We start from the raw sequence: 56118 nt of genomic DNA on the forward strand, positions 1-56118 counted from the left end.
GAAGAGATCCGCGCCAGCGACCTGACGCCGCTCGAACGCGAACTGGCGCTGGCGTCCTTCGGCGCCGAAGCGCTTGCGGAAGAACCGGCTGCGGTGACACCCGCGGCGGCGGCCGTCGCGGCAATCGAAGCCGCCTTGCGCGATCCGGCGCATGCCCATCCAGCGACGGGCGCCGCCGCGAGCCGCGATGCCGCCGCGGCGAGCCCTGCTTCCGCCGCCGTCGCTCACCCGCCTTACGATCCCGCGCTCGACAGCAACCCGCACATGCAAGCGTGGCGCGGCCGCCTCGACGCACTGCGCGCGCGCAATGCGATCGCCAAGCCGATGCGTGCCTGTGGACGTCTCACGCGCGCGGCCGGTCTGGTGCTCGAAGCCGTGGGCCTGCGTCTGTCCGTGGGCGCCGAAGTGATGATCGAACTGCCGCAAGGCAGTTCGCTGCCGATGGCCGAAGCCGAAGTAGTCGGCTTCTCCGGCGACAAGCTGTTTCTGATGCCGACCACCGAAGTGATCGGCCTCCTCCCCGGCGCGCGCGTTTTTCCGCTCGAAAGCGCGCCGATCGCCGATCCGATGGCGGGCGCCAAACGTCTGCCGGTCGGTTGGGAATTGCTCGGCCGCGTGCTGGATGCCTCCGGCCGTCCGCTCGACGGACTCGGCCCGCTCGGCGCGCATGCCGACGCCCCGCTGTCCGCGCCGGTCATCAATCCGCTGAACCGCGAACCGATTCACAAGGTGCTCGACGTCGGCGTGCGCGCGATCAACGCATTGTTGACCGTCGGCCGTGGCCAGCGCATGGGGTTGTTCGCCGGCTCGGGCGTCGGTAAATCGGTGCTGCTCGGCACGATGGCGCGCTACACCAGCGCCGAAGTGATTGTGATCGGCCTGATCGGCGAACGCGGCCGCGAAGTGAAGGAATTCATCGAGCAGATTCTCGGCGAGGAAGGTCTGGCGCGCTCCGTGGTGATCGCCGCGCCCGCTGACGTCTCGCCGCTGCTGCGCATGCAGGCCGCATCGTATTCGACCTCGCTTGCTGAATATTTTCGCGACCAGGGCAAGCACGTGCTGCTGCTGATGGACTCGCTGACCCGTTACGCGATGGCGCAGCGCGAGATCGCGCTGGCCGTGGGCGAGCCGCCTGCTACCAAGGGCTATCCGCCTTCGGTGTTCGCCAAGCTGCCGGCGCTCGTCGAGCGGACCGGCAACGGCCCGGCGGGCGGCGGCTCGATCACGGCGTTCTATACGGTGCTGACTGAAGGCGACGACCAGCAGGATCCGATCGCCGACTCGGCGCGGGCGATTCTGGACGGTCACATCGTGCTGTCGCGCTCGCTGGCTGAAGCCGGTCACTATCCGGCCATCGACATCGAAGCGTCGATTAGCCGGGCAATGACCGCGCTGATCGACGATAACCATCTGGACAAGACGCGTATGTTCAAGCAGATGCTGTCGCGCTATCAGCGCAACCGCGATCTGATCAACGTCGGCGCGTATTCAAGCGGGCGCGACGCGCTGCTCGACCGCGCGATTGCGTTGTATCCGCGGATGGAAGCCTTTTTGCAGCAAGGTTTTCGCGAATGCGCGAACTTTGAACCGAGTCTCGAGATGCTGGACGCGCTGTTTGCCCAAGGAGGCTGACGATGGCGAAACACTTTCCGATCAAGACGCTTATCGGCCTGGCTCAGGACGATGTGGACGCCGCCGCGCAACGTCTGGGCCGCGCACAGCGTGAGCGCAACGACGTGCAGTCGCAGCTCGACGCCCTCGTCCAGTACCGCGACGAATATCACGCGCGCTTCACCGCGACGGCCCAGACCGGCATGCCTGCGGGGAACATGCGCAATTTCCAGGCATTCATCGATACGCTCGACGCCGCCATCGAGCAGCAGCGCAATTTGCTGGTGACGGCCAACGCGCGCGTCGAGGCCGCCAAGCCCGACTGGCAGCGTCAGAAGCAGAAGCTGGGCTCGTACGAAGTGCTGCAGGCGCGCGGCGAAGCAGCCGAAGCCAAAACCACGGCGCGGCGCGATCAGCGCGACGCCGACGAACACGCCGCCCGGATTCTGCGGATGCGCGCCGAAGGCGTGTGACGTGCATCAGGCGCACGAGCGCCGTCCCGATTGACCGAACACCTCGTTTGACCGATTGACAGGATTCCCTATGTCGCTTCTTTCACAGATCGGCTCGCTGCTCGGCTCTGCCAGCAGCACGTCCAGCAGCGCGGCGATGGCCGCTGCGGCGAACGCCAAACCGTTCTCGCAAACCTTGCAGCAGAGCATCGATCAGCAGAACAGCGCGGCTGCGCTGAGCGCGAGCCAGCAGCAAGCTGCAGCCGCGGCGTCTTCTGGAACGTCGCCGTCTGCGTCGAGCGTGCACGACGCGCCGCCGCCGGCCGACCCCGCGCCGAAGAGCGCGGACGACGCAAGCAGCAAGGACACGAGCAAGCCGACGAACTCGGCTTCGTCCACGGCACCGTCGGGTGATACGCAACAGGCTTCGACCGACAAGACGAACGCCGCGCCGGCGAAAACCAGCAATACCGCGAGCCAGACCGACGCCGGCACGGCGGCGGCAGCCGCTGCCGCTCAAGCGCAGGCGCAGGCGCAAGCTCAAGCCGACGCGAACAATGCCAATACGCCGACAACCGCTGACCCGGCCACGGCTTTGACCGACGCCGCGACCGCGCTGCCGGGCACGGCCACGGACGCCACGACGAATGGCACGCCGGGCAAGAAAACCGCCGCCACCGATCCGAAGTCATTGCAAGACGCATTGCAGGCAGCGCTGGCCGCGTTAGCTAACGGTCAAGGTGTGCCCGCGCAAGCGTTGGCGAGTGGCGCGGCCGCGAACGCCGCGACCTCGGCAAACGGCTTGAACGGTACGAACGCTGGACTGAACGGCACTGCCGACGGCAAGACGTTGGGTGCCGGCCTGTTTGGCGACGGCAAGGGCTCGAGTGCATCGAAAGCGGCGATGACGACGGCGGCGACGACCGTGGCCGACCCGTCAGCGGCCTCAAAAGCTGCGGCTGACGCATTGACGGCAACGGCGGCCGGCGGCACGCAAGCCGACGGCCTGGCCTCTTTCAAGAGCGCGGCGGATGCCGCAACAGCGGCGCTAGCCGCCTCGCAGGCAGCCGCGAGCGCGGCGAGCACGACGGCGGCCGTCCAGACCACGGGCAACGCCAGCGCGGCGGAAGCGGCGAATACGTTGTCCCCGCAGGTCGGCACGACTGACTGGGAGGACGCGTTGAGCCAGAAGGTGGTGTTCTTATCGAACGCACACTCGCAGAGCGCCGAGTTGACTTTGAATCCGAAGGATCTGGGTCCGCTACAGGTTGTCTTGCAGGTTGCCGATAACCATGCACATGCGTTGTTCGTATCGCAGCACCAGTCTGTGCGCGAGGCCGTCGAAGCCGCGTTGCCGAAGTTACGCGAGGCGATGGAATCCAACGGCATTGGTTTGGGAAGCGCGAGCGTCAGCGACGGCTTTGCGCGCCAGAGCAGCCAGCAGCAGAGCGCCGACTCCGGTCGTTCCGGCGGCCGCTCGAGCGGCGGAAGCGGATCGTTTGGCGGCGGCAGCGGCGACGCGGTAGCCTCGACGGTCAACGTACCTGTACGCCGCACGGTTGGCCTGGTCGACACATTCGCGTAAATTTTTTTGACGCCCGGGCAGCATCGTTCGCCCGCCCGGGCGAACACAAGCCGCACCTCGACTGCGGACGATTAGAGATCGGCGCCCTCCAGAGGGCGCCGATTTGCGTCCAGCGATGAGCCAAGCGACCGCGACGGCGCGCGAAGCGCCGCCGGAAGAATGACTGCTTTGTCACTTACGCGGAGTGTGCGAGAGCACGGATTCCAGATGGACCACGAGCGCGACTGCGCGAGGGCCCCGCTTATGGGCTAGCGGTGTGAAGCGGCTTTCTTTGCCTACTTTCTTTGCCGCGGCAAAGAAAGTAGGTGCCGCCCCGCACAGGGGCAGCGCCAATAGACCACGAGCAAATCAAGGAAAGGCCAAAGAAGCCAAAGAAGCAAAAACAAGAGATAACCAACAATCCCCCTTCTTTTCGGCCCATCGCGCAGCGACCAAATCAACAACAATCACCATCACCAGCACTAAAGGCAAGCAAAGCGAACCAAATGGCAACCACGACCGCACCTCAACAAACCGCGCCGGCGTCTCCCGGCCCGATGAAGCGCATCATCCTGATCGTGCTGATTGCGATTATTGCCGCTGGCGCAGCAGGCGCGGGCGTCTGGTTCTTCATGTCGAAGCGGGCCCCGGCCGCGACTTCGGCTGAAGCAGCACCGCCGCCGGCGCCAGCACCGCTGTTCTTCCCGCTGGAATCCATGACGGTGAACCTGCAATCCGACGACGGCCAGCAGCATTTCCTGCGCATCGGCCTGACGCTAAAACTCACCGACGCAAAGACGCAGCAAGAACTCACCGACCACATGCCCGAAGTACGCAGTCGCATCCTGCTCGCATTGTCGAACAAGCACCCTGACGAACTCGCGCCGCTCGAAGGCAAGCGCGCCCTCGCCACGGAACTGCGCACGCTGATCGAGCAGCCGACCGACAAGGGCGCCGCGCCGATCCACGTCCAGGACGTGCTGTTCACCGAATTCGTCGTGCAGTGACGCCGGACGTGACGTTAATCAGCGCTGCCATCATCAACCGCCACGGGACGCACGAGGAATAAGGAATGGGCCACGAAGAGTTCATGTCCCAGGAGGAGGTCGATGCCCTCCTCAAGGGCGTAACCGGCGAAACCGACTCGGAAGCCGAGCAAAGCGACCGTGTAGGCGTACGGCCCTACAACATCGCGACGCAGGAACGCATCGTCCGCGGCCGGATGCCTGGCCTCGAAATCATCAACGACCGTTTCGCGCGCCTGTTGCGCGTCGGCATTTTCAACTTCATGCGGCGCTCGGCGGAAATCTCCGTCGGCCCGGTGAAGGTGCAGAAGTACAGCGAATTCACCCGCAACCTGCCGATCCCGACCAACCTGAACCTGGTCCACGTGAAGCCGTTGCGCGGCACCTCGCTATTCGTGTTCGACCCGAACCTGGTGTTCTTCGTGGTCGATAACCTGTTCGGCGGCGACGGGCGTTTCCATACCCGCGTCGAAGGGCGCGACTTCACGCAGACCGAGCAGCGCATCATCAACAAGCTGCTGAACCTGGTGTTCGACAACTACACGGCGTCGTGGAAAAGCGTGCGCCCGCTGCAGTTCGAATACGTGCGCTCGGAAATGCACACGCAGTTCGCCAACGTGGCGACGCCGAACGAAATCGTCATCGTCACGCAGTTCTCGATCGAGTTCGGCACGACGGGCGGCACGCTGCATATCTGCATGCCGTACTCGATGATCGAACCGATCCGCGACATTCTCTCGTCGCCGATCCAGGGCGAGGCGCTCGAAGTCGACCGCCGCTGGGTCCGCGTGCTGTCGCAGCAGGTGCAGGCAGCGGAAGTGGAACTGACCGCCGACCTCGCGCAGGTGCCGGTCACGTTCGAACAGATCCTGAACATGCGCAAAGGCGATGTTCTGCCGATCAACATCCCCGAACACATCACGGCGAAAGTCGACGGTGTGCCGGTGATGGAATGCGGCTACGGAATTTTCAATGGTCAGTATGCGTTGCGGGTCCAGAAGATGATCAGCGCAGCCGAAACAATGAAGGAAGGTGGATATGAGTGACCTGAACGCAAAGACTGAGGCCGAACTGGCCGCTGGCGCGCCGGAATTTGCCGCCGACGCAGCCGCCGCCGAAGACGAAGCGGCGATGGCCGACTGGGCCAGCGCGCTCGCCGAGCAGAACGACAATTCGGAAGTCAGCGCGACGACGGCCGGCGTGTTCCAGCCGCTGTCGAAGGTCGAGCCGACCACGACGCGCAACGACATCGACATGATTCTGGACATTCCTGTTCAGATGACCGTCGAACTCGGCCGCACCAAGATCGCGATCCGCAACCTGCTGCAACTCGCGCAGGGTTCGGTGGTGGAACTGGACGGCATGGCCGGCGAACCGATGGACGTGCTGGTCAACGGCTGTCTGATCGCGCAGGGCGAAGTGGTGGTGGTGAACGACAAGTTCGGTATCCGTCTGACCGACATCATTACGCCATCCGAACGTATCCGGAAGTTGAATCGATGAATCGCGTTGCCGGTCGCGCCGTGTCGCGCACTGTTCTGAATCGCGCTGCACGGGCGGTGAACGTCGTCGCGGCCGCATGCTTCACTGCATCGATCTACACGCTGCTCGCACCTTCGGCCGCGCTCGCGGCGGACATGAACGCGGTCAACAACGCGGCGAAGATCGCCTCGGGCGTCGGCGCGGGTTCTGCTGTTCCGGCGCTCGGCGTCGGCGCGGTATTGCAAACCATTGTCGGGCTGCTGGTCGTGATCGGTCTGGTGTTCGGTTGCGCGTGGCTCGCTCGCCGCTTCGGCTTGCAGCCGGCGAATCGCGGCGGTCTCGTGAAGACCATCGGCGGCGCCTCGCTCGGGGGCAAGGAGCGGGTCGCGGTGGTCGAGATCGGCGATACGTGGCTCGTGCTCGGCACGGCGCCCGGCAATGTCCGTCTGCTTCACACGATGCCGGCCGGCTCGGCCGCCGTCGATCCGCTCGGCGCCACGCAAGCCGGTCCCGCCAGCGCGGCCGCCAGCGGCACGGCACTGCCAGGCACCTTCGGCCAACGCTTTCGCGACGCTTTAAAAGGCGAAGTGGGCAAACGTTTCAACGGGCAAGGCGGCGGGGTTCGGTAATGCAGTTCAGTCTCTCTTCGGCGCGTCACGCGCATTCCGCTCGCATGTCCAGCACCCTTTCGAAAGTGATTTCGGCCGTGCGCCGCGTGGCGCCTGTCGGCCCGATCGCACTCGCGGCGTTGATGCTCGCACTGCCGACTCTGTCGTTCGCGCAGGCCGCGGGCTTGCCGGCCTTCAACACGAGCCCCGGCCCGAACGGCGGCACGACCTACTCGCTGAGCGTGCAGACGATGCTGCTGCTCACGATGCTGTCGTTCCTGCCGGCGATGCTGCTGATGATGACCAGCTTCACGCGCATCATCATCGTGCTCTCGCTGCTGCGCCAGGCGCTCGGCACGAGCACGACGCCGCCTAATCAGGTGCTCGTCGGACTCGCGCTGTTCCTCACGCTGTTCGTGATGTCGCCGGTGCTCGACAAGGCTTATACCGACGGCTACAAGCCATTCTCCGACGGCACGATCCCGATGGAGACCGCCGTCAACCGCGGCCTCGCGCCGTTCAAGACGTTCATGCTGCGTCAGACTCGCGAAAGCGATCTCGCATTGTTCGCGCGCATTTCGCACGCCGCGCCGATGCAAGGTCCGGAAGACGTGCCGCTGTCGCTGCTGGTGCCCTCGTTCGTGACGAGCGAGCTGAAAACCGGCTTCCAGATCGGCTTCACGATTTTCATTCCGTTCCTCATCATCGACATGGTGGTGGCGAGCGTGCTGATGTCGATGGGTATGATGATGGTGTCGCCCGCGACTATTTCGCTGCCGTTCAAGTTGATGCTGTTCGTGCTTGTGGACGGCTGGCAGCTGCTGCTCGGCTCGCTCGCACAGAGCTTCGTTTAACGCTTTTTTTTACCGCGCCCGCGCCCTTCACGCTTTCGGTCCCATCGCCATGAATCAAGAATCCGTCATGACGCTCGCGCACCAGGCCATGTATGTCGGCCTGCTGCTCGCCGCGCCGTTGCTGCTGGTCGCGCTGGTAGTCGGTCTGGTGGTGAGCCTGTTCCAGGCCGCCACGCAGATCAACGAAAGCACGCTGTCGTTCATTCCGAAACTGCTCGCGATCGCCGTCACGATGGTGATCGCCGGTCCGTGGATGCTCACGACCATGCTCGACTATCTGCGCCAGACGCTCACCAACATTCCGACGCTCGTCAACTGAGCGGCGCGCCGGTTTTCACCTTCCCTTCCGAGCCACGATGTTTTCCGTCACCTACGCGCAACTGAACGCCTGGCTCACCGCGTTCCTGTGGCCGTTCGTGCGCATCCTCGCGCTGGTCGCCACCGCGCCGGTGCTCGGCAACCGCTCGCTGCCGATCCGCGTGAAGATCGGCCTCGCGGCCTTCGTCACGATCATCGTCGCGCCCACGCTCGGTGCGCTGCCGCAAGTCACGGTGTTTTCGGCCGAAGGCGTGTGGATCATCGTCAACCAGTTCCTGATCGGCATCGCGCTCGGAATGACCATGCAGATCGTGTTTCAGGCGATCAGCGCGACCGGCGACTTTGTCGGCCTCGGCATGGGTCTCGGCTTTGCGACCTTCTTCGATGCGCAGGCGGCCAGTTCGAGTCAGGTGCTGTCGAGCTACATGAACACCATCGCCATGCTGGTGTTTCTGGTGATCGACGGCCATTTGCAGATGATCAGCGCGTTGCTCGCCACGTTCCAGTCGGTGCCGGTGTCGGCGAACATTCTGGGCGCGCCCGGCTGGCGCACGCTGGCGAACTTCGGCAGTACGGTGTTTTCGGCCGGGTTGCTGTTGTCGCTGCCGGTGGTCGCCGCGCTTCTCATCACGAATCTCTCGCTCGGCATTCTGAATCGCGCCGCGCCGCAGATCGGCGTGTTCCAGATCGGCTTCCCGCTGACCATGCTGATCGGCATGCTGCTTCTGCAACTGATGGTCCCGAATATGATTCCGTTCTTCACGCGGCTGTTCGAGGTTGGTATCGATCAGATGGGGCGTGTGGCGGCGGGGTTCAAATAGCATGCTCCCTCTCGTCGCGCGGCGCCATGAAAAAGAAGAAGGGCGGAACCGGCTCACACCGGCTTCCGCCCTTCTTCGTTTCAGACTACGCGCGCTATCAGCTCAGGTACTGAAACAGCGAGATATTCTGAATCTTCGCGAACGCCTGCTGCGCCGCTTGCAGCGCAGCCTGCGTCATCGTGTACTTGCCGATTGTCTTGACCATGTCGGTCTGCGTCAGATCCGCAAGATTGCTCGACGTCTGCAGCGTGTTGGTCTGCGTGACCGTCTGCAATGCCTGCACTTCCTGCTCGCGACCGCCCACGGCCGCTTGCGCCGTCACGACGTTGTTCATCGTGTTCTCGAGCTGGGTCATGCTGGTGGTCAGCGCGCTCTGGAAGCTCGCCGTCGACGCGCCGCCCGACACCGGCGTTTGCAAAGTGGTGATCAGCTGGCTCAGGTTGGCGAACACATCCATGCTGCCTTGCGTGGCCGGCGTCACGCTAAAGCTGTCGCCCGCGTTCGGCGCGCCGGTGATCGACACCGACTGGCCGCCGAGCGTGATCGCCGACCCGGCCGTGAACGCTTGCGGCGCGCTCGTGGTCACCGCGCCGGTAGCCGGATCGGTCTGGCTCACGGTATAGGTGGTCGCGGACGAGAAGTTGATCGAATACTTGTCGGCGTTGGTCGGATCGGTCGGATTGGTCAGGCTTACCTGGCTGATCACGCCCGTGCCGGTGTTGCCGGTCGTCGCGGCCGGCACGGCGCTGGTGCCGATAGGCGCAACGCTGCCGAAGATCGCAATGCCGTTGTCGCCGGTCTGCACCACGTGCGAATCCGTAACCTGCACGCCGGGCGTGCCGGTGTCGCCGGAATAGGTCACGACGCCGGCCGAATTCGTGGTGTACGGCTGCGCGCTGCTTTGATAACCGGCGAACAGGTAGTTGCCCTGCGGGTCGGTCGAATTGGCGAGCGTCATCAGCTGGCTGCGCAGGCTTTGCAGTTGCGTCGCGATCGAACCGCGGTCGCCGTCGTTCAGCGAACCGTCGCCGGCGCGCAGCACCAGCGTATGAATGGTTTGCAGCACCGTATTGACGCTGCCGAGCGTGGTGTCTTCCTGTTGCAGCGAGGCGAGCGCAGTGCCCTGATTGGTCGTGTATTGCGACAGGGTCGTCGCTGTCGAGCTCAACTGCACGGCCTGCGCCGCGCCGAGCGGATTGTCCGACGGCGTGGAAAGGCTCACGCCGCTCGAAATCTCGGCATACAACTGCGACAACTGAGCTTGCTGATCGCTCATCGTCGCGACGTTCATATTGAAGTACTGCGTGCTGGAGATGCGCATTGTCAACGCCTCACTGGAAGATGCCGAGTATCGTCTGGAACAGGGTCTGCGCGGTCTGGATGACCTTGCTGTTCGCCTGATACAGCTGCTGATACTGAAGCAGGTTGGCTGCTTCTTCGTTGATGTTCACGCCCGAAACCGACTGCTGCGCGGTGGTGATCTGCGTCACCAGCGAGCTTTGCGCGGTGCTCGACGTCTGAATCTGGTTGGTCTGGTTGCCGATATTGTTGACGTAGTTCGCGTACGCGCCCGTCAGCGTGACCGTGCCGCCCGCCAGCGCTTTCGCGGTGGACAGATTCGACAGCGCCAGCGCGTTGCGACCATCGTTGGTCGCGCCGGTGTTCGGGCCGATGGTGAACTTGTCGCCGGCGGCCGGTGCGCCGCTGATCGTCACCGAAACATTGTTCATCTGGCCGGCGGTCGCGTTGTTGATCGTCAGCGTGGCGCCGGTGGCCGACGAATACGGCACCACGGTCGCCGCACTGGCGATGGTGTACGTGGTGGCGGGGGAACCGGCCACCGTCACCGTCGAACCGACCGGGAAGCCGGACAGCCCCGTGCCGTCGTACGAGAGCGTGGTGGTCGAATTCGGCATGGTGTAGCCGGCCGTTACCGTGCCCTGCGTGATCGTGCCGGTGCCGGTGTTGCTCGATGCGGCGGCGCCCAGCACGGGCGCGGCGGCGGCGATCGCCGAGGCGTCGGTGGTGGCGGTCGCGAAGCTGTTGAGCGCGCCGCGGGTCGGCTCGACCGTGAACGAATCGCCGGCATTCATCGTGCCGGTGGTCGAAAAATTCAGGCCGTTGATCGGCTGGCTCAGGTTGGTCGCCGAACCCACCACACTGCCCGTCGAATTGTCGGTCAGCGTGTACGTGGTGCCGTTGTAGGCCAGCGTGTAGTCGCCGGTGGTCGGCTGTGCGGGATTCGCGAACGACACGTTCAGCGACGCGTTGCCGGTGTTCTGCGTGTTCGCATAAACAGTCGGGCCGCCCACCGAGAACAGCGCGCCACCCTTGGCGCCGGCCAGCGTGATGCCCAGTCCGTTTTGCGCGTTGACCTGCGCGGAGAAGCTCACGGCGATCGCGCCGAGTTGCGCCTCGCCCGGATCGAGCGTCTGGCTGCGAAACGCGAGCAGACCGCCGAGCGTGCCGCCGTCGATCTTGCTGTCGGGCAGGTTTTGCGGCGCGGCCGCCGGATTCGCACCCGCCTGGCCGAGGTACTGAACGGACAATTCGCTGGTGTCGCCGGTCGAAGGCGCAGTGCCCAGGTTATAGCTGTTGCCGGAGGACACCAGCGGCTGGCCGTTGCTCATAAAGACGCTGTAGCTGCCGTTGCTGTTCACCACATTCACGCCGATCAGTTGCGACAGATTCGACACGGCGAGATCGCGCTGATCCATCAACTGATTCGGCGGCTGGCCTTGCGTGCTGGCCTGAGTAATCTGGCCGTTCAACTGCGCGATCTGCTGCGTGTAGCTGTTGATCTGCGAAACGGTGTTGGTGAGCTGCGTGTTGACGCTCTGGCGCAGCGCATCGTACTGCTGACCCGCGGCGTTGATCTGGTTCACCAGCGTCTGCGCGCCGCTCATCGCGGTCTGGCGCGTGGCCAGGCTCGACGCGTTGTTCGAGACGTTCTGCAAACCGGTGAAGTAGCTGGTGATCGCGCTCGCAATCCCGGCGGTCGGGCTGCCGATCAGATTGTTCAGTTGCGAAATCAACGTGTTGTACGTCGATAGCGAGCTGCCCGAACTCTGCGCGTTGTTCAGCTCAGTGGTCAGATACTGGCTGTACTGGCGCGTCACGGTCGTGGTCGAGACGCCTTGCGGCAGATAGCCCGAGCCCGTGTACTGGCCGCCGCTTTCCGCATACACCGGCGTTTCGATGGTGTAGCCGGGCGTCGACGCGTTGCTGATGTTCTGGCCGGTCGTCGTGAGTCCCCACTGGGCTGCGTTCAGTCCACTGAGGCCGAGATTGATGAGATTGGACATGCGTCATCCTGAAGGGCGACACCGTACACATGCCGCCGCGTTACTTGAACATCTTGTTTAACGGCCTCAACTGGCAAAAATTGAGGTCATTCCGATGCGTGTTCGACGTTTGTTTCAACGTTTGCGAGGCTTGACTGCCGGACTTGTCATTCGTCGCGCAATGAGGCGCGCCGGTGCGGAAAACAGGTGACAAGGAAGTGACGATGAACCGGCAGGCACACACGATGCGCGAGCAATCCGCCCACGCACCGCGAATTCGACATTTCAATCAGCGCACCAGCGAACGGCGCTTCATCTCGAGCTGCGTGATCAGACGTTGCAGCGTGTTTTCCGCGCTGCCAGGCAGCGTCAGAAAACGGAAGCCGAGCTGGTAACGCTGCGTGCCGTTCGGCAGCGCAGTGGAGCGATGCGACACGAGTTGCAGATCGAGCGAGAGCCGGCCGAGCGCGCCGAGCACCAGCTCGCAATCGAGCAGGCGCGTGCCCATCGGCAATTCGGCCACGCGTTCGTCGGCGGTGCGCATGCCGACGCCGCCAAGCGACAGGTCGTGCACCTCGAAGCGGAACGTGTCGCCTTCGGGCAAACGGCCGGAGCATACGTACGGATCGAGAATCGGCGCATCGACGCGGAAGTACTCGCGGCGCTGCACGTAGAACAGCACCTCGGGGAAGTCGGCCTCGAACGCGGGCAGTCCTTCAAAGCGCGTCTCGCGCGGCGTGGCGGTGGCGAATTCCACGCGCACGCCGTCCGGCTGCGCGTGGAACTGGCAGCGCGGTGCGCCCAGCAAGCCCCGGTTCTGATCGGACAAGGCGCCCCAATCGAACGTGAAAGTGCGCCCGCGCACGTCGACTTCGAGCAGACGCGTGACGAGCTGTCCGCCGGCATATTGAACGGTGAGGAAATCGCCGCGATTGACGAGATTGCGCAACTGAACGCCAATCTCCAGCGGATTGCGACGGCCAAAATCGTTGCCGCCTTCGGCTGTCTGAGCGTGCAACTGGCCTTGTGTGTCGGTCTGGCCGTTCGACTGGGTAGTATCCATGGGCTTGCCGGTATGCTTGTTCTTGCGGGCGCGTGCCAGAGCTCCTGTCGGGGCTTTCGCGCGGTCTTCATCGAAGCCGCAGCACGCGCATCCCACCCGGACATTACAACGCTTTCCGGTATCGGGTCTAACTGATTAGCGGCAGTATCGGTCCAAAATTTAGGGGCCGGTCATGAATTATTTGCCGCAAACGTTAAAACGCACCGTCTCTTTCGCGGGTGGACCGGCCGCCCATGGGCGGCCGGCCTCGTCCGTCTTGTTATGCACCTGGCCCCGTCGCGTGCATGCTTTTGATTCGATCAAATGATCAGGCGATTCGAACCGCTGCCACGGCGGGTCAGCCCATCTTCTGCATGATGGACATCAGTTTTTTCGCGTAGTGCGGGTCGGTCGCGTAACCGGCGCGCTGCATGCCGTTGGCAAAGCCGTTCACGTCATGCGCCGAATTGATCACCTGCGCGTAACGCGGATTGCCCTTGAGCAGGCTCGCGTAATCGGTCATGGCTTCCTGATACGAGTCGTACGCGCGGAATTTTTCCACAACGCGCTGCGGCTTGCCGTTCACGTATTCGGTCGTGACCGTCGACACGGTCTTGCCCGTCCAGTCCTTGGTCGCCTTGATGCCGAACACGTTGTGGCTGGTCGAGCCGTCCGTCTTCTTGATCTCGCTCTTGCCCCAGCCGGATTCGAGTGCCGCCTGGCCGATGATGAAGCGCGCCGGAATGCCGGTCGCCGCGCTGGCGGCCTGCGCCGGTTGGGCGAGCTTATCGACGAAAGCGTCGACCTTCGGCGAGCTGCCGTCGCCCTTGAGCGGCGGAGTCAGCGCGCTGTTGGCCGAGTAGCCTTTGCCCATCGCCAGCTGGCCGTTGGCCTGCGCGTTGCCGTACGCTTTGGCGAGCGCGTTCAGCGCTGCGGTCTGGCCTTCATCGCCACCGCTGCCGCCGCCCAACGCGTTGGCCATGCCGGCCAGGCCACCCGCGCCGCCCGCACCGCCGCCTACCTGCATGCCCTGATTGCGCATCAGCTGCTTGAGCATGGCGTCCGCCACGCCAATGCCCTTTTGCGACATCTGTTGCGACAACTGCTGATCCATCATCGACGTGAAGGTGGCGCTGTCGTGCGAATCGAACGGGCCGTCTTGCGGCGTCGCGTCGCGCATGCTTTTGAGCATCATCTGCGTGAACACCGCGTCGAACTGCTGCGCGGCCATCTTCATGCCGGCTTGCGGAGATGCCTTGGCCTGCGCGCTCAGCTTCGCGAAGCCCTGCACGTCGAGCGCGAAGCGCTGGGTCAGGTCGTTCGCCGAAGCGGCGGAATTGGTCGTATCCGAATTCATCCTGTGTCTTCCTTAGATGATTTCCAGGTCGGCGCGCAGAGCGCCCGCCGCTTTCATCGCCTGCAGGATCGACATCAGATCCGCGGGCGTCGCACCTAATGCGTTGAGCGCCTTCACCACTTCGGCGAGATTGGCGCCGGCGGTCACCAGCTTCAGTGCACCGTTGTCCTGCTTCATCTGAATCTGCGACTGCTTGGCCACCACCGTCTGACCGTTCGAGAACGCGCCAGGCTGGCTCACCACCGGCTGCGTATTGATCACCACCGAGAGGTTGCCGTGCGCTACTGCGCAGTTCTGGAGCGTGACCATCTGATTCATCACGATCGAGCCGGTGCGCGCGTTCAGGATCACCTTCGCGGCGGCTTGCGCCGGCTTGACGTCGAGGTTCTGCAATTGCGCCATGAAGGCGACCTGCTGCTCCGGATCGCTCGGCGCGCGCAGTTGAATCGTGCGGCCGTCGAGCGCGGTGGCCGTGCCGCCGCCGAATGCGTTGTTGACCGCCGCCACCACACGCTGCGTGGTGTCGTAGTCCATGTCGTTGAGATCGAGCTGCATCGTGCCCGCTTGCGAGACCGAAGTCGGCACCGCGCGTTCGACGATCGCGCCGCCGGCGATGCGGCCCGCGGCCAGCGTGTTGACTTGCACCTTGCTGCCGTTGGCGCTCGCGCCAGCGCCGCCGACCGCGAGATTGCCTTGGCCGAGCGCATACACCTGGCCGTCGGCGCCCTTCAGCGGCGTGAGCAGCAGCGTGCCGCCGCGCAGGCTCTTGGCGTTACCGAGCGACGACACGGTCACGTCGATCTGTTCGCCGGGACGCGCGAACGGCGGCAGCACCGCCGTCACCATCACCGCGGCGACGTTCTTCAACTGGATGTTCGACAGCGACGATTGCGAATTGCTCGAACCCGCCGCCTGGTTGTTGATCGAGATGCCGAGGTTCGCCAGCATGTTGGCGAGCGTCTGCGTGGTGAACGGCGTTTGCGTGGTCTGGTCGCCCGTGCCGTCGAGGCCGACGACGAGGCCGTAGCCGATCAGCGGATTGTCGCGCACGCCCTGGATCTGCACGAGGTCCTTCAGGCGTTCGGCATAGGCAGGCGTGGCCGCCGGCAGCGCCGCGCAGGCAAGCGCGACGAAGGCGAGCGCGCGGCCGAAACCGGCGAGGCGGGCGCGGATGCGTGCACGGAAGAATACGTTACGCATGATCACCACGGCGACACGTTGAGGAAGAAGCGCTGCAGGAAGCCCATATTCTCGGATTCGTCGATATAGCCCTTCGCGGAATATTCGATCTTCGCGTCGGCCACCTGGGTCGAGTACACGGCGTTCAGGTTGGAGATCGTGTTGGGATTCACCACACCTGAAAAGCGCACGAATTCATTGCCCTGATTGATCAGCATCTGCTTCTCGCCGCTCACCATCAAATTCCCGTTCGGCAGCACGCCGGTCACCGTGACGGTGATCACGCCGCTGAACGTGTTCGACGCGTTCGCGCCACCCGTCGCCGCGAACTTGTTGGCACCGTTCGCGCTCAGGTTGACCTTGCCGAACAGACCGCCGAGAAAGCCGGCGGTCGGCACGTCGAAGTTGGTGTTGCCGCTGCGGTTGACGCCCGCGCCCGAGGACTTGGTCGCGTTGACGTTTTCCTGGATGACGATCGTCAGGATGTCGCCGACATTGCGCGGCCGCTGGTCTTCGAACAACGGACGCCCCGCGTAACCCGGGTTGTAGATCGAGCCCGGCGACTGCGCCGACGGCGGCATCGGCGGCAGCGCAGTCATCGGTTGCTGCGTGATGGGCTGCTTCGGCACGAGGCCGCAGCCACCCAGGGCCGCGAGCAGCGTGAGCTGCACGAGCGCCTGAGCGGTGCGCGAATGAACCGGATTACGAGAGAAGTGCGACATCATCATTACCGCCTGTTAATTCCAGTCCCTTGAACCTTAGACCTGCATCTGGCTCAGGGTCTGCAGCATCTGGTCGGAGGTGGTCACGGCCTTGCTGTTGATTTCGTAAGCGCGTTGCGTCTGGATCATGTTCACCAGTTCCTGCACCACGTTCACGTTCGATGCTTCCACGTAGCCCTGATTCAGCGTGCCGGCGCCGTTCAGGCCCGGCTGCGCGACGTTCGGCGCGCCCGACGAAGCGGTCTCCGCGAACAGGTTTTCACCCTTCGCATCCAGACCGGCCGGGTTGATGAACGTGGCGATCTGCATCGAGCCGAGCTGCTGGCTGTTGGTCGAACCGGCCACGGTGATCGACACCACGCCGTCGCTGCCGATGGTGAGCGAGGTCGCGTTGTTCGGGATCGTGATCGCCGGAATCACCTGGTAGCCGCTCGACGTCACGAGCTGACCCTGGGCATTGGTCTGGAACGAACCGTCGCGTGTGTAGGCGGTCGTGCCGTCGGGCATCTGCACCTGGAAAAAGCCCTGGCCGTTGATGGCGACGTCTTTCGAGTTGCCGGTCTGCTGCAGGTTGCCCTGCGTGTACAGACGTTCGGTGGCGACCTGTTGCACACCCGTGCCGAGCTGGATGCCGGACGGCAGTTCGGTGTTCTGCGTCGAGTTCGCGCCCGGCTGGCGGACGGTCTGATACAGCAGATCCTCGAACACCGCGCGCGAGCCCTTGAAGCCGTTGGTGCTGACGTTCGCGAGGTTGTTCGAGATCACGTCCATCTGCGCCTGTTGCGCATTCATGCCGGTGGCGGCGATGTAGAGTGAGCGATTCATGGTTGTTTCCTGTTAGCTAAAGCTGAGCAGCTGGTTGGCGGACTGATCGTTCTTGTCGGCGCTTTCCAGCAGCTTGGTCTGCATCTGGAACTGGCGCGCGTTGGTGATCATCGAAACCATCGCGCTGACCGGATTCACGTTGCTGCCTTCGAGCGAGGCCGGCGCAAGCGTGACGGCCGGATCGGCGTCGGCGGCATTGCCGTCGGCGGTGCGAAAGAGGCCGTCGTCGCCGCGCGTCATGGTTTGCGGATCCGGATTCACCAGCTTCAGCTGATCGACCGTCACCACCGCCGTGGGCGGATCGCCCGGCGTCAGGGCGGACACTGTGCCGTCCTTGCCGATGGTGATTTCCGCGCCCGGCGGCACCGACACCGGACCGCCGTTGCCGAGCACCACCTGATTGGTGGCGTTCACCAGCTGGCCGTTTTCATCCACGTGCAGATTGCCGGCGCGCGTGTAGGCCTCGCCGCCGTCGGCGGTTTGCACCGCCAGCCAGCCCGGCCCCTGAATCGCCACATCGAGCGGGTTGCCCGTCTGCTGGATCGGCCCGGGCGTGTAGTCCGCACCCGGCGTCGACGACAGCACGAAGGTGCGGGTGGTGTTGTCGTTGATCGAACTGCCGTCGCCGAACGACATCGGCACGGCGCGGAAAGTCGCCAGTTGCGCGCGAAAACCGGTGGTCGATGCATTGGCCAGGTTGTTCGCGACGATTGCCTGCTGTTCGAGCGCTTGCGTGCTGCCCGACATCGCGGTGTAGATCAGCCGATCCATGGTGGGGGAGTCCCGGTCGCTTACAGGTTGATCAGGGTCTGGTCGACGGTCTGCTGGGTCTTGATCGTCTGCGCGTTCGCTTGATAGTTGCGTTGCGCGGTGATCAGGTTCACCAGTTCGCTCGTCAGATCGACGTTCGAGTTTTCCACCGCGCCGCCTTGCAGCACGCCGTGGTTGGTCGAGCCCGGCGCGGAAATCTGCGCGACGCCCGAAGCCGAGGTCTGCTGGAACTCGTTGTTGCCCAGGTTCACGAGACCGTTCTGGTTCGAGAAATTCGCCAATGCGATCTGGCCGAGAGCCGCGGTTTGCCGGTTCGAATAGTTGCCGGTCAGCGTGCCGTCGGCGCCGATCGTGAAGCTCGTCAGCGTGCCGGCTTCGTAACCGTCGGGTTGCAGCGAATTCACGCCGTCCTTGCCGCCGTACTGCGTCGTGCCGGCAATGTTCAGCGTCAGTTGCTGCGGCGTCGACGAACCGTCGGTGGTCGGAATCGAGAAGTTGTAGGCGAACGGCGTGGTGGTCGCGACACCGGCTGCGTCGGTGGTGCTGAGCAGCGTGCCCGACGAGTTGAAGTTCGCGTGGCCGATCAGCTGTGCCGTGCCCGTCGACGTGCCTGCGTACACGTTCCATGCACCGGCCGCCGTCTTGGCGAAGTACATGTTGACCGTCTGCGAACCGCCGAGCGAGTCGTACACAGTCGTGCTGGTCGAGTAGTCGTACGTCGACGAGCTGTTCTGATTGAACGCCACCGGGGTCGGCGCGATTGCGACGCTGTCGCCGGTCGCCGGCGTGCCGTTGAGCGTGATGGTCTGACCGTTGCCGAGCGAGATCGCCGTGCCCGCCGTGTACGTTGCGGGTGCGGTCGTCGTGCCGAGCGTGGTGTCGGTGACCGTGTAGGTCGTCGGGCTCGTGAAGTTGACGGTGTAGTTGTCGTTGTTCGTGCCGGAAGCGGTGTTCGTGATGGTCGCGCCGGGCGTGGTCAGCGTGCTGCCCGCGACGAGCGCCGGCGTCACGGTCGGCGTGCCGAGCATCAGCGGGTCCTGCGCGTTCAGGTTCAGGCCGGCGACGATCTTGGTGGTCGCTTGCGGCGCGATGTTCGCGGTCGGCACGGTGAGCGGCACGGTCTGCGCGGTGTTGATGATGCCCGAGCTGTTGGCGGCGTAGCCCATCAACTGCAAGCCTTGCGCGTTGGTGATGAAGCCGTTCTTGTCGAGCTGGAACACGCCGTTGCGCGAGTACACCATCGAACCGTTATTCGACAGCTGGAAGAAGCCGTTGCCGTTGATCGCGACGTCGAGCGCCTGGTTGGTGCTGGTGATCGTGCCTTGCGAGAACTGCTGCTGCACTTCGGCGAGCTTGGTGCCGATGCCGACCTGGTTGCCTACCGCCGTCGCCACGGAATTGGCGTACATGTCGGCGAATTGCGCGGCGCCGCTCTTGAAGCCAACCGTATTCGCGTTGGCAATGTTGTTGCCGATCACGTCGAGGTCGCTCGACGATGCCGACAAACCACTCAAACCTTGTTGGTAACCCATGACGGTCTCCGTATCTGGAAAGTCGTAACTGACAGAATCTGAATCAGAGGATGGCGGCGACGCTGGTCAAGCCGACCGTCGAGCCGTTCGAGAGCACGAGGCCCGGCGTACCGTTGGTCTGCATGACGACGCTTTGCACCGTGGCGCCCGTGAGCGTGGTGGCCGTGGCCTGCTGGCCGTTGATCGTGCCGACCGCGCTGATCGTGTAGTTGCCGTCGGGCAGCGTGGCACCCTTGGAATCGGTCGGCGTCCAGCCCACCGGAATCGTGCCGGCCGACTGCTTGCCGAGGTCGATCGTGTTGACGATCTGGCCCGCCGAGTTCTTCACGACGACCTGCAGATCGCTCACCGAGTTGGCGAGCTGCACGCCGAACGCACCGGCCTTGCCGCTCGCGACCGCCACCGAGCTGCCCGGGGCGAGCACGGTCGAGCCGATCAGCAGCGCGGCCTGCGACTGCTGGCCCGCCGACATCTGCGTGGCGAGCGAGCTGAGGGTCGTGTTCAACTGGCTGATGCCCGAGACCGTATTGATCTGCGCCAGCTGCGAGGTCATCTGCGAGCTGTCCATCGGGTTGGTCGGGTCCTGGTTCTTCAACTGCGCGACGAGCAGTTGCAGAAACGTGTTCTGCAGGTCGGTCGCCGAGGTGCCGGACGTGCTGCCCGTCGAACTCGTGGAACTCGAGGCACTGTTCGTGCCGTTCATCGTATCGAGCAGCGTTTGCGACACTGTCGTGCCGCTGCCGCCGATGGTGGTGTTGGTGGTCAAGGAGCTCTCCTCAGGTTCCGATCGTGAGCGTTTTCAGCATCAGTGTCTTGGCGGTGTTCAGGGTCTCGACGTTGGCCTGGTACGAGCGCGAGGCCGAGATCATGTTGACCATTTCCTGCACCGGATCGACGTTCGGCAACGTGACATAGCCGTCCGAATTGGCGGCCGGATTGCCGGGGTCGTAGGCGGTCTTCATCGGCGTTGGGTCGTCGACCACGCCGGTGACCTGCACGCCGCCGACCTGCTGGCCGGAAGCCGTGCGCGCGCCGCCAAGCGGGCTGACCGCGAACACGACCTGCTTGGCCTTGTACGGCTGACCGTCCGGGCCGGTCGTGCTGTCCGCGTTGGCGAGATTCGACGCCGTCACGTTGAGCCGCTGCGACTGCGCCGACATCGCGGAGCCTGCAACACCAAAAATGTTCATCAGGGATGGCATTTCCCGACCTCTCTCTTACCGGTTCGACCCGGCTTCACGTTAATCCCGTAGCGATTGTTCTTGCGTACTGCTGAGTCTGTCGGCGTGGCTTCTTACGAGCCCGACTGGATCGCCGACAGCATCGTTTTGATCTGGCTGGACAACACCGTCATGCCCGATTCGAAGTGCAGCGTGTTGTCCGCGAACTGCACCCGCTCCGTGTCGATGTCGACCGTATTGCCGTCGAGCGCGGGTTGGGTCGGCACGCGGTATTGCAGATTGCCGTAGTCGTCGGACGGGCCGCCGGTCGGCGTCAGCGTCGACTTGCCGGCCATGTGGCCCGGCGCCGTCGACACCATCGACATGCCGCTCGTCACACCTGCGGGCTGCGTCATCGCCAGCGTCGCGTTGTTCGACGCAGCGGTGCCAGTGGCGCTGCCGCTCTTCTTCAGCGCGCCGGCAAGCGACGAGGCGAAGTCGACGTCGCGCGCCTTGTACCCAGGGGTATCGGCGTTGGCGATATTCGACGACAACAGCTCCTGCCGGTAAGCGCGCACATCGAGCGCCTGACGGCCAAAGGCGAATTCGGCATCGAGTTTGTCCAGCATAAGAATCTCCGGAGAACGTTCCCGAGGCTTCCCATGCATGCCTCGCGTGAGGACTGCACCAGGCGGGAAGGCCTTTTTGCATGAGGTGCATCTTATGGGCCGAACGCAAGCGGCAATCGGACGAATAACCGGGAAAGGGGGCTTCTATTCAACGTTTGCGCAAAGGGGGCGCTCACTAGAATGCAAGGCGTACCGATGCATTCGATGGAGAAACACGATGGACCAGCCCGCCTTCGATCCGACGCACCGCGCGAATTGCGCGGCGGCGCATCGCGTGGGTACGGGCGCCGGCGTCGCGCGGCGTGCGGCGCGCACGGCCTCGCGTCTGCTGACGCGCCTCGTCGTGAATCTGGCGGTGTGGGTTGCCGGCGGCATCGTGTTGCTGCCAGCCACCACGCGGGCCCAGGAAGCCGGCGGCCCGATCGTGATTCCGGGACCGGGAGAAAAGAATCCGGCCGCCCTCGCCGATCTGGCCGAGCATATGCAAACCGCGCCGGCCAAGCGCGCCGGTTCTGCCGCTACGTTGGCCGCGGCCACCGCGCAGTCGCTGACGCCGAATTCCACGGCTCGCGACGCCGATTCATTCACGCGCGCCGCCAATGCAAGCGGCTCGATCGTCATTCCGGGCGCGGGCGAACCGCCGGCCGCGCCGCAAATGATCCGCACCAACTTCAGGCCCGACGCCAACGGCGTCGTCACGATTCCCGCGCCGGGCAGCGCCAATGCGAACGCCATGGACGGCGTCGCACGGGTCAATGTCGTGCCGGGTTCACGCCAGGTGGTTCCGGTCGTGGTGACGCCCGCGCCGCAGGCCAATGGCGCACGGCAAGCCGCAGGCGTTCAGCCGGTGGCCGCCAATGCGCCGCTCAACGCAGCCGCAGGGGCATCCACGGCAGCGGGCTTCGACAGTTTGGCTTCGCGCGGCGAGCCGCCGCAGTTGGGTGCGAACGGCAAGGCGGTGTTGACCCGCGCCGCTGTCGCGCCGGTTGCGACGGCTACGCCCGCGCCGGCCACTATCGGCCGCAGGCCGGCCGTGCGGCAAGTCGCACCGGCCGTCGCGCAACAGAATCTGCGTCCCGCGACGCTCGCGCCGGCCGCGCCGCTGTCCGGCCAGCAGGATCCGGAGGCGATCCGCAGCGCCGCGCTCGCATTCCTGCAGCAGCAGTCCGCCGGCTTGCCCGGCAAGGTCGACATCACCGTGGCGCCGGCGTTTCCGCGCGGTCTCGCAGACTGCACGATGCTAGAACCGTTCATGCCGAGCGGCGCGCGCCTGTGGGGCCGCATGACCGTCGGCGTGCGCTGTGCGGGCGAGCGTCCCTGGACCATTTATCTGCAGGCGCGCATCTCGCTGCACGCCACCTACTATCTGGCCGCCCGTGCCATGGCGCCCGGCGAAGTGCTCACCGCCGCCGACCTCGTCGCGCGTGACGGCGATCTGACCGGCTTGCCGCAGGCGATCGTCACGGACCCGTCGCAGGCGGTCGGCTCGGTCACGCTCACGCGAGTTGCCGGCGGCATGCCGCTGCGCCGCGACATGCTGAAAAGCGCGTCGGCGGTATCGATCGGGCAAACGGTGCGGGTCGTGGCAGCCGGCGAGGGCTTCGCGATTTCGGCGGAAGGCAGCGCGATGAACAATGCGTCGCCGGGCCAGCAGGTGCGGGTCAAAACGGCCAACGGCCAGATCATTTCCGGCATCGTGAAAGACGGCTCGACCGTGGAGATTCAGCTGTGACCCGCTACGGCGCGCACGCCACGATGGTTTCCCGTGCCACGCCTGTTCCGGCGGGCACGAGCGGCGCGCCAGGCAGCACCAGAAGCAGGCCAGCCAAGGCCCCGGAAGGAGATGTAAGGAAAGGTAACGCCTTGATCGATTGCGCTAAAGTTTTGATCAGCGGTAGCCGTTATAAGGATCAAATCGTTCAGGAAGCCAATCGTGAAAGTCGATTCCACAACCAATTCGAATCTGCCGACGTTGAAAGACGCCCTGTCCCGTTCGCAACAAAGCGACGCGACGACCGCGAACGGCAACGCGCAGAATGCGGGCACGGCCTCGCAGACCACCACCAGCGGTTCGGGCGGCGCCAGCGTCAGCCTGTCGGGTCTGTCGCAACATCTGCGCAGCCTCGCGGCGTCCGGCTCGGCCGACATCGATACGGCGCACGTCGAGTCGATCAAGCAAGCCATCAAGGACGGCTCGCTGAAGATCGATTCCGGCAAGATCGCCGACGGCGTGCTGAACACCGCACGCGAACTGTTGCAAAGCAAAACCTCGTCGACCGGCAACTGATCGACGCATCGAAGTACGGTGAAGTGCCGGGCGGCGTTCGACAAACCCGGCTCGCGGATCAAGCGCGAGCCGTCGTGTTCAGCGAGTTGTTGAGATGAAAGACGCCCTGCTTGCCACCCTCATCGAAGAATATTCGGCCGTCGAGGCATTTGCCTCGATTCTCACGCTCGAGACCAAGGCGCTGACTGCCTTGTCGCCGCTGGAATTGCTGCCGCCGATCGTCGAGAAGAAAACCGAACTGATCGGCGCGCTGGCCAAACTCGAAGCCACCCGCGACGGGCTGCTCGCCGAGTTGGGCTTTCCCGCCGGCTGGGCCGGCATGGAGCTCGCGGCCAGCACCGACGCGCGTGTCGCCGAGCAGTGGTCGCTGCTGCAAAAAGCCGCCGAACGCGCGCGGCGCTGCAATACCAGCAACGGTGAACTGATCCGCGTGCGCATGGACTACAACCAGCGGGCGCTCACGGCGCTGCAGGTGGCCGCGCCCCAGAAGGTCGGCTTCTATGGCCCGGATGGCCGGATTCCCGCGCGTCCCGCCGTGTAAAGATTGTCGCTGGACCCGCATGGCCTGACACGTGGGCAGGACTGAAACAGATGGATTGAAAAGGGCTCGTCTTTTGACGAGCCCTTTTGCTTTTCAGGCGCCCCGCTTCGGGCGCGCCGCGCCTTTCCGCACACGTTAGCCATCCGGCCAGGTGGCGCGAAATCGCCCGCCGCGTTGAAATCACGGCTTCCCCCCTTACTAAGTTGCTTCGCCGTCCCAGGCTCTTTCCAGGCTATCGGACGTGCATCGACGGAGTGCTAACCACTAGCGAGGTTGTGTAATGGTGTGTATGATTCGAGGAGTGCAGTATGAAAAGTGCCGAGGTCGTGAAACTCATTCAAACGGCGGGTTGGCAGGTGGTCCGCATAACGGGCAGCCACCATCATTTTCGTCACGCGGAAAGAACCGGTCTCGTGACCATCCCGCATCCGAAGAAAGATCTTCCGCCCGGCACATTGAACAGCATCCTGAAACAGGCGGGCCTGAAATGAAGAACCTGACTTTCCCTATCGCGATCGAGCCGGGGAGCGCGGATCACGCGTTCGGCGTCATCGTGCCGGACATTCCGGGCTGTTATGCGGCGGGCGATACGCTGGAAGAAGCCTACGCGAATGCCAAGGAGGCTATCGAGGCCCACCTTGACGTCCTGCTCGACGAGGGCTTGCCGATTCCCGCGCGGCGTACGCTGCAAGAGCACCGGCGCAATCCCGACTATGCGGATTTCACGTGGGGGCTTGTCGCCACCCGGAATATTCCCGCCTTGAAGAAGGCGGTACGTATCAATATCTCGCTGCCCGAAGCGCTGGTCCAGGAGATCGACGCTTATGCCCAGGCGCGCGGCATGTCGCGCTCGGCCTTTCTGGCGCTGGCCGCGGAACATGAAATGGCCGAGGCATGAGAAAAAGCGGTTACGCGACATGCCGCTCACCGCTCCTTCACGCCATCGAATAATCGAACTTCAGGTCGCCTCGGCGTTCGCCCAGGCCATCTCACGCAAGCGCGTACGCAAACGGGCCACGGCCTGGCTGTGCAACTGGCAGACTCGCGATTCGCTGACTTCCATCACCGCGCCGATTTCGCGCAGGTTCATGCCGCGTTCGTAGTACAGCGACATCAGCAGCTTCTCGCGGTCCGGCAGGCGGTCGATCGCCTCCACCAGCGCCGAGCGCAAGCTGTCGTCGAGCAGCGCCGACAGCGGGTCCGAGTGATCGACGCAGTAGCGGTCGAGGAACGGCTCGTCGTCCGCCGAACGGTCGAAGTCTTCGTAATAGATCAGCTGGCTGCCGTGCAGATCCTGCAGCATCGACTGATACTCGTCGAGCGGCATTTGCAGATGCTCGGCAATCTCCGTTTCGCTCGCCGAGCGGCCCAGATTCTGCTCCACCTTGTGCACCGCCGTTTCCACTTCTCGCGAGGTGCGCCGCAAGCTGCGCGGCAACCAGTCGTTGCTGCGCAACTCGTCGAGCATCGCGCCGCGAATCCGCTGGCTCGCGTAAGTCTCGAACTGCGCGCCCTGGTCTTCCTTGTAGCGGCCTGCCGCGTCCAGCAGTCCGATCATGCCGGCCTGGATCAGATCGTCGAGATCGACGCTCGCCGGCATCTTGGCGACGAGCTGCAAGCCGAGACGACGCACCAGCGGTGCGTACTTCGTCAGAACTTCGGCTTGGGAAATCTTTCCCTGAGCGTTATACATCGTGCTCCCCTTGTCCTTGTGCCGCCACTCAGGCGTGCTGCGCAGACGGTTGGTCGGCGTGTTGCGCCGCTGTAACTGTCGCAGGCGCCAACCATGGCGTTTGCGACGACATCGCTGGCCGCATCGGCCAGTACTGCAACTCGGCGGCGAGGTGCCGGAAGTCGCGCGCAGCCGGTGTCGACGGAAACGCATCGACGACACAACGCGACAACTCCAGGGCTCGCGCCATCCGCGCATCGGCGGCAATACAACCGGCGTCTTCCAGCGCCACCGTCAGGTAGCGCCCGGCCACGCCGGCCAGGTTTGCAAAGGCGGTATGCGCGTCGTTCACGCTCTGCACATGGTTCACCAGCACGGGGAACTGCGCGATGGCGTGCGCGTAGTGCAGGCGCTTCATGCATGCGTAGGCGTCGGTGATCGCGTGCGCGGCCATGCGCGTGACGATCATCACGTCGTGCGCCTGCCGGGCGAGCGCCGAGAGATGACCTTGCGCATCGAGTTCCGCGTCGATCAGCACGACGTCGGCGGAACCGCGCAACACCACGCCGAACTCCGCGGCCGTATGGCCTTCCCGGTTCGGACGTGAGGCGGCCAGCACCGAGAAGCCAAGCGAGTGCCTTGCGGCGGCATCGTCGAGCGTCATCTCGCCGCGCATCACGGCGGCGAAATTGCCCGCGCCGCGCACGCCGCCAAGCATCGCGCTCACCGACTTCTCGCCGAGGCATTCGTCGATCACCAGTACGTCCTTGCCCTGCTGCGCCAGCGCGGCGGCGAGGTTCACCACCGTCGTGGTCGAGCCGACGCCGGCCGAGCCGCTCGTCACCGCGATCACACGCGAGCCGCTGCGAGCCAGCATCCGCCGCAGTCCTTCTGCCTGATCGGAGATGAGCTTATCCAAAGCGGACCTCGTGCAATTCGGCCGTGGAACGTGCGGACAATGCGGACAGCAACGCCGGAATGTCGTCGTCGTGCGGCACGAATGGCGAGTTATCGCGCGGTATGCAGAAGGTGCTCTTGATCAGGAATTTCTTCGTTGCGACGTACAGGTTTTCCGGCACCTTCTGACCGGTCGACACGTAGTGCACCGGCAGCTTGTAGCGGATCACCGTATCGAGCACGCCGCCCAGATTGGTGGCTTCGTCGAGCTTGGTCAGAATGCAGCCGGCGAGCGGCTGTTGATCCGGCGCGCGCTGATAGGCCTGCACGACTTCGTTGAGCGTGTCGCCATGGCTGGTCGCGTTGAGCAGCAACAGGCGCTGCACCGGCTGACCGGCGTGGCACAGCATGGCGATCTGGTCGGAGACGAGGCGGTCGCGCTGGCTCATGCCGATCGTGTCGATCAGCACGATGTGCTTGTTGCGCAGCTCGGAGAGCGCGAGTTGCAGGTCGGCGCCGTCTTTCACCGCATGCACCGACACGCCTAGAATCTTGCCGAAGATGCGCAATTGTTCGTGGCCGCCGATCCGGTAGCTGTCGGTGGTGAGCAAGGCAACCTTGCTGGCGCCGAAGCGCATCACGCAGCGCGCGGCGAGCTTGGCGGTGGTCGTGGTCTTGCCGACGCCGGTCGGGCCCATCAGCGCGAACACGCCGCCGCGCTCCATCAGCGCGTCTTCGTCTTCCATCACCGGCAGGTTCGAATCGAGCACCGAGCGGACCCAGTCCATGCCGCCGTCCATGCTCTCGATGTCGTCCGGCAGGTTGTCGACCATCATCTGCACGAGCTGCGCGGAGAAGCCGGCCGCGAACAGATGCTTGGTGAGCGAGGCGCGCACCGGGTTGCGGCGCTGGCGCTCGCCCCACAGCAGGCCGGCGAAGTGTTCTTCCATCATGCCGCGCATCGACGACAGCTCGCTCATCACGGTGTCGTTGACCACTTGCTCCATGCGCGCCTTGATCGCTTCGGCGACCGAAGCAGGCGTGCGAGTGTCGTCGGTCGAGGACGGAGCCGGTGCGTTTTTCTGCGCGGCGCGGCGCGCGGCGGCTTGCGCGCCTTCGCGCGCCCAGTCGGGCGTGTCGACGGCTTGCGGCGCGGCGGGCTTGCCCGGCTCGACGGCGGCGCCAAGGCCCTTGGCCATCGCGGCGGCCGGCGTCATCGCGGCGGGACGCGCGCTATATGCGCCCTCCTGCTGCTGTTCGGCGGCGATGCGGCGCGCGTGGTCGATCAGCCAGGGATTCGATTCGGCCATCGTGCGCGGCGTTTGCGCGTCGGCGCCCGGCGCGGCGGGCGCAGCCGGCACGCCGGCCGCTTTGAGCAGATCGGCGCGGATGTCTTCGGTGAGGCGCGAGGCCGCGGCGCGCGCACTCGGTTGCTCGGGGTTGACCGGTTTCGACGGCACTGCGGCGGCTGCGTTGAGCGGCGCGGCCGGCATCGCCTTGGGTGCGTTCGCGGCCGGCTTCAGGGCGGCGGCCAATGCGTCGCTCGCGTCGTCGTCCGTGTGGTCAGAGTAGGAAGCGCCGTTGCCCAGATGCTCCGCACCGGCTTCCGGGCTTGCGCCGAACACCGACGAGAACACATCGGGCATGCCGCTCGCGTACGGATTCGCCTGCATCGGCGCTGCCGCCGGCATGGCGCGCGGGGCGGCCAGCGCGGGGCGTCCAGCCATCGCATTCATCGATCCAACCTGCTGTGCAGCAGCCCCTGCGCGCGGGACTTTCGGCGAGAGGGCAACCAGGTCGCTGTCGGCCAGTGCGACGATCTCGACGCTGCCGTCGTCCATCGTGCGATTGGACAGCACGACGGCGTCCGCGCCCAACGCTTCGCGCACGAGACGCAGCGCATCACGACTGGTAGCACCGACAAATTTACGAATGTTCAAGCTGGACCCCCGATGAGGTAAACGGACTAACGGACCGGCAACATACCGCTTCCCATTGAGACCATTATTGCGAAACCCGTCGAGGCACGATCGATGGATAAAGACCGTTAAACGCGGGCAATTCGGACGATGGAAACGTGCGTCGATTCACACGCACGCCGGTTTGAAACGCGCCTGGCGGCGGCGTCGGACGGCGCTTTCGCGGACGCGGCGTGTACGTCGTCGCCTGCTTGCGGCATGCAAAACCAGGCGCCGGAATAAAAACCGGCGCTCGATGAGCGCCGGCAAAAGACATCGGCCACAAAATGGCCTCGGTGAGCGATCCGCGTTAACCGTGCGCGCCGATCAGATTCACCACCTTGATATTGCGCGTGTCGGGCACCTCCGCATACGACAGCACTTTCAGCTGCGGCAGGCTGCGGCGCAGGAAGCGCGCGAGCATCGGCCGCAATGCATGCTGCACGAGCAGCACGGGCGCGAGCCCAAGGTTCTGCTGACGCGTCATCGCCTTCTGCGTTTCGTTCAGCAGCGTATGCGCAAGTCCCGGCTCGAGACCCGGATTGGAGCCGGTCGAGAGCGCCTGCGAGAGCACACGCTCGAGATTCGAATCGAGGCCCATTACCTGCATATCGCCGGCGCCCGGGAACCACTGTTGCGTGATCGCGCGACCCAGCGCGAGGCGTACGGCGGCAGTGAGATCGTGGGCGTCGGTGATCTTGGGCGTGTGTTCGGAGAGCGCTTCGAGGATCGTGCGCATGTCGCGGATCGGCACGCCTTCTTCCAGCAGATTTTGCAGCACCTTTTGCAACGTGGTGAGCGGCAGCGACTTCGGCACCAGATCGTCGACCAGCGACGGCGTGTCCTTCTGCATGCGCTCGAGCAGCGCCTGTACTTCCCGGCGGCCGAGCAGTTCCGACGCGTGCGTGACCACCAGATGATTCAGGTGCGTCGCCACCACCGTGCTCGAATCGACCACCGTGTAGCCATACACCTGCGCCTGTTCGCGCAGGTTCGTATCAATCCAGATAGCCGGCAAACCGAAGGCGGGATCTTGCGTCGGCGTGCCCGGCAGCGCGGCGGACACCTGGCCGGGATTGATCGCGAGCCATTGGCCCGGATACGCTTCGCCGACGCCCACTTCGACACCCTTGAGCGCGATGCGGTAGCCATTCGGCCGCAATTCCAGGTTGTCGCGAATATGAATGACCGGCGGCAAAAAGCCGATTTCCTGCGCGAACTTCTTGCGGATGCTCTTGATCCGCTTGAGCAGTTCGCCGTCCGAGTTCTTGTCGACGAGCGGAATCAGCCGGTAGCCGACTTCGAGGCCGAGCGTGTCGATCATCGTCACGTCGTCCCAGCTCGCTTCGGTGTTTTCGACCGGCGCCATTGCGGCCGGCGCGACATCGACGAGCGCCGTGGTGTTCTTGCGCTCCTCGGCGCGTTTTTTCATCGTGCGGCCGAGCTGGATCAGGCCGCCGCCGAGAATCAGAAACGCGAAGTGCGGCATGCCCGGAATCAGGCCCATCAGCACGAGAATGCAGCCGGTGATCATCAGCACGCGCGGATTAGTGAAGAGCTGTCCCGTGAGCTGGGTGCCGATGTCTTCGTTGGTCGCCACACGCGAGACGATCACGCCGGCCGCCGTCGAAATCACCAGCGACGGAATCTGCGCGACGAGACCGTCACCGATGGTGAGCAGCGTGTAGTTCTTGCCCGCCGCCGCGAAGCTCATGTCGTGCTGCACGATACCGACGATCAGTCCGCCAATGATGTTGATCACCATGATCAGCAAACCGGCGATCGCATCGCCGCGCACGAACTTGCTCGCGCCGTCCATCGAGCCGTAGAACTCGGCTTCCTGCGAGACTTCGGCGCGGCGCTTCCTGGCCTGTTCTTCGTTGATGAGGCCGGCGTTCAGGTCGGCGTCGATCGCCATCTGCTTGCCAGGCATCGCGTCGAGCGTGAAGCGCGCGGACACTTCCGCGATCCGCCCCGCGCCCTTGGTGATCACCATGAAGTTGATCACCATCAAAATGATAAAGACGACGATACCGACCGCGAAGTTGCCGCCCACGAGAAAGTGGCCGAACGACTCGATCACCTGGCCGGCCGCATCGGGACCGGTATGGCCTTCGAGCAGCACGACCCGGGTGGACGCCACGTTCAGCGAGAGGCGCAGCAAGGTCGAGAACAGCAGCACGCTCGGGAATGCGGCGAAATCGAGCGGCTTCATCGTGTACATGCTGACGAGCAGCACCATCACCGAAAGCGCGATGTTGAAGGTGAACAGCAGATCCAGCAGGAACGGCGGCAACGGCAAAATCATCATGCCGAGGATCATGCAGATCAGCACCGGCCCGGCGAGGGCGCGCAAATTGGTGCTGCTCAAGGCATCCGGCCGTCGGGCGAGGAAACCGGCGCGAGCGTTCATGCGGAGGCTCCTGAAGGGTCGTCGTTAGTAGCGTTGAGGGTCTCGGCGGCTTCCTGCTCGGCTTCGTCGTCCGATACGCCGCCCTTGTCGAGTTCCGCGGGCACGTCGAGTTCGGTCGGTGCGAGCGGCACGTCGCCGCCTTCGGTCTTGAAGCGCCGCAGCTGATAGACCCACGCGAGCACTTCGGCGACCGCGCCGTACAGCGGGCCCGGAATCTCGCGGTTGAGTTCGACGTTGTGATACAGCGCCCGCGCGAGCGGCGGCGCTTCCAGCAACGGCACGTTGTTTTCGGCGGCGATTTCGCGAATCCGCGCCGCCACGAGATTCACGCCCTTGGCGACCACCTTCGGCGCGCGCATCTCGCCGTCGGTGTATTGCAGCGCCACGGCGAAGTGCGTCGGGTTGGTCACCACCACGTCGGCCTTCGGCACGTTGGTCATCATGCGGCGGCGGGCAATCGCGCGCTGCTGCTGGCGAATCCGCCCTTTGACGTGCGGATCGCCTTCGCTTTCGCGATGTTCGCGCTTCACTTCTTCCTTCGTCATGCGCAGCTTTTTGTGGAATTGCCACAGTTGATACGGCACATCCATCGCGGCGACGACGAACATGCCCGCCACCGTCATGCCGCAGCACACGGCGATCAGATGCACGGTGTTGGCGAGCGCGAGATGCAGCGGCTGCATCGCCAGCGCGAGAATCTCTTCACGGCGATTCCAGATCGCCGTGCCGCCGATCACGCCGACCACCAGCGTCTTCGCGAGCGACATGCCGAGCTGGATCGGACCGTTGATCGAGAACATCTTGCCGAGGCCGGCAATCGGATTGAGGCGGTCGAATTTCGGCTCGAGGCCTTTCGCCGACAGTTGCCAGCCACCCAGCGCCATCGGTGCGAACAAGGCGGCGACGCCGGTGAAAGCGAGAATTGGCAGCAGCGCGTACAGCCCTTCGCGGCTTGCCACGCCCGCACCGATCATCATGCGGCGCGTTTCGAACGCGCCGGCGTGATCGAACGAAAAGGCCGCGCGCAGCATGCCCTGCAAATGTTCGCCGATGCTGCCGGACATTCCCCATACGCCGAAGAACCCCGCCGCCAGCAGGGCAAACGTGGACAGCTCCCGCGAACGCACGATCTGCCCTTCCTCGCGCGCCTTCTGCAGGCGCCGGGGAGTGGCTGATTCGGTTTTTTCGAGGTCGCTATCCTCTGCCACAAAAGCTCTCCAGTCGGCTGAGGCACGGCGCCTCTTTCCAGTGAGAGCGATTATTCCCGCTCGACGCAAGCACCGATCGGCGGATAAGCGCGGAGAAAGGGGGGTATTTCGAGGGATGGAGACGGCCGGAACGCCAGCCGGTCGGCCTTGCTGACGCGATGCGGCCGCGCGCGGCCGGACCGGACACGCGCGCGGTCTCGCGCGAGCGCCGGCCCGGTCTCAGGCTTCAGTACGACGCGTCAATCAAAACGCCACGAAAGGCGTTTGACCGCCATTCGCTGTCTGATCGATGCCGTAATACACATGGCGGCCGTAGAAGAACGGCAACCCGAGATCGAAGCTGCTGTTGCCGCCGATCTGCCCTGCGAGGTCATTGAACGCGTAGTTGCTGCCGTTGCTGAACAGCGTCGCCGCACTCAGGATGCCGATGCTGGCGTTCGACTGCGTATTGTTCAGTCCGACCAGCGTCAGCGTCCGTGTTTGCGCCGACGACGGGCAGTAAAAGCCCGCAAAGTTGCTGCCGCACTGCGCGAGCGAGCTATCGCCGAAGAAGTAGGCGTTCGAGCCCGAGTCGAGGAAGGCCTGCACCTTCGTGCCGTTGAACACGCTGTTGTCCATGTCACCGAAGGCGTCGGTGGTAAAAAGCTGGACCCCGGTAAGCGCATTGTTCGCCTGCGTGCCGACGCCGAACACCAACGTGCCGGTGGCCGATGGCGCGCCGGTATTCGACACCGGCGGCATTTGCACGATCACGCCGTTGTTGTCGACCGGGAAATACGGGACCGGATTGGCGACCTGCTGCGCGATCGGCACCGGCGTGCGGGCGCACGACACGCCGCCCGGACAGGCGAAGTAATTGCTGAAGTTGGCCGCCTGCGCCGGGTCCGAGCAGGTCGTGCCGCAATCGGTGGGCGCCGTGCCAATGCCGAGAATGCCGTTGGCGCCGAGATCGTCGACCTTGTTTTCGGCCGAACCGCTGCCGCAGCCGCGCGTGGGCACCGTGCTCGAATCCTTGTCGCCGATAATCTGCATCGGAATCGCCGCCGTGGTCGTCTCGCCACCGATCGCGATGGTGGCGGTGCGCACCGTGCCCCACGTGAAGCCGTCCGCGAAGGTCGCGCACTCGGCGAGCTGCGCGCCGCCGATGGTGATGGGCTGCAACGCACTGAGCAGCGAGGGGTTCACGACCGAACTGACCACGCGCAGCCCGTACGAACCGGTATCGACCTGGATATTGTCAATAGTCTGACAATTCGTAGTCGAACCGGGCGCGCATATTTTCACGCTGACCGCCGGGATGTTGATCACGCCGTTCACGCCCCGGCCGACGGTGATGGGCACGGTATTCGCCGCGGTCGCGGCGATCGGCTGCTGGGTCGGACTGGCCGGCAGCGAGCCGCCGTTCAGCGTGGTCGACGAATCGTTGTTGGAGCCGCCACCGCCGCCGCACGCGGCGAGCGCGGACACCAACGCCACGGCCACGACGGCCTGTATCCAGCCCTTGAGCTTCACAGCAATATGCTTGGTTCGCATGTCTCGTCCTCGCTATTACTGGATGTCCGAACCGCTGACGCCGGCGGGCAGCGCCGGAGGCAACCACGCCTGGCCATTGAACGAGCCCATGTGGCCGCCGGAGCGCACCACGAGGCCGCTCTGGTCGACCGCGACCGGGCCGCGGCTGCCGCCGCGCGCCGCGCGCACGGCCTTCACGCCGGCCACGTACTGCGGGAAATAGCTGCCGAGCAGATCGTTCAGATCCGGCATTTGCGGGCCGCGCCAGGCAATGCCGAACACGGAGCCGTCCGAGGCGAGATATTCGCGGACCACGGTGCCGTTGCCGAGCGCCGTCTCACGCACGGTGTAAGACGTGGAAGCGGTGGCGGAAGACCCAGCGTTGGATGCGGAGCGCATCACGCTCTGCGCCGCGTTGACGGCGCTGCTGCCGGGCTGAACGATACGTGACGAGACCAACGCGCCCGTAGGCGGTGTCATGGGGGCGCCGCCCAGTCCCGCATGAGCGGACTGCACGGCGATGAGCGAACAGGGCAAAGCAAGCGCCGTAACGATCCCGGCGCGGCGAACACGACTCCACATGACAAGGCTCCTCCCGAGCTGCCGCTCGGTTCGCACGCGGTGCAAACCGGCTGCATGTATGCAGATCATACGGCACCGCTGCGGTCGCACTGCGGAGGGTTTGTCCCCATCGTGCCACCGTCCGGCGCGTGTCTTCACCGGAGCGCCGTGCCGCTGCTTGAGTTCGTAGTATGCCTGTGGTTTGTGTCGGCAGACAGCAAGCACACGCGGGCGCGTGGCTTGCTATGTGTCATGCTGCGGCCCGGCGCCCGTGGTGGGTGGGGCGCGACGCGGCGTCGCGCCGGCAGGTCAGAAGCCGAGGCTGGCGAGCAGATCGTCGACTTGCGACTGGTCCTGCACCACGTCCGTTTTGCCCTCCGGATTGATTTGCGGACCGTTCAGCAGATGTTCGGGGCTGCCGGTCGGAGAGACTTCGGCCGCCAGCGCCGCCGCGTTCGCCGCGAACTGCTCGCGCCGTTCGAGCGCGATGTTCTCGACCAGCACGCCAAGCAACTGCTGCTCGATCAGATACACGACATCCGTGATCTTCTTGATGACCTGGCCGGTCAGATCCTGGAAGTCCTGCGCCAGCATGATCTCCATGAGCTGCGAGTTGGTCGCGCTGGTCGCGTCGGGCACGCCGCGCAGGAAGGTCCGCGTGTCGTTCATCAACGCGCGCACTTCCTCGCGTTCGATCGGCGCCGCGTACCACTGCTCCCAACGCGCGTCGAGTTCGCCCGCGTCTTTCTGCAGCTGCTCCTGGATCGGCTTGGCGATGTCGATAGCGGACAGGACGCGTTCGGCGGCCTGCTCCGTCATATCCGCGATGTACTTCAGGCGGTCGCGGGCATCGGGCACGGCTTCGGCCGCACGCTCGACATGTTTGTCGAGCCCGAGCTCGCGCATCGAGTCGCGCAGCGTGCGCGTCAGTTGTCCAATGCGGGCGAGGATGCGGTCGGACGCGAAGTCGCCGCTCTCGTTGGCCGCGTCGGCTCCTTGCGCGTTGGTCGGCAGATTCACATCAGCTCCCGGCTTTGGCCATCTTCTCGAGAATCTTGTTGAGCTTCTCGTCGAGCGTCGCGGCCGTGAACGGCTTGACGACATAACCGCTCGCGCCGGCCTGCGCCGCCGCGATGATGTTTTCCTTCTTCGATTCGGCCGTCACCATCAGCACCGGCAGGTGCGTGAGATTGGCGTCGGCGCGGATCTCCTTGAGCATGGCCAGACCGTCGAGGTTCGGCATGTTCCAGTCGGAAATCACGAACTCGTACGTACCGCCACGCAGACGCGCGAGGCCGGCCGCGCCGTCTTCCGCCTCGTCGACGTTCGAATAGCCGAGTTCCTTGAGGAGGTTGCGAACGATCCGGCGCATCGTCGGAAAGTCGTCAACAACCAGAATCTTCATTCCCTTATCCATTTCATTCCCTTTGCTTGATCCATGGTGCGGCGCCTGACCGCTCAACTCGCGCCTCAATCCAGCGCCTCAAATCCTACCGGCCCGCATCATACCCGCTGAACGCGGTCGCCCATTGCCGAGAGACGCGCCATCACACGTCGGCTCATTTCCGGCAACGCCGCGATCTCGTCCGCCGCGCCAAGCGCAATCGCTTCACGCGGCATGCCGAACACGATACAGCTCGCTTCGTCCTGCGCAAGGGTGTACGCCCCTGCCTTTTTCATGTCCAGCAGTCCGGCTGCGCCGTCGCGCCCCATCCCGGTCAGAATCACGCCGACCGCGTTCTTGCCCGCATGCTGCGCGGCCGAACGGAACAGCACGTCCACCGACGGACGATGCCGGTTCACCGGCGGCTCGTCCGACAGGTGAGCAATATAGTTCGCACCACTGCGGGCAAGCAACAGATGAGCGTGGCCGGGCGCAATGTAAGCATGTCCCGGCAGCACGCGTTCGCCGTGCTCTGCCTCTTTAACGGTAATCCGGCACAAACCATTGAGGCGTTGCGCAAAAGATTTTGTGAAGCCCGGCGGCATATGCTGCGCGATCAGCACTGCGGGCGCATCCGGCGGCAGCGGCACCAGCACTTCGCGGATCGCTTCCGTGCCGCCCGTCGACGCGCCGACGATGATCAGCTTCTCGGTACTGAGCAGCGGATTGTTGAAGAGCGGAGCCGCGCCGACCGGCGCCTGCGTCGCATGGGCAGCCGCGTGCTGCGCCGGCGCGGCCTGGCGCACACGTGCGCGCGCGGCGGCGCGAATCTTGTCGGCGAGCTTTTCCGAGTAATCGAGCATGCCGTCGCGAATGCCGACCTTCGGCTTGGTGACGAAATCGACCGCGCCGAGTTCGAGCGCGCGCAGCGTGATTTCATTGCCGCGCTCGGTCAGCGACGACACCATCACGACCGGCATCGGCCGCAGGCGCATCAGCTTCTCAAGGAAATCGAGACCATCCATGCGCGGCATTTCGACGTCGAGCGTCAACACGTCCGGATTGTGCTGTTTGATGAGATCGCGCGCGACCAGCGGGTCGGGTGCGGTCGCCACCACCGTCATGTCCGGCTGGCCGTTGATGATTTCCGTCATCAGGCTGCGGATCAGCGCCGAATCGTCGACGCACAGTACTTTGATCTTTTGCACAGCGCTCACGCCTCCTCTGTGGTTCTGGCGTTGTTTGAATTGATCGGGCGCGTTCCGAACAGTTCGATGCGTGGCTTTGCTGCGCCTGCGCCCGCACTGCCCGCCGCTGTTCCCGCCGGCGAGCCGAACAGCTCGACCTTCGGACGAGCGCCTGCGGAACTCGAAAACAGTTCGACCTTGGCTCTCGGCGCGGCCGGCGTCGAGAACAGTTCCACCCGCTTGCGCGCCGCGGCGAGCCGCTCGGCACGCGCTTCGGCGCTTTGCCGCATCAGCGCCTGTTCGCGCTCGGCCACGCCCGCTTCCTGCTGCAGGCGCAACTTCTTCACCATCACCTGGCCCGTGCGCGGCATGAACGCCACCTTGCGCGGATGCGAGCCCTGCAAGTCTTCGGCGACGATGCGGATTTTCTCCACCGCCAGATAGCGGCGCACGAACTCCGAATTGCGGTCGCCTATGTTCATCGTCGTCATGCCGGCGAGCACCGCGCCGCCGCCGAAAACCTTGGCTTCGAAACGCTCGCGCCGGCCGCCGGCCTTGATCAGTTCGTTGATCAGCACTTCCATTGCGTAGGCGCCGTAGCGCATCGAATCCGATGCGGCCTGCGCGACGTCCGCGCCGTCGTCGGGCAACATGAAGTGATTCATGCCGCCGATGCCCGCCGTGCGATCCTGGATGCAGGCCGCGACGCAGGAACCGAGCACGGTAACCAGCACCATGTCTTCGTGCGTGGTGTAGAACTCGTTCGGCAACAGCTTCACGCCGGGGCGTTGGAAGTGGTTGTCGAAGTACAGATTGGTGGCAATTGGCAAGGCGCTGCTCATACCGTCACCCCGCTCGCCGTGTGATGCGATGCCGTTGCCGGGCCGCGGGTCGCCGTCGGCGTGCGCGCGCCGGTCGCGTCACGCGTCAGTTCGTAGACGGTCTGGCCGCGCAGCTTGAATGCCTGCGTGACGTATGTGAAGTTTTCCGAGTGGCCGGCGAACAGCAGGCCGCCCGACTTCATCAGCGGCTCGAAGCGTGAGAGCACTTGCGCTTGCGTCGGCTTGTCGAAATAGATCATCACGTTGCGGCAGAAGATCGCGTCGAACTGCGAACGCAACTGGTAATCGCGGTCGGTGAGATTGAGTTGCTCGAAGCGCACCAGCGCGCGCACTTCCGGACGCACCTTGACCATGCCCGCGTGTGCGCCAGTGCCCTTCAGAAAGAAGCGCTTGAGCCGCTCGGGCGAGAGATGCTTCACCTGGTCGAACTGGTACATGCCGGCTTCGGCTTTGGCGAGCACTTGCGTATCGATATCGGTGGCAAGCACCGAGGCCTGACGCGCGCCGCTGTCGCCGAGCGCTTCGATCAGCGTCATCGCAATCGAATACGGCTCTTCACCGGTCGACGCCGCCGAACACCACACCGAAACCGGCTGCGCGCGGCGCGGCACGAAATCGGCGAGGATCGGAAAATGATGCGCCTCGCGAAAGAACGCCGTCAGGTTGGTGGTCAACGCATTCGTGAACGCTTCCCACTCGGCCGGATCGTTTTCCGCTTCGAGCAGGTCGAGATACTGCTTGAAGGTGTCGAGGCCGCGGGTGCGCAGACGCCGCGCCAGACGGCTGTACGCCATGTCGCGCTTGTGATCCGACAGCGAAATGCCCGCGCTGCGGTGAATCAGTTCGCGAATGCGAGCGAAGTCCGCCGACGTAAATTCGAAATCCCGTGCCTGTTCGCCGGATTTAACCGGGTCAGCCCGGTCCGGACGTTGCTGTGCGCGCGTTGCCATCATGAGAGTTCCTGCCTGCGATACGAGCCATCCCGCTTTCCGCCCGGAAAATCGCCCCGGGTAGAAGGGATTGTGTTCGCGGGGTCGCGCCCGCCCGCGAGTTCCGCCACCATGCAGTCGGCCCGCGACACGCCGATAAAGCGTGCTTCGATGATTCGCTCCTCATGGAGCGAGATGCCGAATGACTGCATGTCTTTGTGCCACTTCCTAGAATGTTTCCCAGTCCGCATCCGAGCCCGCCGTGGCCGCGCTCACTGCGGCCGGACGTGCTGCGGATTCGGATGCCGCGCGGGCGGTCTTCGGCTTGAGCGCCGGTTCGACACGCGCGGCGCCTGCGTCGTGGCTCGCCGAAGCCGATGCCGATGCCGTATTTGCCGCCGGCTGCGCTGCGCCGCCGTTCACGGATGCATGCGGCGCGGCTTTGGCCGCCGGCTTGCTCTTGCTGCTGGTCACGCGAGACGCCGTCGATTGCGAACGCGTTGCCGCCGCGCTGTTATGCACCGCGCCGCCGGCCACTTTCCAGCCATTCACGACGGCCTGCAACTGACGCGTCTGATCTTCGAGCGAGGCCGCCGCGGCCGCCGCCTGTTCGACCAGCGCGGCGTTCTGCTGCGTGACTTCGTCCATCTGCACGACCGCGCGATTCACCTGTTCGATGCCGCCCGACTGCTCTTCGGACGCCGCGCTGATCTCGCCCATGATGTCGGTCACGCGGCGCACGGCCTGCACGATCTCGTCCATCGTGGTGCCGGCGCGGCCGACCAGTGCCGAGCCGCTTTGCACCTTGTCGACCGAGTCGCCGATCAGTTCCTTGATTTCCTTCGCGGCGCTGGCGCTGCGCTGCGCGAGGCTGCGCACTTCGCCCGCCACCACCGCGAAGCCACGGCCCTGTTCGCCGGCGCGCGCGGCTTCGACCGCCGCGTTCAACGCGAGAATATTGGTCTGGAAAGCAATGCCTTCAATCACGCCGATGATGTCGACGACCTTGTTCGAACTGCTCGCGATGTCTTGCATGGTCGTGACGACCTGGCCCACCACGTCGCCGCCGCGCGTGGCGATGTCGGATGCGTTGACGGCCAGTTGGCTCGCCTGACGCGCGTTCTCGGCGTTCTGCCGCACGGTGCCGGTCAACTGCTCCATGCTCGACGCGGTTTCCTGCAGCGAGGCGGCCTGCTGTTCGGTACGCTGCGAGAGGTCGGTGTTGCCCATCGCGATTTCGCGTGCACCGGTGTCGATCGATTCCGTGCTGCTGTGAACCGCCTTCACCATCGTCGACATGCTCTCCTGCATGCGCTTGATGCCGGCGAACAGTCGCCCGATTTCATTGCGGCTGAAGACGTTGATCGTCTCTGACAGATCGCCCGCGGCGATGCGCTCGAAGCACGCCGTCGCGTCGGCGAGCGGCTGCACGATCAGGCCGCGCAGCGCGAAGCGGATACCCACCACGAGAAGCAGTGCGAGCGCGGTGACAGCGATGATCAGCGTCGTCATCAGCGAGATGTTCGATTGCGCGCTCGCTTGCTGATCCACGGCGCTCTGCTGCAAGCCCTTAATGACCGCCGCCGCCGCCCCGTCATAAGCGATGAACATCGGGCTGATTTTCGTATCGGCGATCGCGTGATAGGCGGCCATGTCGTTCGCATTCAACGCCGCGAACTCCGGGTCGACGCCTTCGCGCATCACGCTCATGCGCTTGGCAATAACATCGTCGAGCAGCGCCTGATCGACGCCAGGCTTCGGTGCGTCGAGATAACTCTGCCAGCTTTGGTTGCCCTTGGTCAGCAACTCCTGCGCGCGTTCGATCGCTTTCTTCGCTTCGTCCGCGTTGCCCGCGGCGGACAACGTGTTGAAGCGGTCCACCGCGAGGCGCGAGCGCAGCAGGTACGCCGAGGCATCGTCGAGCGCGTGAATGGCGACCAGATCGCCGCGCGCAATGCGGTCGAGCGATTGACTCGCGCGATTCAGCGCGCTCAGTCCAAGTACGCCGACCACCACGGTCAGCGCGACCAGAATGATCCCCACTATCGTCAACGACGTGCGAATCGACCACCTGCTCAGCATTTCGATGCTCCCTATCCCAATCGTTTCGTGAAGGCTGCCGCCGTCAGGCGCCGAGCGTTTCGATCAGCGCCATCTCGCGGCTGGTCATGAGCTTCTCGATGTCCATCAGGATCAGCATGCGGCCGTCGACGGTGCCCAGACCCGTGAGGTACTCGGTCGTCAGCGTGGCCCCGAATTCCGGCGCCGGCATGATCTGGTCGGTGGCGAGCGTCAGCACGTCCGACACGCCGTCCACCACCATCCCGACCACGCGATGCGCGACGTTCAGGATGATCACCACCGTCTGGTGGTCGTACTCGACACGGCCCAGATGGAACTTGATACGCATGTCGACGATCGGCACGATGATGCCGCGCAGATTGATCACGCCCTTGATGAACTCGGGCGCATTGGCGATCCGCGTCACGTTGTCGTAGCCGCGAATTTCCTGCACCTTGAGAATGTCGATGCCGTACTCTTCGGCGCCGAGCGTAAAGACGAGGAATTCCTGACCGCCGGCGTCTGCCTGCTGCGCGTCGCGGCGGCTATTCGCACCGGTCGCGTTCGCGACGCTCGAATTGATGGATTGGACTTCTGCCACGTTAGCCCCCAAACGGTTGGGATGAAATGAGTTGAGTAAGTGTTACTGTTGCGGCGAATGTGACGGACATCATGCGAGGCTCAGCGCGCCATGCGCGTGGCGTGTTTCGCGGTTCAGCGCGGCGACGTCCACGATCAGCGCGACGCTGCCGTCGCCGAGAATGGTCGCGGCGGAAATGCCGTGCACCTTGCGGTAGTTCGTTTCCAGATTCTTCACCACCACCTGCTGCTGGCCCACCAGCTCGTCGATCAGCATCGCAAAGCGGCGCCCCTCGGTTTGCATGATGGTGACGATGCCTTGGGTCGGTTCCTGCTTCGCCCCTTCGACGTTGAACACTTCGTGCAACGCCACGAGCGGCAGGTATTCACCGCGCACCCGCACCACGCGCTCGCCGTTGGCGACCGTGTAGATGTCTTCGGCTTGCGGCTGCAGCGACTCCATCACGAAGTTCAGCGGCAGAATGAATATCTCATTGCCGACCTTGACCGACATGCCGTCGAGAATCGCCAGCGTGAGCGGCAACACGATGCGCGTGGTGCTGCCCTTGCCGGCGTGCGAGGTGATTTCCACGTGACCACCCATCGACTGGATGTTCCGCTTCACCACGTCCATGCCGACGCCGCGGCCCGACACGTCGGTGACCTGCTCCGCCGTCGAAAAGCCCGGCAGGAAGATCAGGTTCCAGACTTCTTCGTCGCTCATGGTCTCGCTGACCTGCATGCCCTGCTTGGCCGCCTTCGCGAGAATCTTGTCGCGGCGCAGGCCCGCGCCGTCGTCGCTCACTTCAATGACGATGTTGCCGCCGTGATGCGCGGCCGACAGCACCAGCTGACCGGTCGAGTCCTTGCCCGCCGCGCGCCGCGCTTCCACGGTTTCGATGCCGTGGTCGAGGCTGTTGCGCACGAGGTGAGTCAACGGATCGATGATCCGTTCGATGAGGCTCTTGTCGAGTTCGGTCGCTTGACCGAAGGTGACGAGTTCCACTTCCTTGCCGAGTTTCGCCGCCAGATCGCGCACCAGGCGCGGGAAGCGGCTGAACACATAATCCATCGGCATCATGCGGATCGACATCACCGCTTCCTGCAGATCGCGCGCGTTGCGCTCGAGCTGCGCCATGCCGTTGAAGAGGCGATCGTGCAGCGCCGGGTCGAACGTGCTGGTGGTTTCCGCGAGCATGGCTTGCGTGATCACCAGTTCGCCAACCAGGTTGATCAGCTGATCGACCTTTTCGACGCCGACGCGAATCGAACTGCCTTCCGCACCGCCCGCCGCCGCAGCCGGACGTGCCGCCTTGCGGTCCTGCTCGGCGGGTGCGGCTGCGCTTGCCTGCGCTGGCGCCGGTGCGCTCGTGGCCGCCGCGGGTTGAGCCGCGGCCGGCGCCTGCGCGGCCGGTGTGTCGAACAGGCCGTGCGTGGCCGTAGATGCGGGTGCAGCGGTGCCGGCCTCCGATGCCGGCGATGCTGCGTGGTCCGCCTGAGTCACCTGTACTGCTTGCGCCGGGGACGAGTCGGCGGCGTCGGGCGTTCCAGGTTCGCCTTGCTGCGTATCGTCCGCCGGTGCGGTGCCGCGGCCGATCACGATCTGACTTTCGTCGATCACGAAACAGCACACGGCGATGATGTCGTCGGAGGTCACATCGGTCGCGAGCCACAGCGTCAGATCGCCGCCGCTCTTGACCTGCCCGACGATGTTGCCCAGGTTGCCGAGCTCTTCGGCCAGCAGTTCCTGGTCCTTCTCACCAACGCCCCGTAGCGTAATTTTCAGATGGGGGCCGGTTTCTTCGCCGGCTCCCGCGGCTTGCCCGGTCTGTGCCGGTTCGCCGTCAGTCCATTCACCCGCCGCCTGCACCGCCTGTTCGACGACGTGCTCCGGCGGGGTACCGCCCTGTACTGCCTCTGCTGCCTGCACTGCCTGGGTTGCAACCGGTGCCGCGCTCGCCGCGGCGGGTGCTGCCGCCGCAGCCGGTGCCGCGCCGTCGCGGCTTTCCGCGTTCAGGCGTTCGAGCTTCGCGCAAATCGCCTTCGCCGTGGCCGCGTCCGGTTCGGCGCTCGCGCGGTAGTCGGCGAGCTGGCCGGACAACACGTCCTTGGTTTCGAGGAACGTGTCGATCATGTCCTTGCGCAGCACGAGTTCGTTATTGCGCGCGCGGTCGAGCAGCGATTCGAGAATGTGCGTCGTTTCCGTCAGCGCGGTAAAGCCGAACGTCGCCGCGCCGCCCTTGATCGAATGCGCCGCGCGGAAAATTGCCGCGAGGTCTTCGGGGTCCGGGTGAGCGATATCCAGATTGAGCAGCAACTGCTCCATCTGCGCGAGCAGTTCGTCCGCTTCGTCGAAGAACGTCTGATAGAACTGAGTGATGTCGAGTGTCATGCCTGGGTCACCGCGAGAGTTCCTGTCTTGGCTTGGGCTGCCGTGCCGCCGCGTCGAGAGCTTCTTTAACTGGGTCTATGTGGCGCTTACGCGTGGTCTGGCTCGGCTAGCGCCGCCACCAGTTCGGTCAGCATGTCCGGGTCGAGCGGCTTTTCGATCCAGCCGGTCGCGCCCGCGGCTCGCGCCGCTTCCTTGAACGGCTCGCCCGATTCCGTCGTAAGGACGAGGATGGGCGTGGCCTGGTAAGCCGGGTTGTTGCGCAGCGCGGCGATCAGATCGAGGCCGGTCTTGCCCGGCATGTACTGGTCGGTCAGCACGAGGTCGAACGACATGGCGAGCGCGTTTTCGAGCCCTTCGTTGCCGTCCGCCGCGAGCGTCACCTCGTAGCCGGCCGTCGTCAGCGTGGCGGCGAGAATCTGCCGCATCGATGCCGAATCGTCGATTGCCAGGATGTGCCTGATCATGAAAACCTCGCTGCACTTGTTGCTATTGGACCGCCCCGCTGTCCGCGCCAGCGGGCGCGTCGAGCAGCAGGGCAATCGCTGTCTGTTACTGGGCCGACGACACTGCCGCCGGCAACTTCGGGGCAACCGTCACCGGCTGCGCAAGCTTTTGCAGCAACGGCTTGGAGCCGGCTGCGTCGTCCGACAAGGTGGTCGTGGTGGAGTCGTCATGATTCAGCGCCTCCTCCGACTTCCTGTTCAGCACGATGATGCTGATGCGGCGGTTCTCCGGATCCATCGGGTCCGCCTTGTTCAGGTTCTGCGTCGACGCGAGGCCGAGTACGCGCATCACCTTCGCTTCGTCCATGCCGCCGCCGATCAGCTCGCGGCGCGACGCGTTGGCGCGGTCCGCGGACAGTTCCCAGTTGCTGTAGCCCTTCTCGCCGCCGGCGTACTGCGCGGCGTCGGTGTGGCCCTGCACGATGATGCGGTTCGGCACGTCGTTCAGCGTATGGCCGATTTCGCGCAGGATGTCGCGCATATACGGCTCGACCTGGTCTTTCGCGGTCGCGAACATGGGCCGCTTCTGCGAGTCGACGATCTCGATGCGCAAGCCGGTCAGCGTCGAGTCGATGCGGATCTGCTGCTTGAACTGGCGCAGCACCGGGTTCGCTTCGATCGCGGCCATCAGCTTGACCTGCAGATCGTGCAGGCGAACCTGCTCGCGGCGCTCCAGCTCGCCTTGCAACTGCTTGATCGAGTCTTCGCTGCCGTGCGCGGCGCTGTGCTCGGCGCGGTTGTTCGAACCTTCGCTTGAGCGCGTCACGCCTTGCGCGTCGGTCGAGATATCGCGGCCGCCGCCTTTCAGAATGCTCGAGTCCTCGGCGCTGCGATCGCCGCCCCACAGCGTGATCTTCAGCGGCTGGTTGAAGTAGTCGGCAATGCCCTTCAACTGCACCGTGGACGCCGAACTCAGCAACCACATCAGCAGGAAGAACGCCATCATCGCGGTCATGAAGTCCGCATATGCGAGCTTCCACGCGCCGCCGTGGTGGCCGGCTTTCTTCGGCGCGGCGCGCTTGACGACAATGGCGCGGTCTTTGTCCTTGCTCATCGGTTCGGTTCCCGGCGCCCTTTATTTGGCCTTGACGCGGCGCACGTGCTCTTCCAGCTCGGCGAACGACGGGCGTTCAGTCGAGAAGAGCACCTTGCGGCCGAACTCGACGGCGATCGCCGGCGCGTAACCGTTCAGGCTGGCCAGAATCGTCACCTTGATGCACTGGAACATCTTGGTCGACTCGGTCACGCGCTGTTCGGCGACGCTCGCGAGCGGCCCGATCAGCCCGTACGAAAGCAGAATCCCGAGAAAGGTGCCGACCAGCGCCTGCGCGATCATCTCGCCGAGCACCGCGGGCGGCTTGTCGGCGGAGGCCATGGTGTGCACCACGCCCATCACCGCGGCCACGATACCGAACGCCGGCATGGCGTCGCCGACCTTGTTCAGCGCGTGAGCGGGCGCTTCGCCTTCCTGGTGATGCGTCTCGATCTCCTCGTCCATCAAGCTTTCGATCTCGAACGCGTTCATGTTGCCGCCCACCATCAAGCGCAGGTAGTCGGTCAGGAATTCGATGATGTGATGGTCCGCGAGAATCTTGGGGTACTGGGTGAAGATCGGACTCTTCGACGGATCGTCGATATCCGCTTCCAGCGTCAGCGTGCCTTCCTTGCGCGCCTTGGCCAGCAGGACGTAGAGGAGCGCCATCAACTCCATATAGACGTCCTTGTTGTACTTCGCACCCTTGAACAGGGTTGGAATGACGCGCAGCGTGGCCTTGATCGTCTTCATTCCGTTACCCAGAATGAATGCGCCTACCCCGGCGCCGACGATCATCAGCACTTCAACGGGCTGCAGCAGCGCGCCGAGATGACCGCCTTCCAGCGCGTAACCGCCGAAAACGGACAAAAGCGTCACGAGTGTTCCCACGAAAATCAGCACTGCCGAGCCCTCACAAAGAAGCGACGGTGACCGTCGTTAATCTGGTTTACGGCAACGAAGCGGAAAACTTTGGTGGAAAAGCGGCTCGTCGCTCCGGTGTAAACCAGAGGCGGATGCAGCAGTCCGGCGCTGCGGCGGGACCGGCCGTGGCGCGGGCCGGCTGAGAGCCCCGCCGCATGGGCGATGGACGGCGCGCCGCGCGGCGGCGGTCGCCTTGCAGGTCAGGCTTCGAGCGCGGCGAGGCTCTCGCGGGCCCGGGCGTCGGCGAATTTCTTTGTCTTACCGGCGCGCGAAGGCGGCTGGCACAGGCCGCAGACGAATGCGTGCTGCGGATCGTGCGCGTGCGCGACAAAATGTCCCCCGCAGCGGCAGCAGGCGGTCATTTGCAGCATTCGGGAGTCGAAAAAGCGCACCAGCGTCCAGGCGCGCGTGAGACTGAGCACGGGCTCGTCGTCGTGCAGCTGGACGTGTTCGAGGTACAGCCGGTAGCTCTTCACGATCGACTGGATCGTCGGGCAGCCGCCGTGACCGGCCATGAAGCGGTAGATGTTGTAGAACAGCGAGGAGTGAAAGTTCGGCTGCCAAGTCATGAACCAGTCGGTCGAAAACGGCAACATGCCCTTGGGCGGTGACACCCCTTTCAGCTCTTTATATAGCTTGATGAGCCGGTCGCGCGACAGACTGGTTTCCGCTTCCAGCAATTGCAAACGCGCGCCAAGCTCGATCAGTTGGATCGCCAGGGTGATTTCCCTGACTTCGAGCACAACACTCTTATAGGCCATCCGTGTGCGTTTCCCCCGTCCTGATCGCTTTAGTTGAATTACAACGTGCCATCAGCCGAGGTGCTCGACTGGCTGGCTTGCCATCAGGATCGCGGAATGCGCCTGGGCCACGGCGCTGGATTTGCCTTTGTCCGCCAGAGCGGACAGTACGGCATGGTCGTCGAAACGGAAACGGCACAACACCTGATTGGACGCCGCCAGCTTGACGGTCTGCGCCAACGACAGATTGGCGAGCACATCGGCTAACTGGTCCGAAATCCCCATGCGAAACATGCCCATCGGCTTGTCTTCGCGCAGCAGTCGCTGGGCGAGCAGGAGATAAGACAGGTTGACTTCTCTGATCTCATTGAGCATATCGCTTGTCGCGCTCATGATTCCCCCGGGGTGTATCTGGCTGGTCAGGCCGTTACGGAAACGTTTGCTCGGACGCGCGCACTTAATCCGCGCGAATCGGCTCGTTTCTGGTCTTGCGAGCATTGTGTCGAAAGGGGGAGCGGACGAAAATCGGACAGACACCCAGCCTTGTTGACGGATTAATCCGTCATTCGTGTAGGAATTTTTCCTACAAAGGCGAGTCGGAGAGCGGGTTTGCGGAGAGCGAAGATGCGCAATCTGGAATTTTCCAATGCGCCTTGGAACACGCTGCTTTTACTGATGTGAACCAGACGGTGAGTCTGAGCGACTCATGGCCCGCACCGTAACAGCGGTGAGCCCGAATTATAAGACGTTTTCACTTCTCTGCAATGTGCCCCGTGTAGGCGTTGCGCTCCATGTTTCGGGCCCGCGCCTTGCTGAGGGCTTCTCAGCGTTCGAATAATCATCCGGCGGCTTTCCTCCTTGACCGAGATCAGCGTCCTGACGACCTGTAACGCACCATGTTTCGCGCTGTAACAACATTAAGCGTTTGAAAAATAACTCGAATTAGCCCGGCCGATCCCGATAATGAAGCTAAGGGATTACCCGATGCAGGTTCGGAACACCCCCGGGCGGCGGCTTACCGCGCCCAACCGTCCGTCAGGCATTCGCTCCTCGCTCTACTCGAGCGCCGCTGTGCGATGCCGTTCTGATTAGGAGAAAACGCATGCGAATCGCACAAATTGCGCCGTTGTATGAAGCTGTTCCGCCGAAACTTTACGGTGGCACCGAACGCGTCGTGTCGTATCTGACCGAAGCCCTGGTCGACCTCGGCCACGACGTCACGCTGTTTGCAAGCGGCGACTCGGTCACCTCCGCGAACCTCGACGCCTGCTGGCCTCGTGCGCTGCGCCTTGATCCGACGATCCGCGATGCGCTGGCTCCGCACGTCCTGATGATGGAAAAGGTCCGCAGGGTTGCGCACGAGTTCGACGTGCTGCACTTCCACCTCGACTACATGCCGTTCCCGCTCTTCACGGCAATGGACACGCCGTTCGTGACGACGCTGCACGGCCGCCTCGACTTGCCGGAACTGCAACCGGTGTTCGATGCGTTCTCCAACGTGCCGGTCGTCTCGATTTCCGATTCGCAGCGTGCACCGCTGCCGCAAGCGAACTGGCTCAACACGATTTACCACGGTCTGCCGGAGCAGCTGCTCACGCCGCAAACCCACAAGAAGCCGGAGTATCTGGCGTTCCTCGGCCGCATTTGTCCGGAGAAGCGCGTCGATACGGCTATCAAGATCGCTGCGCAAAGCGGTCTGCCGCTGAAGATCGCCGCCAAGGTGGACAAGGCCGACCAGGAATATTTCAAGCGCGAAATCGAGCCGCTGCTGTCGCTGGCGCATGTGGAATTCGTCGGCGAGATCAATGAAGCACAGAAGCCCGAATTCCTGTCGGGCGCCAAGGCACTGCTGTTCCCGATCGACTGGTCGGAGCCGTTCGGCCTCGTGATGATCGAGTCGATGGCGTGCGGCACACCGGTGATCGCGTTCAACCGCGGGTCGGTGCCGGAAGTGATCGACCATGGCGTGACAGGTTACATCGTCGAGGACGTGCAAGGCGCGGTCGCGGCGCTGCAACGCCTGGACGAATTGTCGCGCACCGAAATCCGCGCTCAGTTCGAACGCCGTTTCAGCTCGAAAACGATGGCCCAGAATTACGTGGATGGCTATTCGGCATTGATCGAAGCCACGCGCCGCCCGGTGTTGCGCCAGGTCGCGGTGGGCTAAACGCGGATTCAAGCGGTCGGGCAGTTCTCGCTCTGCCGCTTGAGTATCGAAACTCGCCGCTTATCGTGCTTACGGCGTTTCCGATTTGCAGATCAATAGTGAGTCAATTTGTCGTGTGAATCGTTTGCGCGAGCGGCAAATCCAAGTTAACCCGCTTCTTTGTCCAGAAAAGCCGCCCCTCAAGGGCGGCTTTTTTAATACGGGTATGGATGCGCTTCCATCGCGGATTAGCACTCAGCAAATAAAGACCGAGTACCAATAATCCTTCAGTTGGCTTTCGCCTTGACCGGCAATCGGCTCAAGCCGCGCCAATCAAAAACCGTTCGCGATTCTTACCGACGATCCACTTGGGCGGTTTGCCGCGCCCGCTCCACGTATTGCCCGACTTCGGATCCTGGTACTTTGCCGGTAGCGGCGCCTTCTTGGGCGGGCGGCCACGCTTGGCGGCGACCGCAAAGCCGAGGTCTTGAGCCGTCAGACCGTATTCAGCGATCTTTTGGCGGATGTCGGCGACCACATTGTCGATTTCAGTACGCCGCGCTTCTTCCGCTTGTGCCTGCAATTTGGCGATCTGCGCTTTGAGGTCTGCATATTGAGACATTCCGGTTCTCCCCTTTTCTAGAACTCATTGGCTCGCAGACTAACTGCAATTATAAAAATTCGCAATGGACAAGAATACCGATTTAGCAAGATATCCTCTGATAATTATTAACATGGCGAATTGTAAAACGGTATCTTTATCTCGCAATAAAAAGGTAAAGGCGACACCACATTGACAATTCTTGACACATGATTTGGCGGCCTTTCCCTAGAATTGCGCGTTCACGGCATGCAGACGGACTTAGCCGCGCGTGCCAGCAGAAGCCCCATCTTTTTTAGGATTACCAATCATGCAGCTGTCAAAGCGCCTCGTTGCCGAGTTGTTCGGCACTTTCTGGCTCGTGCTCGGGGGCTGCGGCAGCGCTGTCCTCGCTGCCAACTTCGCCGGCCCGGTTCACGGTCTGGGCATTGGCTTCGTGGGCGTGTCGCTCGCGTTCGGCCTGACCGTGCTGACCATGGCTTTTGCGATCGGCCACATTTCCGGCTGCCATCTGAATCCGGCCGTCAGCGTCGGCCTGACCGTCGCAGGGCGCTTTCCCGCGCGCGACCTGCTGCCGTACATCGTTGCCCAGTTGATCGGTGCCGTGCTGGGTGCGCTGGTGCTGTCGCTCATCGCGTCGGGCAAACCCGGCTTCGATCTCGTCGCCAGCGGCTTCGCAAGTAACGGCTATGGCGAGCGCTCGCCGGGCCACTACTCGCTCGCCGCGGCATTCATTTGCGAAGTGGTGATGACGGGCTTCTTCCTCTTTGTCATTCTCGGCTCGACCGATAAACGCGCGCCCGCCGGCTTCGCGCCGATCGCCATCGGCCTGTGCCTCACCCTGATTCACCTGATCTCGATCCCGGTCACCAATACGTCGGTCAACCCGGCGCGTTCCACGGGCCCGGCGCTCTTCGTCGGCGGTGCGGCGATGGATCAGTTGTGGCTGTTCTGGGTTGCGCCGATCCTCGGCGCAGTGATCGCCGGCGTGTTGTACCCGGTTATCGCCGAAAGCCGCAGCGGCAATGCTCAGAAGCTGGCGCTCGATTAATTCGCGCGCAGTCATTTGGGCAACGAAGCGGGCGCTGAGGCGCCCGCTTTGTTTTGCGGTGGAGGCGACGGGTTCTCGATATCGCAGCGATGACGCACTCGCGCCCGCTGCTAGAATCGTGCGACTTCCCAAGCTCGCACAGGTGCTCCCTATGAAGCGTTTCCGCGGTTTCCTGCATGGCGTCGCACTCGCCATCGGCGGCCTGTGCGCGGGGGTGTTGACGCCACCCACGGCGCATGCCGCTGACGGCCAGACGGAAACGCTGGTGTTCGTGCGGCACGGTGAGAAACCCGCCCAGGGCTATGGGCAACTGAACTGCCAAGGGCTCAACCGCGCGCTGGCCTTGCCGGCCGTGATCGCGGCCAAGTTCGGCAAACCGGATGCGATCTATGCACCCGATCCGGGCCAGCAGAAAGACGACAGCGGCAAGCCCTACTACTACATCCGGCCGCTTGCGACGATCGAGCCGACCGCCATCCAGTTCCAGATGCCGGTGCAAACGCCGTACGGTTTCGCTCAGATCGACCAGCTCGGCACCGCGCTCGTCAATCCCGCCAATCGCAACAAGCTCATTGTCGTGGCGTGGGAACACAAGCTGATCGTGAAGCTATTGCGCCAGATGATGAGCGCGCACGGCGGCAATGCCGCCGACGTCCCGAACTGGAAGAGCGACGATTTCGACAGTATTTATATTGTTCGCCTCGACTGGCAAAACGGCACCGCGCGCGCCAGCTTCAAACGGGATCGTCAGGGGCTGGATGGGCGAGCAACCGATTGCCCTTGCGCGCAGTTGCAAGGGGCTGCATCGGCGGCTTCATCAGCGGCTTTGTCGAATGCCGCAGATTAATCGGGTAATACAGATGTAAGCCGCAATTACGCATGCGGCCATGTGATTTGAGTTGAGCGCAGCGGCGGGACGGATTCGGCGCGGCTCCAGGAGCCGCGAATCCCTATCCGGCAGGGCTTTGACCGAACGGCACTCAGCGCGCGGCATGCCTATGTAAGGCTGCTCCCGCCTTTCAAATCCTGCGACGATGCTTGCAGTCCGTAACATCTCGTCGCAGTACCCACCGACCGGAATGCGTAGATTGAACCTGTGCGACAAACATACGTCGCCTCACAGGAGAACAAATATGAAACGCATCGTCACTCACTTGCTGGTTGCTGCAGGACTCGCGGCGGGCGCATGCGGTGTCGCGCAAGCGCATACGGATCTGAACATCGGCCTGTCGCTCGGCGCACCGGTTTATGCCCGCCCGGCTCCGGTCTACGCCGCGCCGCAGCCGGTCTACTACGGCAACGGCGGCTGGGACCATCGCTACGATCGCGGCGACTACTACCGCGGCGACCATCGATATGATCGCAACTGGAACCACAATGACCGCAGCTGGGGCCACGATAACCGGGGCGACCATGACAACCGCCGTGGCGGATGGCACGGGTAATCTTCCTGCTGCGTCTAACGTCGGCGAATGAGGCGGCTTGCTGACCCTGATGGACTCTGGTCGTGCAACGCCGTCACTGGTGGCCTGAACCAAGCGACGCGCTCACTCAAGAGAAACGGCCTTGCCTCCATGGATGTGGAGGCAAGGCCGTTTCCGTTTCCCCTCAGGACATCAGTTCGTCGTCGAGCGAGAAAAGCTTGCGCAGATGGTGCGCGACGCCCGCTTCGAAGTTGTTGCCGATGCGCGGCACGTTCGGCAAACGCGTGATGAGGTCGGGATTGGCGTTGTTCATCATGAACGGATGGCCGGCCGTTTCCAGCAGATCGATATCGTTCATGTTGTCGCCGAAAGCGACGCATTGTGAGGCATCCACGCCAAGGCGCTCGAGCACGATCTGCAATGCGCGGCCTTTCGATACGTCTGCCGTCATCACTTCCAGACAGTCCGGCAGTGAATAGGTTACGTATAAGGCGTCGCCAAATTCGCGCGCGAGATTGGCGGCGACCTGCGCGAGATCAGCGGGAGCGCCAATGTAGAGAGCCTTCGCGATGTCGACGCCATCGTGTTTCGGCAGGTCGGTCACCTCGTAGGTAAAGCCCGAGTCTTGGTGAAACTTCAGCAGATCCGGCGCGTCGCGGTCGATCAGCCACGCCTGATCGGCGAACAGGTTGACGATCACGCGGCCATGCGCGCCGGCGATTTCCGGCTGTACGAGTCGCTGCACGATAGCCGGAGGGAGGTCGTCGGCGTGGATCACCGTGTTGTCCGGCGCGTGGATGCGCGCGCCATTCGAGGTAATCAGATACGGATTGATGCCCAGCACGTCGCGGATGCCGGCGACGTCGCAATAATGGCGGCCCGTTGCGATCACGAACCGCAGCCCGTCGCTTTCGAGTTTGCGCACGGTGGCGATCGTGAACGGGTCCACCTGGTGATCCGCGTTGAGCAGCGTGCCGTCGAGATCCGTGGCGATGACTTTGTACATAGTTTGAGCAGGCGGGCAGCGTCGAAGCTACGTATTTTACCGTTGCCGGCCGCATTCGCCGGAACGCGTTGGCCATGCACGACTATTCCACCCGCAAGCGCACGACTCACACACGACGCGCCTCGCCGTCTTCAGCCGCCGATGCGGACCGCTTCACGTTGCGCCAACTGCAATCCACCGTGCGCCGAGTCGGCCAGCGGCTCGCGCAAACGCGCCTGATAAATCTGCGGCACGTACTCGCGCAACGGCGCGCCGAGGCCGCCGCACAGCGCGACCGGCAGGCTCGCCGACGGGTCAAGCGCGGTAATCATCTTGCCCACTTCGGCGCCGGCCTCGCCGAGCAAGCGCGCCGCGAATGGATGCGTACGGTGAGCGATGAGAATCGGCGCGAGCCTCGCATACGCCGTCTGGTTGGCTTCGCAGAGCCAGACAACGAGGCTGTCGCGGTCGTGCGCGCCGGTGTGCGCGACGAGTGCCCGCGCCAGATCGTCGATGGGACCACGACCGTCCAGCGCCTGCTGAGCATGCACGATGACTCGCAGTCCGAGCCACGCGCCGCTCGCTTCGTCACCCGATGGAAAGCCGTAGCCGCTAACCTGGCGGCATTCGCCCTCGCCGTCCAGTACGGCCGCCACGCTGCCGGTGCCGAGCGCGACGATCACTCCATGCGCGCCGCCGTGCGCGCCGAGCAAGGTGGTGTAGGCGTCGCTTTCCACGGCGAGTCCCGCTAGCGCGGGCGCTTGTGCGCGAAACGCGGCCAGCCAGTCACGATTGTTGACGCCCGCCAATCCGCAGCCGAGCACGCAGCGCGACCAGTCCAGCGCCTTGCCGGCACTGGCAAATGCTTCGCCGCAGCCGGCCGCGATAGCCTGCCACGCACGTTCGACGCCAAGCCCCAACCCCGACGGCCCGCTTGCCGCCTGCGCCAGCTCGCGGCCTTGCGCGTCGCCGAGCACGACCCGCGTGCCGCTGCCGCCGCCGTCAATGCCGATCAGAAAGAAGTCTTTGTTCATGGAATCGAGTGAGTTCCGTGGATGAATAACGCATAGCGTGGCAGGTCAGTTTCAATCCGGCAATCGGCCGAATGGCTAGCTTGCAGTGCGCACGGCTTCGGCTATGCTGGCGGGCGACATCACAACGCAGGAGCGCTACAGTGACACAGCGATGCAACTGGGTATCGAGCGAAGCGCTCGCACAGTATCACGACACCGAATGGGGCGTCCCCTCGCGCGACGACCAGCATCTGTTCGAGATGCTCGTGCTGGAAGGCGCTCAGGCCGGCTTGTCGTGGTCGACGATTCTCAACAAACGGGCCGGCTATCGCCACGCGTTTGCGGACTTCGACATCGCGAAGGTTGCGCGCTTTACGCCGAAACACGTCGAGACGCTGGTGAAGGACGAAAGTATCGTGCGCCACCGCGGCAAGATTGAAGCGGCCATTACCAACGCCCGAGCCGTCCAGCAGATTCAGGCCGAGCACGGCTCGCTCGCCAACTTCATATGGTCGTTCGTCGATCAGACGCCGATCCAGAACGATTGGACTTCTTATAAGCAGGCGCCCGCGTCGACCGACATTTCGGATGCGCTGAGCAAGGGGCTGAAGCGCTACGGCTGCAAGTTCGTCGGCTCGACGATCTGTTACGCGTTCATGCAGGCAGTCGGCATGGTGAACGACCACGAGGCGAGTTGCATGTGCCGCGCGCGATGCGCGGCGCTTGGCAAGAAAGGACGGAATCGTAAAGCGGGCTGAGGCGGCCCGGTACGCGCCCACGCTTAGTGCCGCTGTTCTAACAAAGGACGGCAGCTCAGGGAAACTCCCAGGCGCCACGGCGCGTACCCAGCCTCTACCGCGCGGCGCAAGGCCTGGAGGGCGACACACGGCGCATCACAACGCCCGACCCGGCGCGATGCGCCCATCCGGTAAATCCCTGCTGCGCTTCCAGTGCATGTCGGTCGTTATACGGTTATGAGTTGCGGCTGCGGCAGTTGGCGAATCCTGCGGCATGGGGAGCATCGTGCAAAACGAGCCAAGCTCGGGAATTGGCGCTTTTCGCCACGCTGTTTCGGGATTCACCGAATGGCGCACGCCCGATACTGCCGGTCATGCGCTTGAACAACGAATAGCCGCTGCGTAATGCACGGGAGACCAACCATGAAAACGCTTAACTTCCTGACGCATCAGGAGATTTTCGACCAAGCCGTGGATCATTTGTTGGGCCAGAAGCGCGCGGCGCTATTGCCGCGAGGTGGTGGCGCTTATCGCGGTTACTGTGGCGGTTGCCCGGTCGGCAGCTTCATCAAACCGCGCGACTACATGACCGCGATGGAAGGCATTCCGGTGCGCTTCATCGGCAAGGCGCCTGCGGAGATGCCGGCGTATATGGACGTCGGCGTGTCCGCGCTGAAGAAGGCGCTGCTGCGCTCGCGCATCAATGTGTACGACCCGGCCACCGTCGACCTGCTCAGTTGTCTGCAAAACGTCCACGACGTGTTCGGCACTTGGGAATGGATCGAGCGTCTGGGCTCGATCGCGCGCCAGTTTGCCTTGTCCGCCGACCGGCTGAAAAGCGCGGCGTAGGCAGGATAAACCCCGCCACAATACTAGAGCTGCGCGCCGCACTCCCGCGTCGCCGTGTGTACGTCTAGTGGATTCGCAAACCCGCGCTCCAGAGGCGCGTAGTCCTCATTCGCCCATTCCTTTCCAAGCCGAGCGCTCCATCTGACGCCCCAAAAGCAAAACGGCGATGTGGCTTCTTTCGAAGCTCACACCGCCGTTCGGCCATGCGGAAAAGCGTGCTTAGTGCAGCTTTTTCGGCAGCATCTGGCTGCGCAGGCGCTTGTGCAGGCGCTTCACAGCAGCAGCCTTCTTGCGCTTACGTGCCGTGGTCGGCTTTTCGTACGATTGGCGCTCACGCAGTTCAGCGATCAGGCCATTCTTTTCGATTGCGCGACGAAAGCGGCGAATCGCCACTTCGAACGGCTCGTTTTCTTTCAGAAGAATCGTCGTCATTTAATTCCTAACTCAATCACT

General features: G+C 63.9%; 58 protein-coding genes (1 of these 58 only partly in view). 21 read left to right on the forward strand and 37 right to left on the reverse strand.

Annotated features, from left to right (window positions below; all coding sequences use genetic code 11):
- The 10 genes from fliI to fliR all read left to right on the forward strand — a co-directional run.
- Nucleotides 1–1632: the 3' portion of a flagellar protein export ATPase FliI gene (gene fliI / locus BPHYT_RS18790; RefSeq protein WP_012434688.1), read on the forward strand. 18 nt of this gene lie to the left of the window's left edge; the window shows 1632 of its 1650 coding nt (coding positions 19–1650); the start codon falls outside the window, past its left edge; the stop codon is at nucleotides 1630–1632.
- A 2-nt stretch (nucleotides 1633–1634) separates the two neighbouring features.
- Nucleotides 1635–2084, forward strand: a complete 450-nt coding sequence (fliJ, locus tag BPHYT_RS18795; RefSeq protein ID WP_012434689.1) for a flagellar export protein FliJ — start codon at nucleotides 1635–1637, stop codon at nucleotides 2082–2084.
- A gap of 70 nt (nucleotides 2085–2154) precedes the next feature.
- Nucleotides 2155–3648 carry a flagellar hook-length control protein FliK gene (locus BPHYT_RS18800; RefSeq protein ID WP_012434690.1) on the forward strand — a complete coding sequence of 498 codons (1494 nt, stop codon included), beginning with the start codon at nucleotides 2155–2157 and terminating at the stop codon, nucleotides 3646–3648.
- 485 nt (nucleotides 3649–4133) lie between these two features.
- Nucleotides 4134–4634 carry a flagellar basal body-associated protein FliL gene (gene fliL / locus BPHYT_RS18805; RefSeq protein ID WP_012434691.1) on the forward strand — a complete coding sequence of 167 codons (501 nt, stop codon included), beginning with the start codon at nucleotides 4134–4136 and terminating at the stop codon, nucleotides 4632–4634.
- A 65-nt stretch (nucleotides 4635–4699) separates the two neighbouring features.
- Entirely contained in the window at nucleotides 4700–5698 is a 999-nt protein-coding gene (fliM, locus tag BPHYT_RS18810) for a flagellar motor switch protein FliM (protein ID WP_012434692.1), read from the forward strand.
- Nucleotides 5691–6155 (forward strand): flagellar motor switch protein FliN, encoded by a 465-nt coding sequence (gene fliN / locus BPHYT_RS18815; RefSeq protein ID WP_012434693.1) that lies wholly within the window; start codon nucleotides 5691–5693, stop codon nucleotides 6153–6155. The genes fliM and fliN overlap by 8 nt, the downstream gene beginning before the upstream one ends.
- Complete coding sequence (gene fliO / locus BPHYT_RS18820; RefSeq protein WP_012434694.1) at nucleotides 6152–6763, forward strand: flagellar biosynthetic protein FliO; 612 nt, start codon at nucleotides 6152–6154, stop codon at nucleotides 6761–6763. The genes fliN and fliO overlap by 4 nt, the downstream gene beginning before the upstream one ends.
- Entirely contained in the window at nucleotides 6763–7596 is an 834-nt protein-coding gene (fliP, locus tag BPHYT_RS18825) for a flagellar type III secretion system pore protein FliP (RefSeq protein WP_012434695.1), read from the forward strand. The genes fliO and fliP overlap by 1 nt, the downstream gene beginning before the upstream one ends.
- A 49-nt stretch (nucleotides 7597–7645) precedes the next feature.
- Nucleotides 7646–7915, forward strand: coding sequence for a flagellar biosynthesis protein FliQ (gene fliQ, locus BPHYT_RS18830; protein WP_011490196.1), 270 nt, complete (start codon nucleotides 7646–7648; stop codon nucleotides 7913–7915).
- Between the two features lie 37 nt (nucleotides 7916–7952).
- The gene (fliR, locus tag BPHYT_RS18835) at nucleotides 7953–8735 is read left to right on the forward strand and encodes a flagellar biosynthetic protein FliR (protein WP_012434696.1); all 783 of its coding nucleotides are present in this window, start codon (nucleotides 7953–7955) and stop codon (nucleotides 8733–8735) included.
- Nucleotides 8736–8832: 97 nt separating this feature from the next.
- Here fliR and flgL read toward each other — a convergent pair whose 3' ends face one another.
- The 12 genes from flgL to flgB all read right to left on the reverse strand — a co-directional run bounded on the left by flgL (nucleotide 8833) and on the right by flgB (nucleotide 21236).
- Nucleotides 8833–10056 (reverse strand): flagellar hook-associated protein FlgL, encoded by a 1224-nt coding sequence (gene flgL, locus BPHYT_RS18840; protein WP_012434697.1) that lies wholly within the window; start codon nucleotides 10054–10056, stop codon nucleotides 8833–8835.
- 10 nt (nucleotides 10057–10066) lie between these two features.
- The gene (gene flgK / locus BPHYT_RS18845; protein ID WP_012434698.1) at nucleotides 10067–12040 is read right to left on the reverse strand and encodes a flagellar hook-associated protein FlgK; all 1974 of its coding nucleotides are present in this window, start codon (nucleotides 12038–12040) and stop codon (nucleotides 10067–10069) included.
- Between the two features lie 268 nt (nucleotides 12041–12308).
- Entirely contained in the window at nucleotides 12309–13082 is a 774-nt protein-coding gene (locus BPHYT_RS18850) for a flagellar brake protein (RefSeq protein WP_012434699.1), read from the reverse strand.
- Nucleotides 13083–13419: 337 nt separating this feature from the next.
- On the reverse strand, nucleotides 13420–14418 hold the full coding sequence (gene flgJ, locus BPHYT_RS18855) for a flagellar assembly peptidoglycan hydrolase FlgJ (protein WP_012434700.1): 999 nt from the start codon (nucleotides 14416–14418) through the stop codon (nucleotides 13420–13422).
- 12 nt (nucleotides 14419–14430) lie between these two features.
- Nucleotides 14431–15618, reverse strand: a complete 1188-nt coding sequence (locus BPHYT_RS18860; protein WP_012434701.1) for a flagellar basal body P-ring protein FlgI — start codon at nucleotides 15616–15618, stop codon at nucleotides 14431–14433.
- A 2-nt stretch (nucleotides 15619–15620) separates the two neighbouring features.
- A complete protein-coding gene (flgH, locus tag BPHYT_RS18865; protein WP_041759058.1) occupies nucleotides 15621–16319 on the reverse strand; it encodes a flagellar basal body L-ring protein FlgH in 699 nt (232 codons plus the stop codon).
- A gap of 36 nt (nucleotides 16320–16355) precedes the next feature.
- Nucleotides 16356–17144: a flagellar basal-body rod protein FlgG gene (gene flgG / locus BPHYT_RS18870; RefSeq protein WP_012434703.1), complete on the reverse strand. Its 789-nt coding sequence runs from the start codon at nucleotides 17142–17144 to the stop codon at nucleotides 16356–16358.
- A gap of 12 nt (nucleotides 17145–17156) precedes the next feature.
- On the reverse strand, nucleotides 17157–17915 hold the full coding sequence (gene flgF / locus BPHYT_RS18875; RefSeq protein ID WP_012434704.1) for a flagellar basal-body rod protein FlgF: 759 nt from the start codon (nucleotides 17913–17915) through the stop codon (nucleotides 17157–17159).
- Between the two features lie 20 nt (nucleotides 17916–17935).
- Nucleotides 17936–19447 (reverse strand): flagellar hook protein FlgE, encoded by a 1512-nt coding sequence (locus tag BPHYT_RS18880; protein ID WP_012434705.1) that lies wholly within the window; start codon nucleotides 19445–19447, stop codon nucleotides 17936–17938.
- A gap of 43 nt (nucleotides 19448–19490) precedes the next feature.
- Complete coding sequence (gene flgD, locus BPHYT_RS18885) at nucleotides 19491–20213, reverse strand: flagellar hook assembly protein FlgD (protein ID WP_012434706.1); 723 nt, start codon at nucleotides 20211–20213, stop codon at nucleotides 19491–19493.
- A gap of 10 nt (nucleotides 20214–20223) precedes the next feature.
- On the reverse strand, nucleotides 20224–20649 hold the full coding sequence (gene flgC, locus BPHYT_RS18890) for a flagellar basal body rod protein FlgC (RefSeq protein ID WP_012434707.1): 426 nt from the start codon (nucleotides 20647–20649) through the stop codon (nucleotides 20224–20226).
- Between the two features lie 92 nt (nucleotides 20650–20741).
- Nucleotides 20742–21236 carry a flagellar basal body rod protein FlgB gene (gene flgB, locus BPHYT_RS18895; RefSeq protein ID WP_012434708.1) on the reverse strand — a complete coding sequence of 165 codons (495 nt, stop codon included), beginning with the start codon at nucleotides 21234–21236 and terminating at the stop codon, nucleotides 20742–20744.
- 217 nt (nucleotides 21237–21453) lie between these two features.
- Here flgB and flgA point away from each other — a divergent pair, with 217 nt between their 5' ends.
- From flgA to BPHYT_RS18920, 5 genes are all read left to right on the forward strand, one after another.
- Complete coding sequence (flgA, locus tag BPHYT_RS18900) at nucleotides 21454–22968, forward strand: flagellar basal body P-ring formation chaperone FlgA (RefSeq protein ID WP_012434709.1); 1515 nt, start codon at nucleotides 21454–21456, stop codon at nucleotides 22966–22968.
- Between the two features lie 201 nt (nucleotides 22969–23169).
- Nucleotides 23170–23523, forward strand: a complete 354-nt coding sequence (gene flgM / locus BPHYT_RS18905; protein WP_012434710.1) for a flagellar biosynthesis anti-sigma factor FlgM — start codon at nucleotides 23170–23172, stop codon at nucleotides 23521–23523.
- A gap of 94 nt (nucleotides 23524–23617) precedes the next feature.
- Complete coding sequence (locus BPHYT_RS18910) at nucleotides 23618–24064, forward strand: flagella synthesis protein FlgN (RefSeq protein ID WP_012434711.1); 447 nt, start codon at nucleotides 23618–23620, stop codon at nucleotides 24062–24064.
- A 308-nt stretch (nucleotides 24065–24372) separates the two neighbouring features.
- Nucleotides 24373–24555: a type II toxin-antitoxin system HicA family toxin gene (locus tag BPHYT_RS18915; protein ID WP_012434712.1), complete on the forward strand. Its 183-nt coding sequence runs from the start codon at nucleotides 24373–24375 to the stop codon at nucleotides 24553–24555.
- Nucleotides 24552–24962 carry a type II toxin-antitoxin system HicB family antitoxin gene (locus BPHYT_RS18920; RefSeq protein WP_012434713.1) on the forward strand — a complete coding sequence of 137 codons (411 nt, stop codon included), beginning with the start codon at nucleotides 24552–24554 and terminating at the stop codon, nucleotides 24960–24962. The genes BPHYT_RS18915 and BPHYT_RS18920 overlap by 4 nt, the downstream gene beginning before the upstream one ends.
- A 60-nt stretch (nucleotides 24963–25022) precedes the next feature.
- Here BPHYT_RS18920 and BPHYT_RS18925 read toward each other — a convergent pair whose 3' ends face one another.
- The 21 genes from BPHYT_RS18925 to flhD form a co-directional block, all read right to left on the reverse strand.
- Entirely contained in the window at nucleotides 25023–25757 is a 735-nt protein-coding gene (locus BPHYT_RS18925; RefSeq protein ID WP_012434714.1) for an RNA polymerase sigma factor FliA, read from the reverse strand.
- 28 nt (nucleotides 25758–25785) lie between these two features.
- Nucleotides 25786–26655 carry a nucleotide-binding protein gene (locus BPHYT_RS18930; RefSeq protein WP_041758634.1) on the reverse strand — a complete coding sequence of 290 codons (870 nt, stop codon included), beginning with the start codon at nucleotides 26653–26655 and terminating at the stop codon, nucleotides 25786–25788.
- A complete protein-coding gene (gene flhF / locus BPHYT_RS18935; protein WP_041758636.1) occupies nucleotides 26648–28573 on the reverse strand; it encodes a flagellar biosynthesis protein FlhF in 1926 nt (641 codons plus the stop codon). The genes BPHYT_RS18930 and flhF overlap by 8 nt, the downstream gene beginning before the upstream one ends.
- 328 nt (nucleotides 28574–28901) lie before the next feature.
- A complete protein-coding gene (gene flhA, locus BPHYT_RS18940; protein WP_012434717.1) occupies nucleotides 28902–31004 on the reverse strand; it encodes a flagellar biosynthesis protein FlhA in 2103 nt (700 codons plus the stop codon).
- Nucleotides 31001–32212, reverse strand: coding sequence for a flagellar biosynthesis protein FlhB (gene flhB, locus BPHYT_RS18945; protein WP_012434718.1), 1212 nt, complete (start codon nucleotides 32210–32212; stop codon nucleotides 31001–31003). The genes flhA and flhB overlap by 4 nt, the downstream gene beginning before the upstream one ends.
- Before the next feature lie 243 nt (nucleotides 32213–32455).
- On the reverse strand, nucleotides 32456–33745 hold the full coding sequence (locus tag BPHYT_RS18950) for a DUF3443 domain-containing protein (RefSeq protein ID WP_012434719.1): 1290 nt from the start codon (nucleotides 33743–33745) through the stop codon (nucleotides 32456–32458).
- Between the two features lie 15 nt (nucleotides 33746–33760).
- The gene (locus tag BPHYT_RS18955) at nucleotides 33761–34306 is read right to left on the reverse strand and encodes a DUF2844 domain-containing protein (RefSeq protein ID WP_012434720.1); all 546 of its coding nucleotides are present in this window, start codon (nucleotides 34304–34306) and stop codon (nucleotides 33761–33763) included.
- Between the two features lie 288 nt (nucleotides 34307–34594).
- Entirely contained in the window at nucleotides 34595–35305 is a 711-nt protein-coding gene (cheZ, locus tag BPHYT_RS18960; protein ID WP_012434721.1) for a protein phosphatase CheZ, read from the reverse strand.
- A 1-nt stretch (nucleotide 35306) separates the two neighbouring features.
- Complete coding sequence (cheY, locus tag BPHYT_RS18965; RefSeq protein WP_012434722.1) at nucleotides 35307–35702, reverse strand: chemotaxis response regulator CheY; 396 nt, start codon at nucleotides 35700–35702, stop codon at nucleotides 35307–35309.
- An 86-nt stretch (nucleotides 35703–35788) separates the two neighbouring features.
- Complete coding sequence (locus tag BPHYT_RS18970) at nucleotides 35789–36877, reverse strand: protein-glutamate methylesterase/protein-glutamine glutaminase (RefSeq protein ID WP_012434723.1); 1089 nt, start codon at nucleotides 36875–36877, stop codon at nucleotides 35789–35791.
- A gap of 5 nt (nucleotides 36878–36882) precedes the next feature.
- The gene (cheD, locus tag BPHYT_RS18975; RefSeq protein ID WP_012434724.1) at nucleotides 36883–37698 is read right to left on the reverse strand and encodes a chemoreceptor glutamine deamidase CheD; all 816 of its coding nucleotides are present in this window, start codon (nucleotides 37696–37698) and stop codon (nucleotides 36883–36885) included.
- Nucleotides 37695–38651 carry a CheR family methyltransferase gene (locus BPHYT_RS18980; RefSeq protein ID WP_012434725.1) on the reverse strand — a complete coding sequence of 319 codons (957 nt, stop codon included), beginning with the start codon at nucleotides 38649–38651 and terminating at the stop codon, nucleotides 37695–37697. Before BPHYT_RS18980 ends, cheD begins: the two co-directional genes overlap by 4 nt.
- A complete protein-coding gene (locus tag BPHYT_RS18985; protein WP_012434726.1) occupies nucleotides 38648–38839 on the reverse strand; it encodes a hypothetical protein in 192 nt (63 codons plus the stop codon). The genes BPHYT_RS18980 and BPHYT_RS18985 overlap by 4 nt, the downstream gene beginning before the upstream one ends.
- Nucleotides 38840–38855: 16 nt before the next feature.
- Nucleotides 38856–40709 (reverse strand): methyl-accepting chemotaxis protein, encoded by a 1854-nt coding sequence (locus BPHYT_RS18990; protein ID WP_012434727.1) that lies wholly within the window; start codon nucleotides 40707–40709, stop codon nucleotides 38856–38858.
- Between the two features lie 43 nt (nucleotides 40710–40752).
- Nucleotides 40753–41289 carry a chemotaxis protein CheW gene (gene cheW / locus BPHYT_RS18995; RefSeq protein ID WP_012434728.1) on the reverse strand — a complete coding sequence of 179 codons (537 nt, stop codon included), beginning with the start codon at nucleotides 41287–41289 and terminating at the stop codon, nucleotides 40753–40755.
- A 69-nt stretch (nucleotides 41290–41358) separates the two neighbouring features.
- Entirely contained in the window at nucleotides 41359–43659 is a 2301-nt protein-coding gene (cheA, locus tag BPHYT_RS19000; RefSeq protein ID WP_012434729.1) for a chemotaxis protein CheA, read from the reverse strand.
- A gap of 86 nt (nucleotides 43660–43745) precedes the next feature.
- Nucleotides 43746–44123, reverse strand: a complete 378-nt coding sequence (locus BPHYT_RS19005; protein WP_007179975.1) for a response regulator — start codon at nucleotides 44121–44123, stop codon at nucleotides 43746–43748.
- A gap of 85 nt (nucleotides 44124–44208) precedes the next feature.
- Complete coding sequence (motB, locus tag BPHYT_RS19010) at nucleotides 44209–45216, reverse strand: flagellar motor protein MotB (protein WP_012434730.1); 1008 nt, start codon at nucleotides 45214–45216, stop codon at nucleotides 44209–44211.
- A 21-nt stretch (nucleotides 45217–45237) separates the two neighbouring features.
- Nucleotides 45238–46098, reverse strand: coding sequence for a flagellar motor stator protein MotA (gene motA / locus BPHYT_RS19015; protein ID WP_006050895.1), 861 nt, complete (start codon nucleotides 46096–46098; stop codon nucleotides 45238–45240).
- A 221-nt stretch (nucleotides 46099–46319) separates the two neighbouring features.
- On the reverse strand, nucleotides 46320–46880 hold the full coding sequence (flhC, locus tag BPHYT_RS19020) for a flagellar transcriptional regulator FlhC (protein ID WP_012434731.1): 561 nt from the start codon (nucleotides 46878–46880) through the stop codon (nucleotides 46320–46322).
- A gap of 51 nt (nucleotides 46881–46931) precedes the next feature.
- Nucleotides 46932–47252, reverse strand: coding sequence for a flagellar transcriptional regulator FlhD (gene flhD, locus BPHYT_RS19025; RefSeq protein WP_012434732.1), 321 nt, complete (start codon nucleotides 47250–47252; stop codon nucleotides 46932–46934).
- Between the two features lie 709 nt (nucleotides 47253–47961).
- Between flhD and BPHYT_RS19030 the strand changes: the two genes are divergently transcribed.
- Entirely contained in the window at nucleotides 47962–49026 is a 1065-nt protein-coding gene (locus BPHYT_RS19030) for a glycosyltransferase family 4 protein (RefSeq protein WP_012434733.1), read from the forward strand.
- 298 nt (nucleotides 49027–49324) lie between these two features.
- Here BPHYT_RS19030 and BPHYT_RS19035 read toward each other — a convergent pair whose 3' ends face one another.
- Nucleotides 49325–49627 carry an H-NS histone family protein gene (locus tag BPHYT_RS19035; RefSeq protein ID WP_007179981.1) on the reverse strand — a complete coding sequence of 101 codons (303 nt, stop codon included), beginning with the start codon at nucleotides 49625–49627 and terminating at the stop codon, nucleotides 49325–49327.
- 289 nt (nucleotides 49628–49916) lie between these two features.
- Here BPHYT_RS19035 and aqpZ point away from each other — a divergent pair, with 289 nt between their 5' ends.
- The 3 genes from aqpZ to BPHYT_RS19050 all read left to right on the forward strand — a co-directional run bounded on the left by aqpZ (nucleotide 49917) and on the right by BPHYT_RS19050 (nucleotide 52102).
- Entirely contained in the window at nucleotides 49917–50657 is a 741-nt protein-coding gene (aqpZ, locus tag BPHYT_RS19040) for an aquaporin Z (protein ID WP_012434734.1), read from the forward strand.
- Nucleotides 50658–50808: 151 nt separating this feature from the next.
- Nucleotides 50809–51504 carry a hypothetical protein gene (locus BPHYT_RS19045; RefSeq protein WP_012434735.1) on the forward strand — a complete coding sequence of 232 codons (696 nt, stop codon included), beginning with the start codon at nucleotides 50809–50811 and terminating at the stop codon, nucleotides 51502–51504.
- Nucleotides 51505–51790: 286 nt separating this feature from the next.
- On the forward strand, nucleotides 51791–52102 hold the full coding sequence (locus BPHYT_RS19050) for a PXPV repeat protein (protein WP_012434736.1): 312 nt from the start codon (nucleotides 51791–51793) through the stop codon (nucleotides 52100–52102).
- Between the two features lie 163 nt (nucleotides 52103–52265).
- On the opposite strand, the gene BPHYT_RS19055 is transcribed toward BPHYT_RS19050, so the two are convergent.
- Nucleotides 52266–53087 (reverse strand): Cof-type HAD-IIB family hydrolase, encoded by an 822-nt coding sequence (locus tag BPHYT_RS19055; RefSeq protein WP_012434737.1) that lies wholly within the window; start codon nucleotides 53085–53087, stop codon nucleotides 52266–52268.
- A gap of 131 nt (nucleotides 53088–53218) precedes the next feature.
- Complete coding sequence (locus BPHYT_RS19060) at nucleotides 53219–54100, reverse strand: BadF/BadG/BcrA/BcrD ATPase family protein (protein WP_012434738.1); 882 nt, start codon at nucleotides 54098–54100, stop codon at nucleotides 53219–53221.
- A gap of 140 nt (nucleotides 54101–54240) precedes the next feature.
- Here BPHYT_RS19060 and BPHYT_RS19065 point away from each other — a divergent pair, with 140 nt between their 5' ends.
- Nucleotides 54241–54837, forward strand: a complete 597-nt coding sequence (locus BPHYT_RS19065) for a DNA-3-methyladenine glycosylase I (protein WP_012434739.1) — start codon at nucleotides 54241–54243, stop codon at nucleotides 54835–54837.
- Nucleotides 54838–55239: 402 nt separating this feature from the next.
- A complete protein-coding gene (locus BPHYT_RS19070; protein WP_012434740.1) occupies nucleotides 55240–55665 on the forward strand; it encodes a hypothetical protein in 426 nt (141 codons plus the stop codon).
- A 219-nt stretch (nucleotides 55666–55884) separates the two neighbouring features.
- Here the strand turns inward: BPHYT_RS19070 and rpsU are convergent, their stop codons facing one another.
- The gene (gene rpsU / locus BPHYT_RS19075; RefSeq protein ID WP_006050883.1) at nucleotides 55885–56097 is read right to left on the reverse strand and encodes a 30S ribosomal protein S21; all 213 of its coding nucleotides are present in this window, start codon (nucleotides 56095–56097) and stop codon (nucleotides 55885–55887) included.
- Between the last annotated feature and the right edge of the window lie 21 nt (nucleotides 56098–56118).

Origin of the sequence: Paraburkholderia phytofirmans PsJN, assembly GCF_000020125.1 — a bacterium.
In the GTDB taxonomy this organism is placed as follows: Bacteria; Pseudomonadota; Gammaproteobacteria; order Burkholderiales; family Burkholderiaceae; genus Paraburkholderia; species Paraburkholderia phytofirmans.

Coding starts and splice junctions, on each gene's coding strand:
- flgB (WP_012434708.1), bottom strand. CDS start 21,236: ATGCTGGACAAACTCGATGCCGAATTCGCCTTTGGCCGTCAGGCGCTC.
- BPHYT_RS19030 (WP_012434733.1), top strand. CDS start 47,962: ATGCGAATCGCACAAATTGCGCCGTTGTATGAAGCTGTTCCGCCGAAA.
- BPHYT_RS18880 (WP_012434705.1), bottom strand. CDS start 19,447: ATGGGTTACCAACAAGGTTTGAGTGGTTTGTCGGCATCGTCGAGCGAC.
- BPHYT_RS19035 (WP_007179981.1), bottom strand. CDS start 49,627: ATGTCTCAATATGCAGACCTCAAAGCGCAGATCGCCAAATTGCAGGCA.
- BPHYT_RS18915 (WP_012434712.1), top strand. CDS start 24,373: ATGAAAAGTGCCGAGGTCGTGAAACTCATTCAAACGGCGGGTTGGCAG.
- BPHYT_RS19050 (WP_012434736.1), top strand. CDS start 51,791: ATGAAACGCATCGTCACTCACTTGCTGGTTGCTGCAGGACTCGCGGCG.
- flgC (WP_012434707.1), bottom strand. CDS start 20,649: ATGCCATCCCTGATGAACATTTTTGGTGTTGCAGGCTCCGCGATGTCG.
- BPHYT_RS18910 (WP_012434711.1), top strand. CDS start 23,618: ATGAAAGACGCCCTGCTTGCCACCCTCATCGAAGAATATTCGGCCGTC.
- BPHYT_RS18925 (WP_012434714.1), bottom strand. CDS start 25,757: ATGTATAACGCTCAGGGAAAGATTTCCCAAGCCGAAGTTCTGACGAAG.
- BPHYT_RS19005 (WP_007179975.1), bottom strand. CDS start 44,123: ATGATCAGGCACATCCTGGCAATCGACGATTCGGCATCGATGCGGCAG.
- cheD (WP_012434724.1), bottom strand. CDS start 37,698: ATGAGCAGCGCCTTGCCAATTGCCACCAATCTGTACTTCGACAACCAC.
- fliN (WP_012434693.1), top strand. CDS start 5,691: ATGAGTGACCTGAACGCAAAGACTGAGGCCGAACTGGCCGCTGGCGCG.
- BPHYT_RS18920 (WP_012434713.1), top strand. CDS start 24,552: ATGAAGAACCTGACTTTCCCTATCGCGATCGAGCCGGGGAGCGCGGAT.
- flgL (WP_012434697.1), bottom strand. CDS start 10,056: ATGCGCATCTCCAGCACGCAGTACTTCAATATGAACGTCGCGACGATG.
- flgK (WP_012434698.1), bottom strand. CDS start 12,040: ATGTCCAATCTCATCAATCTCGGCCTCAGTGGACTGAACGCAGCCCAG.
- fliQ (WP_011490196.1), top strand. CDS start 7,646: ATGAATCAAGAATCCGTCATGACGCTCGCGCACCAGGCCATGTATGTC.
- BPHYT_RS18950 (WP_012434719.1), bottom strand. CDS start 33,745: ATGCGAACCAAGCATATTGCTGTGAAGCTCAAGGGCTGGATACAGGCC.
- BPHYT_RS18985 (WP_012434726.1), bottom strand. CDS start 38,839: ATGCAGTCATTCGGCATCTCGCTCCATGAGGAGCGAATCATCGAAGCA.
- BPHYT_RS19070 (WP_012434740.1), top strand. CDS start 55,240: ATGAAAACGCTTAACTTCCTGACGCATCAGGAGATTTTCGACCAAGCC.
- rpsU (WP_006050883.1), bottom strand. CDS start 56,097: ATGACGACGATTCTTCTGAAAGAAAACGAGCCGTTCGAAGTGGCGATT.
- BPHYT_RS18955 (WP_012434720.1), bottom strand. CDS start 34,306: ATGTGGAGTCGTGTTCGCCGCGCCGGGATCGTTACGGCGCTTGCTTTG.
- cheA (WP_012434729.1), bottom strand. CDS start 43,659: ATGACACTCGACATCACTCAGTTCTATCAGACGTTCTTCGACGAAGCG.
- flgJ (WP_012434700.1), bottom strand. CDS start 14,418: ATGAATTCGGATACGACCAATTCCGCCGCTTCGGCGAACGACCTGACC.
- BPHYT_RS18990 (WP_012434727.1), bottom strand. CDS start 40,709: ATGCTGAGCAGGTGGTCGATTCGCACGTCGTTGACGATAGTGGGGATC.
- fliO (WP_012434694.1), top strand. CDS start 6,152: ATGAATCGCGTTGCCGGTCGCGCCGTGTCGCGCACTGTTCTGAATCGC.
- fliJ (WP_012434689.1), top strand. CDS start 1,635: ATGGCGAAACACTTTCCGATCAAGACGCTTATCGGCCTGGCTCAGGAC.
- flgF (WP_012434704.1), bottom strand. CDS start 17,915: ATGGATCGGCTGATCTACACCGCGATGTCGGGCAGCACGCAAGCGCTC.
- BPHYT_RS19055 (WP_012434737.1), bottom strand. CDS start 53,087: ATGTACAAAGTCATCGCCACGGATCTCGACGGCACGCTGCTCAACGCG.
- aqpZ (WP_012434734.1), top strand. CDS start 49,917: ATGCAGCTGTCAAAGCGCCTCGTTGCCGAGTTGTTCGGCACTTTCTGG.
- fliL (WP_012434691.1), top strand. CDS start 4,134: ATGGCAACCACGACCGCACCTCAACAAACCGCGCCGGCGTCTCCCGGC.
- flgH (WP_041759058.1), bottom strand. CDS start 16,319: ATGTCGCACTTCTCTCGTAATCCGGTTCATTCGCGCACCGCTCAGGCG.
- BPHYT_RS18800 (WP_012434690.1), top strand. CDS start 2,155: ATGTCGCTTCTTTCACAGATCGGCTCGCTGCTCGGCTCTGCCAGCAGC.
- BPHYT_RS19060 (WP_012434738.1), bottom strand. CDS start 54,100: ATGAACAAAGACTTCTTTCTGATCGGCATTGACGGCGGCGGCAGCGGC.
- fliR (WP_012434696.1), top strand. CDS start 7,953: ATGTTTTCCGTCACCTACGCGCAACTGAACGCCTGGCTCACCGCGTTC.
- flgG (WP_012434703.1), bottom strand. CDS start 17,144: ATGAATCGCTCACTCTACATCGCCGCCACCGGCATGAATGCGCAACAG.
- BPHYT_RS18860 (WP_012434701.1), bottom strand. CDS start 15,618: ATGCGTAACGTATTCTTCCGTGCACGCATCCGCGCCCGCCTCGCCGGT.
- BPHYT_RS18850 (WP_012434699.1), bottom strand. CDS start 13,082: ATGGATACTACCCAGTCGAACGGCCAGACCGACACACAAGGCCAGTTG.
- flgA (WP_012434709.1), top strand. CDS start 21,454: ATGGACCAGCCCGCCTTCGATCCGACGCACCGCGCGAATTGCGCGGCG.
- flhD (WP_012434732.1), bottom strand. CDS start 47,252: ATGAGCGCGACAAGCGATATGCTCAATGAGATCAGAGAAGTCAACCTG.
- fliM (WP_012434692.1), top strand. CDS start 4,700: ATGGGCCACGAAGAGTTCATGTCCCAGGAGGAGGTCGATGCCCTCCTC.
- motB (WP_012434730.1), bottom strand. CDS start 45,216: ATGAGCAAGGACAAAGACCGCGCCATTGTCGTCAAGCGCGCCGCGCCG.
- fliP (WP_012434695.1), top strand. CDS start 6,763: ATGCAGTTCAGTCTCTCTTCGGCGCGTCACGCGCATTCCGCTCGCATG.
- BPHYT_RS18980 (WP_012434725.1), bottom strand. CDS start 38,651: ATGATGGCAACGCGCGCACAGCAACGTCCGGACCGGGCTGACCCGGTT.
- flhA (WP_012434717.1), bottom strand. CDS start 31,004: ATGAACGCTCGCGCCGGTTTCCTCGCCCGACGGCCGGATGCCTTGAGC.
- flhC (WP_012434731.1), bottom strand. CDS start 46,880: ATGGCCTATAAGAGTGTTGTGCTCGAAGTCAGGGAAATCACCCTGGCG.
- cheY (WP_012434722.1), bottom strand. CDS start 35,702: ATGGATAAGGGAATGAAGATTCTGGTTGTTGACGACTTTCCGACGATG.
- BPHYT_RS19045 (WP_012434735.1), top strand. CDS start 50,809: ATGAAGCGTTTCCGCGGTTTCCTGCATGGCGTCGCACTCGCCATCGGC.